Genomic DNA, 56,243 nt, shown 5'->3' on the forward strand with positions numbered 1-56,243 from the left:
AAGACCGCACAGGTCGCAGCGCTGAAGTCGACTCAGATCGCAGCCCTCTCCACCGATCAGGCTGCCGCTCTGACTTCGACGCAGATCGGTGCTCTGACGGCGACCGAAGTCGGCGCCCTCTCCACGGCTGACATCGCGACCTTCTCCACCGACGAGATTGCCGCTCTTTCCACCTCGGCGCTGTCCGGTCTGTCTTCCGATAAGGTCGCAGCCCTCTCCACAGACCAGGTTGCTGCCCTGAAGACTGCTCAGATCGCCAAGCTCAGCACCGCTCAGATCGGCGCTCTGTCGACCGATCAGGCCAAGGTCCTGACCACCGATCAGGTCAGCGCTCTGACAAGCTCGCAGATCGGCGCTCTTTCCACTGACGACGTCGCCGCTCTCTCCACCGATCAGAGCGGTGTGCTGAAGACCGGCCAGGTTGCCGCACTGAGCTCCGCGCAGGTCACAGCCCTCTCCACTGATCAGGTGGCGGCTCTCACGAGCTCGCAGATCGGTGCCCTGACGGCAACTGAAGTCGGCGCTCTCTCCACCGCTGACATCGCGACCTTCTCGACCGACGAGATCGCCGCAATCAGCACGGCGGGTCTGGGTGGATTGTCCACGGATGACATCGCGTCGCTCTCCAGCGCCCAACTCTACGCTTTCACCACCACACAGGTGCAGGCACTGGATGAAGGCCAAGTCGCGGCGGTCGTCTCCGCCTACGCGGCCTACAACTAAAATCTGACGGATTGCGGCGCGGTTTCATCCGCGCCGCAAAGGACTTCGGCGTCGCGCGAGACATTGCGCGACGCTTTCTTTGTGAAACGCAATTTGGAATCGCTTGCGATTCGACCGCCATGAACTCTGGATAGGCGGCAGAGGGTCCACCACCCTCTTTTTTGAGAGGCCGGGGCGTCTCATGGTCGAAAGATGCCACGCCCCCACCCGGACGCCTGCCGCTGAAAAACAACCAGTCCGACGCAAGGTAGCTGCGCTAGAAGGTGTGACGCTTTCGCTCGTCAGTTCACACCCTCGGCCCTAAGGCCGTCTTGTCGCAGGATGCCCATGACCGTCAATATTGCATCTGTCTCGACCCCAGTCTCGCCGCTCGTCAGCGCATCGGAAAGGGCCCGGAACCAGCAACTGCCGCTTGGCGAGTTGTTTCAGATCGCTGAAGTTTTGAATGGCATAGGAAAGCAGCCGCAAGCGATTGAACTTTACAAGATCTGGATCGCGTTCAACGACACTAATCCTTTGTTGCATCTCGCTTATTTCAACTATGCGGTCGCCGCCAACCAATCTGGCGATGCTGCGGGTGCGATCCACGCGCTGCGAGCCTGTTTAAAGCTGTCTCCGCAGTTCGGGCCGGCGCACATCAATCTCGGTCGCATGCTGGAAGATAGCGGCCTTCACAGCCGCGCCGTCGAACAATGGCGAGATTTCGCCAAAGTGACCTCCGAAATCACGGCCGAAAAGATTGGCTATCGCCTTATGGCCCTCCAGCACATTGGTCGCGTTCTCGAAGCCGTCGGCTCGCTGGAAGAGGCGGAAGCAGCTTTGTGGCAAGCGATTGAGCTGCAGCCAAGCAAAACCGAGGCGGGACAGCATTGGACCTCGTTGCGGCAGCATCAGTGCAAATGGCCAACTTTGGTCACCTCCGAGCACGTCACAGCCCGGAACTTGTTGGATGCGATGTCGCCGTTGATTCTCGGCTGCTACACCGACGATCCCCTGTTTCAGCTCGCCAAGGCCTATCGCTATCACAAATCTCTGATCGGGCGGCCCGATCTCCGTGACTTCCCGCGCCTGGCGCCAAAGCAGAAATCGGGAACCGGGGAGCGTTTGCGCGTCGGCTATGTTTCATCGGATCTCCGCGATCACGCGGTCGGTTTTGCACTCAGGGAAGTCCTGGAGTTGCATGACAAGAGCAGCGTCGAGGTCTTCGCTTACTATTGCGGCGAGCCGCGATCCAACGACGCGACGCAAACGCGGATCAAGAGCGCGGTGGATTGCTGGCGGGAAATCTCCAAGCTCAGCGATATCGACGCGGCGAAGCAAATCCGCGCTGACGAGATCGACATTCTCGTCGATGTCAACGGGTACACCAAACATGCGCGGGCGAAGCTTTTCGCCTATCGGCCGGCGCCGGTCATCGTCAATTTCTGCGGCTATCCCGGCACGACAGCCAGCCCGTTTCATCAATACATGATCGCGGACGAGCACATCATCCCGCCGGAAAACGAAATCTATTATACGGAAAAGGTGCTGCGGATTGCCTGCAACCAGCCCATCGACCGCAAACGGCAGATCGCCGCTCGGCCGACCCGCGCGGACGCCGGCCTGCCGGAGGACGCCTTCGTTTACGCCTGCCTCAACGGAATGCAGAAGATCACCGCCAACTGCTTTGCCCGCTGGATGCAGATCCTTTCCGCGACACCGGGCAGCGTGTTGTGGCTGCTTGCCGAGGCCGAGGACGTCAACCAGCGCCTGCGCCAGATGGCCGCGCAAAACGGCGTAGCGCCCGAGCGCCTCATCTTCGCATCCAAGGCAGCCAATCCAAACCATCTCGCGCGAATGGCGCTGGCCGACCTCTTCCTGGATACCTTCCCTTATGGGGCGCATTCCACGGCGGCCGATGCCATCACCGTCGGGCTGCCGGTACTGACCATGCCAGGAAAAAGCTTCGCCTCGCGCTTCTGCAGCAGCATCGTCGCGGCCGCTGGCGTTCCGGAGCTGATCTGCGGCGGACCGGAGGACTATGTAAGCCGGGCCATCGCCTTTGCGCATGATCGCGAAAGCCTCGCGGCCATCAGGGACTCCTTGCAGCGCCAGCGTGAGAGCAGTGCGTTGCGCGATATCCCAGGCCTCGCACGGCGCCTCGAGCAGCTCTTCTGGCAGATGCAGGGCGAAATCGAGCGCGGGGAAACGCCGACGCCCGACCTGGGCAATCTCGATGTCTATTATGAGATCGGCGCCGAAATCGTTCTGGAGAATATCGAATTCGAGGACGATCGAGCCTACCGGCAGCGCTATCTCCAGAAACTGGCCCAATGGAACGATTACGCGCCGCTTGTGCGCGACAGCCGTTTGTTGAACGAGCCGGCGTCACTTTGAAGTTGAATTGCGGCAGCGGCTGCGAGCGAAGAGGGTATTATGACTCCTGTTATACTTGTGACATTCGCCGGGCGGCAGAAGCGAATGGAGATTTTGACCAAATACATCCGCAAGGCCATCGATGACGGGATCATTGATGAATGGCACATATGGGATTTCACGCGTTCCTCTGAAGATAACGAGTGGGTCACGCGCGAATTCGGCCCGGCGCGATATATGGGGTCTGAAGCACCCTATCAGCTAAAGGGAGCGGTCACGGCGCGTTCCTCGTTCCGAACGAATGCGAAAATAGACCACGATCTTCATATCGCCGTTCTCCCGAATGGTGAGGATGATACCTGTTACGAAATCGTCGTCGGTGGCTGGGTCAACACACACTCCGTTCTTCGCAGCATCAAACGTAGCGACCTGAATAATTTCGCAAGCAGGGGCGAAGCGACGACCATCTGGAGTAAATCCACTCCCGGCGTTCTGTCGCCAAGCCTGCCCAACCAGGTCGTCCTCAGCATCGACTCGGCCGGTGCTCCCGCTGTTCAGGTCAATGGCGTGACCATCGGCAAGTGGCCGGAATTGAACTTGGGTTCCGGCGCATCGGTCATGGTCCGCGGCGGATGGGGCGCTGACTTGGAACTTTGCGATGTAAACGCCCCCGTGCGGCGTTATGTCGGAAATCCCAATGAAAAACTGCCCTATTGGCAGGCTTATGACTACTACGCGAAACGGCTGGAGAGGTTTTCCAGCGCGGTATTTCTGAAGTGCGACGACGACATCGTCTATGTGGATCTGGAAAAGCTCAACGAATTCATCGAGTTTAGAAGGACCAACCCGAATTACTTCGTCGTCTCGGCAAATGTCGTGAACAATGGTGTGTGCGCCTATTTCCAACAATTAGGCGGAGCGCTTCCCGACGAGTTGGGCCATTTTGAACGTCCCCCGGGAGGATTCGGAGGAAGTTTGTGGCAAAGCGCTGAGCGCGCAACTCAGCTTCACGACTTCTTCCTGGAAAAGAATGACAAGTATCTGCCTTTGCCGAACAAGGTCATCGAATGGACGGAGCGCCAATCGATCAACTTCATATCCTGGCTCGGAAAAGACCTGCTGCATATGGCTCTTCCGAAAGGCGACGATGAATACGCCCTGACGGTCGATCTGCCGACCTTCCTCGATCGGCCCACCGCGATCTACGCGGATTTTACCGTCAGCCATCTAAGCTTCGGGCCGCAAGAACACGGGTTGGATGTGGACCGCTTGATCAATGCCTATGAAGCACTGAGCTCTTCACGCCTTTAATCCGCCGAACTGTAAGCCCGACAATTGCCCCGATAGCGGCGCGCGTTTCCTATCGACTCGCGCGTTACGGGCTGCCCTCTGTCAGCCGCGTTGCCTTTAGCGAATATTCATAACCGCAAAGACGAACGAGCCGGCGGTTACGCATACTGCGAGTGTCACGTAGTAATCCATAATGGCATCCCCTTTCCGCACCAACGCGGCAAGGAGTCATAATGTTCACAAAAAAGACGCAAGAATGAACGGGGCGTGCACTTTTTCTGTCGCCCGGACTCATGGCGTTATCGTGAAGCACTATGCGGCTAGCGGAGCCTGAAGCTATTCCAATTCGAATCTCTTGCCTTGGCAAGGATAAGCCGGCCCTCTCGCACGGCGGCAAACAAAGCAAAAATTGCTGCGATCGTTATTAGATCCCAATGCATCGCTGACCTCGTAAGTCCTGATAAATGTGGCCGAGCATCGGCAACCGTCGCGGCAGGCCCTCTCACAGCATCAAGGCGACATTGCGTTCGCGGACGGCACTGTCCCGGCAATGCAGCATGAAATTAACCCGCAAACATGAGGCCCACTGCCTGCCGCCAATGCCAATAGCGCCGCGCACGCCGCATCGCCCTTGCCCAAAAGCGGGCTGACGGGCGTACGCCCTCTTGGACAGCTTGTCTTTCCGCGCCTATCATTGTTGACTTCTGCACAGTCATTACGCGCAGGACGGAGGAGAAGATGGGTACATCGCTTGTCGAACGTTTGGCAGACTGCGTCGGGCAGATCGAGGAATTCTCGCAGCGTATCTCTCGCATTCAGGCCGGTGAGATCCAGCACCAAGCTAGATTTGGTGACGGCCCTTGGGAGGACATAACGGCAATAGTCCTCACCCACTATGAGGACATGCTGGAGAACTACAAATATTTTGCCGAGGATTTGAGACACCGTATTGATGACGGTGAAAGCTGAGTTAGCCAATTGCCGTCGGCATGAAAGATCTCAGCAGGCGGGGCTCGCTTACGCTGTTGCGATCGCAACAAGTCTTTTGGGCCACCGCAGAAACAAAAAGTTACCCAAACTGGCCGAACAGAGGTTTTTGAATCCGCTTTCGCCTTTGATATAGAATTTGCATATTCTAATATAACAGTTCTGCCATATTTCCTCCCCCCGCTGAAACTCAAGTAGGCGGGGGCTTTTTTTTGAGCCAACTTGGTTTCGGGCGGAGGCTGAATAAACAAAGGCACGAAGTCGTCCCACTCCCGGTCGCCGAGGTGAACTCACGCTACGTCACGCTATCTGTCACGCGACATCCCGCTTTCAGTGCAGTACTGAGCCTCAGACGTTCAGTTTGAGGCAAACATTTGGGGAGCGAGATGATATCGACTTCGATTTTGACTGCTTTGACGGTGTGCGCAGGCATAACTACCGTGGCGCTGATGGTGGCGCAGCTTCTGCATTAAGCTGAGAGACTTGAGAGCCGCCTGCACGACAGGCGAAATCTCCCGCATCGAAAATTTAGTTTGCACCGCCAGAACTTGTGCGATGCTGGCTCCGGCTCATCGCTGAAGAGGGCCTTAAGATGGACATGCAATCCGCCGAACCGAGATCGCCTGAGCCGATACTGAATGAAGACCTGTCTCTCTTCGCGACGGCGTCTTTTGCAAAGCTGACGGACGTATTCAACAGAACCGCAGTCGCTTCACTTTATCGCGACAGACTTCTGCTGTTGGTTTTAGCCCAGGGCGGTGCGTTACATTTCGCAAATGGCGTTAACGGCCTGAAGGATATCGACATATGGGCCTTCTTTGCCAACGGGCCTGATCGCCCATTCCCGCATCGAGCCCGGTGGACAACGGATTTTGGTCCTTCCAAGTTTGGGAAAAGCCCGGACGAAGCTGGCTTCACAGGTAGGCGCATCGACATTCTCGGAAGATCGATCGATGTCGGCATCAACGAGCCGCCTGAGGAAAGTGTCAAACGATGGCTAAGTGGCTGGAGCAAATCCGCCATTGCGCTTCGCAAAAAACCGATGTTCATAATCGCACCGCCAGAAAAGCTTGGACTGCGAATAAATTGAGCCGAGTATCGTCGAGATCGTCATCTTCTGAACGGCACCCGCTCGCAGTACATTGAACGCAAATCAAGCCGCTGGGTCGGACAATCGACCATATTGATCCGAGCTGAAATATTTTGACAGACATAAGGAGTTGGGCTTTTCATGGGGCGCAAGCCTCCGGCACGCGGCCGCCTTCCGCGTCCCAAGGATCAAATAGTTCTCGCGCATAGGCGACGTGATGCGAACTTGCACCGCAATTTTCAGAGCGGCTTTGATCTTGGCGCCGGCTTATTGCGGGGCGGCAAATACCCCGTGCAGCGGCCACAAGGGCGGTATAGATCACTGCCAGGGATCGACCTTCATCTGCAATGACGGATCTGTAAGCGCCAGCAAGCAATCATGCGAGGCCTATATGGGCGGCGTGTCCCTTCTCGGTTCAGCACCTGCGGAAATGGAACCAACGACATCAACAGATTGCTCCTGCCGAGGCGGATCGTATTGCGTCGGACCACGCGGCGGCCACTACTGCCTTACCGATGGCGGCCAAAAGAGCTATCTTCGCAAATGATGCTTGCCGAATGGAGGATGCCATGGATTTGCACGAACGTCGCAAGAGCTACGAGCAGAAGATTGCCGAGCATCAAGAACAACTTCAGTCGATGGAAGAAAAGGACATCCGTCATTTTCGCCAGGAGGGAAACGGGCCTCTTGCAGAGATAACCGAGGAGATCAAGGCGGAATACCGCCGACACATCGAAACCTATGCTGCCCTGATTGCGCAGATCGATGCGATGTTGGGGGTTTGAAAGCGGCGTCCGCGAACTGAATTTGCGCGAACCGAGATGTCACCCATGTCTTAGGTACAATCTGTTACCTATGTCTCCGGTATGGACAAAAGAAATTTGTGGTAGCGGAGGAGGGATTTGAACCCCCGACACAAGGATTATGATTCCTCTGCTCTGACCTACTGAGCTACTCCGCCACATCCGCGCACAATCTCTCAGATTATGCACAAGAGCCAAACGAAACCGGCGCTCGAAGAGCGATGGCTCGTCGGTTGAGCGGCTTATAAGGTGCGGTTCGGCTTTGTGTCAAGCGGATGATTTGGAAAAATCAATGCTTTCCCCTGCCCGGCGCACCGCCCGCCTTCACGCGGCGACGGGGCTCGCCAGCAATGCTTTCAGCGAGGCTTCTGCCATGGGTTCGCGCTCGGAGCGTTCGATGAAGCCGCCGCCATAGACGCGGGCGTCGTCGCCGGGAGCGGAATAGAGGGCACAGGCCTGGCCTGGAGCAACGCCGGCTTCGCCGATCGTCAGGTCGACATAGATCCCGGTCGCATCGGCATGCAGCACGGCCGGCGCCGGCGCGCGGGTGGAGCGAACCTTGGCGTAACAGGCAAAACCCTCGCCGGAAGCCGCCTGCGCCAGCGGCTCGTCGCCGAGCCAGTTGACGTCACGGAGATAGACACGGTGCGTCTCCAACGCTTCTTTCGGGCCGACGATGACGCGGCGCGAGCGGGCGTCGAGATAGACGACATACAGCGGCTCGCCCGTCGCGATGCCGATGCCGCGGCGCTGGCCGATCGTATAGTGCAGGATGCCCTCATGCTGGCCGAGCACGCGGCCGTCGAGATGGACGATCTCGCCGGAAAGCGCCGCATTCGGCTTCAGCTTGGCGATCAGGTCGGAATACTTGCCCTGCGGCACGAAACATATGTCCTGGCTGTCGGCCTTCTTGGCGACGACGAGGCCCATTTCCTCGGCAAGGGCCCGCGTTTCCGCCTTCGGCATGCCGCCGAGCGGAAAGCGCAGATAGTCGATCTGCTCCTGCGTGGTGGCAAAGAGGAAATAGCTCTGGTCGCGATCGGCATCGGCCGGGCGATAGAGCGCGCGGCGGCCGGGATGGTCGGCGGATGGGTTCGGGCGCGAGCGGATATAGTGGCCGGTCGCCAGCGCATCGGCGCCGAGCTCCTTGGCGGTCGCCAGGAGATCGGCGAACTTGACGGTCTGGTTACAGGCAACGCAGGGGATCGGCGTCTCGCCGGCAACATAGCTTTCGGCGAAAGGATTGATCACCGTCTCCCGAAAACGCTTTTCGTAGTCGAGCACGTAATGCGGAATGCCAAGCGTCTCGCAAACGCGGCGGGCATCGTCGATATCCTGGCCGGCGCAACAGGAGCCGGCGCGGTGCACGGCGGCGCCGTGATCGTAGAGCTGCAGCGTGATCCCGAGCACATCATAGCCCTGGCGCTTCAGAATGCCGGCAACGACGGAACTATCGACGCCGCCAGACATGGCGACGACGACGCGCGTATCTTCCGGCCTCTTGTCAAAATCCAGTGTGTTCACGGTCTTGCCGCCAATCTCAGTCGATCTTCGGTGCTGTCTTCTGTCCACCGGTTGCCATGCAAAAGCGGCGGATTTTTATCGTCTGCGGGCACGCGGCGGCTTGGCCGCCCGGCCTCGATGGATCAGGGATATAGAAAGGATTGCTGCCCGGCGCAAGAGGCGGCGAATCACCGGCATTGCGACAGCCGCTCTCCATCGAATGAGATGGCCAATCAACCTCTGGCTTTTAGCTGCCGGATAAGATGGAGACCGCGGCGAAGCGCCGTAACGGCTGCCCCGACGGCGACGATCCAGAGCGCGATGGTCAGCACCCAAGCGCTGCCGCTCCACAGCACTTCGACAACCGACAACAGAGCCGCCGCGGTGATCGTCGCCATACGATGCTGCTTGGCCATCGGCCCGCCGAAATCGCTGGGATTGCCGGTGGGACGTCCGAGTTCGCGGACATAGGCGGTGAGCACGGCAAAGGCCGCGGCAGCCCAGCCGAGGCCGGGCGCGGCAATGCCATAGCCGACGCCGGCAAAGATCAGGATATCGGCGACGCGATCCGGAAATTCATTCCAGAACGGCCCATCCGCCTCGCCCTTGCCGCCCTCGACCGCGACCATGCCGTCGAGTAGGTTGCAGAGCAGACGAAGCTGGCAGAAGAGTGCCGCCAGGATCAGCCATGTGGCGCGCAGCCCGCCGCTGCCCTGCCCCGACAGCCAGAACGAAGCGCCGGCCAGCGCGGCCATGACCATGCTCGCCTGCGATATCTGGTTCGGCGTCACCGACAGCGCGGTCATGCGCCGCGCCAGCGCCTGCGCCCAGCGTGTGTTGCGGCTTGCCAAAGGCCGCCTGTCGCCCGTTCCCTCGCCCATGGACCTAACGCCTCCCGCCGGAAATCGAATAATTGTAGATCGCCGCATAGCTGGTCGAAACCAGCAACGGCACCGCGATGGTCTTCAATATTTCCGGCGTGCCGCTGAGCGCATGGATCGTCAGCAATATGCCGGTAGAGCCGAGACAGGCGATCAGTGGCGGCGCCCAGAGCACGGTGAAGCCGCTGAACCGTTTGGATAGGGTTTCCACCACCGATTTCAGAAACAGCGTCAGACAGCCGGAAAGAACGCCCTGGACGAGCCCGGCAATGACCGGTCGCGGCATTGGATGCAGACGGTTGGCAAAGACAGCCCATCCGCCCATGGCGAGAAAAGCGAAAAGCACATGCACGATGCTGCTGCCGGCAAGCGCCTTCACCCGCGCCGTCATGACAGCGACCACCAAAAGCGCACGAGATGAAAGAAGATCGGCGCGGAGAAGACGACGGAATCCAGCCGGTCGATCAGCCCGCCATGACCTTCGATCAGATGTCCCCAGTCCTTGACGCCGCGATCCCTCTTGATCGCCGACATTACCAGCCCGCCGAAAAAGCCCATCAAAGTGATAACGAAGGCCAGCAGGCCTGCCTGTAGCGGCGTGAACGGCGTGATCCACCAAAGCGCCGCCCCGATCAGCGTCGCGCTGGCGATACCGCCGAGAAAGCCTTCGACCGTTTTGGATGGCGATAGTCTCGGCGCAATCTTATGGCGGCCGAACAGCTTGCCCCAGACATATTGCAGGACATCGCTGAGCTGCACGACGATGACGAGGAAGGCGATCAGAAGGACATTGCGGCCCTCATAGCCTGATATCTGCAGGGTCAGCAATGCCGGCACATGCGAGGCGCAGAAGACGCAGATCATCAGCGCCCATTGCACCTCGGCAATCCGGATCAGGAAGCGCTCGGTATCGCCGCGCAGGACCGCGATGATCGGCATGAAAAGAAAGGCATAGACCGGAATGAAGATGGAAAAGATACCGTATTGTTCGGCCCAGAGCAGATAATATTGCACGGGCAGTGCGACGAAAAACGCTGCCGCCAGTGCCCAATGATCGGCGCGCCTGGTGTTGGTCAGCGTGATGAATTCGCGCAGCGCCGCAAAGGAGCAGAACGCGAAGAGCAGGATGACGCCGATACGACCGATCAGAAAAGCGATGCCGATCAGGATCACCATCGCCCACCAGGCCTTGATACGGGCATTGAGGTTTTCGATCGCCGCGTTGGAGCCATCCGGCGACAGGCGTCGCTGCAGTACGTAGCCGATGACGGAGGCCAGGATCAGCACGCCGAAGATGCCGAGGACAAGGTGGATCAGATCGGCGCTTGCCCCACTCATTCGCCATTCCCCCCCTGTTTGGGCCCCGCCTGTTTGGGCCCCGCTTGATTGGGCCCCGCTTGATTGGGCCCCGCTTGATTGGGAGAGAGAGCCAGCAGTGCCGATTGCGCCCGTGCCAGAAAATCCGCCTTCTCTTCGTCCGCGCCGATACGCAGCGCATCGCCGAAGGTGACCGTGCAGATCAATGGAATGGGCACGAACTCGCCCTTCGGCATGACACGGTTGAGATTGTTGATCCAAACCGGCACGAGGTCGATATCCGGGCGCATCTTCGCCAGATGAAACAATCCGCTCTTGAAAGGTTGCAGGGGCACGTCCGTCAGGTTCCGCGTGCCCTCGGGAAACAGGATCAGCGAGGAGCCGGCGTCGATGGCGTTCGCCATCTGCTCGATCGGGTCTTCCGTCCGCGCCTCTCGGTCCCGTTCGATGAGCACGGCATTGAAGACGTCGCGGCCGATGAAGCTGTTGAGCTTTGATTTCAGCCAATAGTCGGCGCCGGCGACCGGGCGGGTTCGGCGCCGAAGCCGCGGCGGCAGCACCGCCCAGATGAGGATGAAATCGCCATGGCTGGAGTGATTGGCGAAATAGATGCAGCGGCCGGCAGGCACGCCGCTTTCCGGCCAGATCGCCCTTACGGCGGTGATAGCGCGCGCAAACAGCACGATCGCTGCTGCAGCCGGCTTTGCAAGCCAAGCCGTCGCCGCCCTACCCCTAACGTTGTCGAAATTCCGCTGTACCGCCCCCATGACAAAGAGATAGGCGCGTTCCTCGAGCGCCGATAGTCTCTCGCCCGAACTTATCCACAACCCCTTTGCAATCATGAAAAGGCCCGGTGCAACTGACGTCGCGCCGGGCCTTCATGTCGCTCTTGGGAGGAGCTTGACTTAGTCGATGTTGAACACCAGCGGCTTTGCCTGACGGATCGCCTGATGGGCGGTCAGCTTGGCTAGAACCTCATCGTTGATCGCGCCATCGACATAAAGCAACGCGATGGCATCGCCGCCCTGCTTGTCGCGGCCGAGCTGGAAGTTGGCGATGTTGACATTGGCCGCGCCGAGCGTCGTGCCAATGAAGCCGATCATGCCGGGAACGTCGGTATTGGCGATATAGACCATGTGGTTGCCGACATCGGCATCGAGATTGATGCCCTTGATCTGGATGAAGCGCGGCTTGCCGTCGGAGAAGACGGTGCCGGCGACCGAGCGCGTCATGCTGTCGGTTGTGACCGTCAGCTTGATGTAGCCGTCATAGACGCCGGTCTTGTCGCGCTTGACTTCGGCGAGAACGATGCCTTTTTCCTTGATCATGATCGGCGCCGAAACCATGTTGACGTCGGCAACCTGGTTGCGGATGAGGCCGGCGAGCAGCGCGCTCGTCAAAGCCTTGGTGTTCATCCCGGCGGTAACACCATCATAAAGGATCTCGATTTCCTTGATCGGATCTTCCGTGACCTGGCCGACAAAGGCGCCGAGAACATCGGAGAGCTTGATAAACGGCTTCAGGATCGGCGCTTCTTCAGCGGTGATCGAGGGCATGTTAATGGCGTTGGAAACCGCGCCCTTCACGAGGTAATCCGACATCTGCTCGGCCACCTGCAGGGCGACATTCTCCTGCGCTTCCGTGGTCGATGCGCCGAGATGCGGCGTGCAGACGACATTCGGCAAGCCGAACAGCGGGCTTTCCTTGGCGGGCTCGACCTCGAAGACGTCGAAGGCAGCACCGGCGACATGGCCGGACTTGATGGCGGCGGCAAGGGCTGCCTCGTCCACCAGACCACCACGGGCGCAGTTGATGATGCGCACGCCCGGCTTGGTCTTGGCAAGCGCGTCGGCGTCGATGATGTTGCGCGTCTTGTCCGTCAGCGGCACGTGCAGCGTAATGAAATCGGCGCGGGCAAAGAGTTCGTCGAGCTCGACCTTGACGACGCCCATTTCCTCGGCACGTTCCTTGGAGAGGAACGGATCATAGGCAACGACATGCATCTTCAGACCGATCGCACGGGCAATAACAATGGAGCCGATATTGCCGGCGCCGATGACGCCGAGCGTCTTGCCGGTGATTTCGACACCCATGAATTTCGACTTTTCCCACTTGCCGGCCTGAGTCGACGCGTCGGCCGACGGAAGCTGGCGGGCAACGGCGAACATCAGCGCAATGGCGTGTTCGGCTGTTGTGATCGAATTGCCGAACGGCGTGTTCATGACGATGATACCGCGGCGCGAAGCAGCAGGGATGTCGACATTGTCGACGCCGATGCCGGCGCGACCGACGACCTTGAGGTTCTTGGCCGCTTCGATGATCTTCTCGGTCACCTTGGTGGCGGAACGGATGGCGAGGCCATCATAATTGCCGATGATTTCGAGTAGCTTTTCCTTGTCCTTGCCGAGCTGCGGCTGGAAATCGACTTCGACACCGCGATCGCGGAAGATCTGGACGGCGGTTTCCGACAGTTCGTCGGATACGAGAACGCGAGGTGCCATGGAGGCCTCCTGGAAATGGGTCAAACGGTGACAAGCAATTCCAGGAAAATGCGAAGCTGGTTTCCGTTGGGAATTGCGTGAAATAACGAAAAATTGCGAATGCTGGGCTCCGCCCCCTTGGCGGAGCTGTGGACGCTATAACCTCAGGCTGCAGCCTGGGAGAGCGTCGCCTTCTGCGTTTCGAAAGCCCAGGAGAGCCAGGGCATCAGCTTCTGCATGTCGGCAGCTTCGATCGTCGCACCTGCCCAGATACGAAGGCCCGACGGCGCATCGCGGTAATGGCCGACGTCATAGGCGACGCCTTCCTTTTCGAGCAGCGCGACCAGACCCTTGGCGAAATTCGCCTGACCGTCCTCATCGAGAGCGGCAACGTCCTTGTCGACGATCTTCAGGCAAACGGAGGTGTTGGATTCCGTCTCGGCCTTGACGGCGAGATTGGCGATCCAGTCGTTGGCGGCGACGAAGTCATGGATAACCTTGGCGTTGGCATCGGCGCGGCCGATCAGCGCCTTGAGACCACCGAGGTCCTTGGCCCAGAGGAGAGCATCGATATAGTCTTCGACGCAGAGCATCGAGGGCGTATTGATGGTCTCGCCGGAAAAGATGCCTTCGATCAGCTTGCCGCCGCTGGTCATGCGGAAGATCTTCGGCAGCGGCCAGGCCGGCACATAAGTCGTCAGGCGCTCGACGGCGCGCGGCGACAGGATGATGACGCCGTGAGCGCCCTCGCCCCCGAGAACCTTCTGCCAGGAGAAGGTGACGACATCGAGCTTGGCAAAATCGAGGTTCTGAGCGAAAGCCGCCGAGGTGGCGTCGCAGATCGTCAGGCCCTTGCGGTCGGCCGGGATGAAATCGGCGTTCGGAACGCGGACGCCAGAGGTGGTGCCGTTCCAGGTGAAGACCACGTCGCGGTCGAAATCGACGGCGGAAAGGTCGGGCAGCTCGCCGTAGCCAGCTTCAAGCTTGCGGACGTCCTTGAGCTTGAGCTGCTTGACGACATCGGTAACCCAGCCGGCGCCGAAGCTTTCCCAGGCGAGCATGTCGACGCCGCGTTCGCCGAGCAGCGACCAAAGTGCCATTTCGACGGCACCGGTGTCGGAAGCGGGAACGATGCCGATGCGGTAATCCGCGGGCACTTCCAGAATGTCACGGGTAAGATCGATGGCTTGCTTCAACTTGGCCTTGCCGACTTTCGCGCGATGCGAACGGCCAAGGGCCGCGTCGGAAAGAGCATGGAGCGTCCAACCGGGGCGCTTCGAGCAGGGGCCAGAAGAGAAATGGGTATTGTTCGGACGGATGTCCGGCTTGGCGAGCTTAGTCATGATGCTATCCTCTCAGATAGAAAGCTCCTCGTTGGGGAGGAGTGTCCCGCCGCCGGATATATTGGAAGCGGCCCGCCAGCGCAATAGTTAAAATGAGCGGTCGACATTGCTTCACGAATTCGTGCAGCAATGATGCTGGTGGATAAGTTTCGCACAGCATAATCACGCTAGGTTAGCCACACAAAAGCTGGCTTCTTTGCGGACACCCCACCATATGTTATGGGGCGTTGAATGGATCTTCGCCGACAGATGAAGAACAAATGTCTTTGATGTATCAAGCCGCACTGTCCGAAAGCCATCGCACGCCGGCGCAGCCCCTGCCCGTTTACCTCATCAATATTGATCGAGCGACGGACAGATTGGCGGAAATTACCCGCCAGAGCGATCAATTCGGCATCAAGATCGAGCGGGTCGAGGGCGTCGACGGCGCTCTTTTGCCGCAGGACCAATGGATCGATGTCGATCACGATCGTTTCCGGCGCCGGCACGGCAGGATCATCCTGCCCGGCGAATATGGCTGCTATCGCAGTCATCTGATGGCGTTGCGCCGATTTCTTGCCGACGGCAGCGAATCGGCCGTCATCATCGAAGACGACATAGCGCTGGACGGCGATTTTCTCGGCCGCGCCATGGCGGCAAGAGAAGCTGCTCCCAACGCCGACGTGATCAAGCTCGTCAATCATCGCTGGGGCGGTTTTCGAGGCGCGATCCGCACCCGCACGGGAGATGTGATCGGCCGCTGCCTTTTCGGCCCGCAAGGCTCGACGGCTTGCTACCTGGTAACGCGCAGCGGTGCGGAAAAGATCGTCAAGGCGCTCGCGGTCATGTCCCTGCCCTGGGATGTCGCTGTCGAACGCGGTTGGGATATGCACACATCCATCTTCACCACCCGCGCCAACATCGTCGGTTTCAGCCCGCTGCAACGGACCACGATGATCGGCTGGCGCCGCGACTACCGCGCCGCGAAATCCGCCGCATGGCGGCGCATTCCAGCACATCTCTTCCGCACTCTGGATTTCTTCCGCCGTATCGCCTACGTGCTGACGACGCCGTAGACGGCGACCCTACCAGGTGGTGATTCGCAAACCGATACGGATCTCATGCCGCGACAAGGCTCCGTCGCGGCCCATCGCGCCGCCGGCGCCGGCCGCCGAATCTGCAGCGGAATAGCCAAACATGTCGCCCCCGGCGATATGCGAGAAACGATAGCCGAGATCCACCTTCACATTCGGGGCGACTTCGTAGGCGACGCCGGCCATCAAGGCATAGGTCATGCGCCAGTCGCTTTCGCCGGGATAACGCGCGCTGACCGAAGCAGCACCACCGCAACCGGAGACGCCATCGGCACAGGAGCCGATCGCATTGACGCTGTTCCAGGAGACCCTTGTTGCGCCCAGGCCGGCGCCGACATAGGGCGTGAAGCCGGCGAGCGTGCCGAGATCGACATAGCCGTTCACCATCAGGCTGCCCGCCTTGAAAGAGGAGCGCGCTCTGGTGGAGCAACCCGTGCCGCCAGCCCCGCCGGCGCAGGGCGAAGCGGTCGAAATCCGACCATCGAAATCGCCGCTGAAATAGTCGCCGGTGACATCGGCACGAAACAGATCGTTGAACTGATAGCCAACACCGAGGCCGCCCGAAAAATCGCCGCTGAAGCGGTCGGAGTCAAAGCGGCTCGAGCTATAGTCGCCGCTTATGGGATCATACGTGCGAAAGGTCGTGTCGTCGCGGCTGGCGTTGACGGCATAACCGACATCGCCCCGCACGTACCAGCCCCGTGCATCCTTGACGCTGACTTCGGGCATCTTGATCTCCGGCGGCAGATCAGCCGCAACGGCGGCGCCCGCAACCGCGCTCGCCATCATCACGGCCAGCGCCAAAGCGTCGAAACGGATCATTACCCCTCGCCTTCCAACCTCGGGCCGGTCCTGGCTTTAAAGCCCGTTTGCCCTTATCGTCCCCGCCATGTTGGCTCTCCGAGAGAAGAGACCGGCCGAGCCGTAGCCATTGTCATTTCATTAACCATAGGGAATTTGTGGTTAACGAAGGTTTAAAAGTCGGCTGAAATGCCTTAACGGCGCGAGAAAAAGAAAAAGCCGCCCGGACGAACCGGACGGCTTTTCAAAGGCTTGGACGTGGAGAGGCTTACTTATAGACCGGCTGCTGGACGGGGATATCGGCCGGCGGCATGTAGCTGGCAGTCTGGCAGCCGCCGAACGTATAGCGTGCGCCGATGCGGGCTTCATGCAGGTTCAGACCCTTTTCGTAGCCGGGACCGCCGTTTTCCGCATAGCCGAACATATCGCCGCCTTCGACATGGCGGAAGCGATAGCCGACGTCGGCCTTGAGATTGCACGAGAGGTCGATCGAAGTACCGGCCATCAGGGCGTAGGTGAAGCGCCAGCTACCGCGACCTTTATGCGTAACGGTATCGTCGCAGGAGCTCGAATCGGCGTCGGAGCAGGAGGTATTCTTGAGGTTGCTCCATTTGACATAGGTGCCGCCGAGACCACCGCCCACATAGGGGGTGAAGATCCCGTAAGTGCCGATATCGACATAGGCGTTGGCGAGCAAGCTATAGGCCGTCAGCGACGCCACGTCTCGGGAAGTGGCGGGCACGGCGGTGAAACCAGGGCCGCAGGCTCCGCAGTCGCCGCTCGTCGAGCCCTTGAAATTGGACTTGAAGAGATAGTCCAGCGTTACGTCCGTGCGCAGGTAGTTGTTGATCTGATAACCGACACCGCCGCCGAGCGTCACATTGTCCCCAAGCTTTGCACTGTCGAAATCGACAAGGCTAGAGTTGGAGCCCTGGAAATAGTTGGCGCCGCGCAGATTGGTGAAGGCGTAACCGACATCACCGCGCAGATACCAGCCGCTCGACTGGCTGACAGCCACTTCCGGCGCCTGCTGCGCCGGCTCCGGCGTATAGAGATCGGCTGAAAAAGCGGATGTGCCGATAAGCAGAGCGGCAGCGGCCCCAATCAAAGTTTTCATCATGGCTTTGGCTCCAAATTTATTGCCATTGGCACGACAAACGCCTGCCAATCGAAAGACATGATATGGATAATGAATGATAAGGGTTAAAACCCGATTAACTACGAATATTTACTCTGTTTATTTGCCCGATATACTTTGTTTTATACATTAGCAACTAATGAAATTAAGATCGTCCGACGGGAAGGATCTTCGTCGATGCGGCTTTTTACGCCGGGGCGACCGGACCCACGAAGCCAAGCTGTTTCGGGGCTTTTAAACCAATTGGCAATAATCAGACCGTTACGATGAGCGCGGCCGGGGCACAAAACATAGAGGAAGTCGTTGACTTACTTTCACAATCTGTGCGCCTGTCTATGCCTCGCGCTAATCTTCCTGACGACCGCAGCCATCGCTGGACCAATTCGGATACAGCCCGCTACCGCGCCAAGTTGGAACAAGGGACGGGAGACGGGTCTGCCGATCCCTCGCTTCGTATCGCTGAAGGCGTATAAAGCGCGCATGCGCGTCGGGCCATCAACGATCTATCCCACCAAGTGGATTTATATGAAGCCCGGCCTGCCGCTGGAGATCATTGACGAATACGGCCATTGGCGTCAGGTGCGCGATGATGCCGGCACTACCGGGTGGATGCACAGCGCGCTTCTTTCCGGGCTGCGCACGGCCGTTGTCGGGCCATGGCTGAAGGCAAACGCAATGCTGCGCGGAAGCCCCGAAACCACGGCGACACTTATCGCCGAATTGCAGCCCGGCGTCCTGCTGTCGCTGCGCTCCTGCACCGGCACCTGGTGCAGCGTCTCCGTACAGAAACATTCCGCAAGCGGCTATATCAGGCAGAACATGCTCTGGGGTGCCTATCCCGGCGAAATGTTTCGGTGAACCTTTTGCCACGCGCGATGCCGACGATTCTCGAAACCGGCCCTTAATACAGCAAGCGGATTTTGCCTCGTCCCGCACCAAGAAACGCTGATGGCCGCCTCGTGAGGCGGCCATGAATTTCAAGCGGATATCCGAATAGCCGACAGCTTAATCAGGCAGCGTTGCGGACGTTCGAGATCACATCGATCAGGCCGCCGACGATGCGCTCGATCTGCCCGCGATCGTCGCCCTCCGCCATGACGCGGATCAGCGGCTCGGTGCCGGACGGGCGGATAACCAGGCGACCGTTGCGGGCGAGTTCATTTTCGGCATCGGCGATCGCCTGGCGCACCTGCATGTCTTCCAACGGCTTGCCGCCGGAAATGCGGACATTGCGCAGGAGCTGCGGCACCGGCTCAAAGCGCCGGCAGACTTCGCTGACCGGCTTGCCGGTACGCTTGACCGCAGCCAGGATCTGCAGCGCCGCCACGAGGCCGTCGCCTGTCGTGCCGTAGTCGGAGAGCACGATATGGCCGGACTGCTCGCCGCCGACATTATAGTTATGCTGGCGCATATGCTCGACGACATAGCGGTCGCCGACCGCGGTGCGGGCAAGTGCCATGCCCTTGTCTTCCAGGAAGCGTTCCAGTCCGAGATTGGACATGACGGTGGCGACGATGCCATTGCCGCGCAGCAACTGGCTCTCCGCCCAGCTCTCGGCGATGACGGCCATCAGTTGGTCACCGTCTATGATCGTACCGGTTTCGTCGACGATGATGACGCGATCGGCGTCGCCGTCCAGCGCAATGCCGATATCGGCACGCACCTCGTCCACCTTCTTCTGCAGCGCGACGGGGCTGGTGGAACCACAATTGAGATTGATGTTGGTGCCGTTCGGCTCGTTGCCGATGGTGACGACATCGGCGCCGAGTTCCCAGAGCACAGCAGGCGCGACCTTGTAAGCGGCGCCATTGGCGCAGTCGATGGCGATGCGCAGGCCCTGCAGCGTGACATCGCGCGGCAGCGTGCGCTTGGCGTGCTCGATATAACGGTCATGCACGCCGTCGACGCGCTTGGCGCGGCCAATGTTTTCCGACTTGGCGAGATGCGCCGTAATGTCCTTTTCCAGCAAATCTTCGATCTTCGTTTCGAGATCGTCTGACAGCTTATAGCCATCGGGGCCGAAAAGCTTGATGCCGTTGTCTTCGTAAGGATTGTGCGAAGCCGAAATCATCACGCCGATATCGGCGCGGAGCGACCGCGTCAGCATGGCGACAGCAGGCGTCGGGATAGGGCCGAGAACGAACGCATCGACACCGGCTGCGGTGAAGCCGGCCACCATGGCGTTTTCCAGCATATAGCCGGAGAGACGCGTATCCTTGCCGATAACCACTCGATGTCGATGACTGCCCCTATGGAAGATCGTTCCGGCGGCGATGCCCACGCGCATGGCGAGATCCGGCGTCATCGGATAGATATTGGATTGACCGCGGATTCCGTCCGTTCCGAAATAGCGACGTTTCATATGCACTCCCGTGATTGCAGCGTCCCCTGAGGGACTGCGGCATCCCGTTCTCCTCCCCGGAATTCCATGGGCGGCGCGAACATCGATGCTTGAGGCTCATGCCATAGATTGCAAACCTCGGCACTTAAATTACCAAGAAAGCGTATTACAACGCGTTACTGTTAATAAGCACTAAAAAAGGTCAGTTCTCCACTGAAACGGAACCGGCCTCCTAGTCTATCGGCGTAAACGGCAATGGAAGTTGGTATTGCCGCAGAAAAAAAGGCCGACCCCACTTGAAAGGGACCGGCCTCTTTGTCTTTACGTTCGACTCGCACCGAGCGTCAGCGTGGCTGCGGTTCGAAACCGCCCTCGGGCTCGTCACCCTTGGTGCCAAGCGGGCCATCCTTTTTAGCGCCGGTCTTCGGCACAGCCGAGCCGCGGCTCGGGGGGGTGTCGTCACCGAGATCGCGAGCAGGCTTTTCACCGCGAATCAGCGCCTTGATCTCTTCGCCGGTCAGCGTTTCGTATTCGAGCAGGCCTTCGGCCAAAGCCACGAACTCGTCGTGCTTGGTGGTGATAATCTCCATGGCCTGTTTGTAAGCCTGGTCGATCAGGCGGCGCACTTCGTTGTCGATCTTCTGCGCGGTCGCTTCCGAGACGTTCTTCGACTGCGAGACGGAGTGACCGAGGAAGACCTCCTGCTGGTTTTCACCATAGGCAACCTGGCCGAGCTCGTCGGAGAAGCCCCACTGCGTGACCATGGCGCGGGCAAGCTTGGTCGCCTGCTCGATGTCCGAGGACGCACCGGAGGTGATGTTCTCCTTGCCGAAGGTCAGTTCTTCCGCAACGCGGCCGCCCATCATGATGCAGAGGCGCGACACCATCCACTTGTAGCTCATCGAGTAGCGGTCGCCCTCGGGAAGCTGCATGACCATACCGAGCGCACGACCGCGCGGAATGATGGTCGCCTTGTGCAGCGGATCGGCGATGGCGACATTGAGCGCTGTAATCGCATGGCCGGCTTCGTGATAGGCCGTGAGCTTCTTTTCCGCCTCGGTCATCGCCGAAGAGCGGCGCTCGGCGCCCATCATGATCTTGTCCTTGGCGTCTTCGAATTCCTGCATGGTGACCAGGCGCTTGTTGCGGCGCGCAGCCATCAGGGCGGCTTCGTTGACGAGGTTCATCAGGTCCGCACCGGAAAAGCCCGGCGTACCGCGGGCAAGCGTCTTCAAATCGACGTTCGGAGCAAGCGGCACGTTGCGGGCATGCACCTTCAGAATGCGCTCGCGGCCGACAATGTCCGGGTTCGGCACGACGACCTGGCGGTCGAAACGGCCGGGACGCAGCAGCGCAGGGTCGAGAACGTCGGGGCGGTTGGTGGCGGCAATGAGGATGATGCCCTCATTCGCTTCGAAACCGTCCATCTCGACCAGCAACTGGTTCAGCGTCTGCTCGCGTTCATCGTTACCGCCACCGAGACCAGCGCCACGATGGCGGCCGACGGCGTCGATTTCGTCGATGAAGATGATGCAGGGCGCGTTCTTCTTCGCCTGTTCGAACATGTCGCGGACGCGGCTTGCGCCGACACCGACGAACATTTCAACGAAGTCGGAACCGGAAATGGTGAAGAACGGCACATTGGCCTCGCCTGCAATGGCGCGCGCCAGAAGCGTCTTACCCGTGCCCGGAGGGCCGACGAGCAAAACGCCGCGCGGAATACGGCCGCCAAGACGCTGGAACTTCTGCGGGTCGCGCAGGAATTCCACGATTTCTTCCAGATCCTGCTTGGCTTCATCGACACCGGCGACATCATCGAAGGTGACGCGGCCATGCGCCTCCGTCAAAAGTTTGGCCTTGGACTTGCCGAAGCCCATGGCGCCACGCGAGCCACCCTGCATCTGCCGCATGAAGAACAGCCAGACGCCGAGGATCAGGAGCATCGGCAACAACGTGCCGAGATAGCTCAGGAAACTCGAGGAACCATCCGATTCCGGACGGCCGACAATGTTGACGTTCTTGCTTTGCAGGCGTTCAAGCAGGCTGTCGTCCACGACCGGAGCATAGGTCTGGAAAGGTGTTCCGTTTTCGACATAGCTGCCGACCACGCGATTGCCGGTGACGGTAACGTCGCGGACGCGGCCTGAATCAACTTCCCGGAGGAACTGCGAATATGGAATTTCCCTGGAGCCTGTTTGTGCCGGCGCGTTCTGGAACATGCTGAACAGAGCAATCAGCAATAAAGCTATGATTGCCCACAGAGCGAAATTACGAAAATTAGGGTTCATCGAACTCCCCAGCACTGAAACTTCCGCCGTCGAACGGCGGCATTACTTGATCCCTAACATAGGGTTGCGCCAAGCCATTGCCAAGGCAAACCGCATCGCCACATGTTTTTTCCGTCAATAACTCTCAAAGTGGCGGCCGCGCATAGGGTGCACGGCCAAAGCAGGCCGACAACCGATCCGCAAATGTGAGATCGAATCGTGTCAAAAAGCGGTCGAAAGGCGCAAGATACGGCACAATCGCGACAGACGCGGCGTTTTCGCCGTCGCCGGCGATCACCAGCGGCAGCACCGCCCGCGCACGCTGCACGGCACCTTTAGGCAAACTCTCCGGAAATTCTGCAGCACCTTTTGCCCCTGCCGCTTCGATACGGATGGCGGTCGGGCCGCGATTGACGATCCGGAAGCGGCCGTCCCATATGCCATCCGCTCCCGACGCAAGCTCAAGCGGCCGGATATCGCGGTTTTCGCGCATGAGATAAAGCCCGTCCCGGCGCAGATCGAAAAGGACCCCGCCCGCCGTGCGCCGCCCCGGCTTTCCCTCGCCCATGAAATCGAGGATGCGGCGCATCCGTTCGCGGCCCGGCCCGTAGGGTTCACCGCCGAATACGGCCGTAAGATAAGGGAGCGCATAGGAGAGAACTGCCTCGTCAGCGGCCAGCGCATCGCGGCTGACAGCACAAAGCACGCCTGCATGCACCGTCACATATCTATCCAGCCAAGCAGTAGCTTCCATCGAAAGTGCCGTGCGAGTCGAACCGCCATCCAGCACTGAAGGCGGCGCGGCATTCTGCGCCAGGCGTTTGCGCGTGCGCACGCGCTCATAGCGGACATCCTCGTTGCTGGGATCGTCCAGCCAGGACATGCCCCGCTCTGTGAGATAGGCGCGAATATCCGCCCGCCGGCAGGCAAGAAACGGCCTGACGATCCAGACACGTCGATCGAAGAGCATGGCGTCAGCAATGCCGGTACCGGCAATGCCCTCACCTTCGTTCAAACGTGCCGCGCGCATGGCCAAGGTCTCGCGCTGGTCATCGAGCGTGTGGGCGGTAACGACGACATTGGCAGAGATTTTGTCGGCGATATCGGTAAGCAGCTCGTAACGTGCGCCGCGTGCGGCCGCCATAATGCCGTTCTTCGGCTTCTCGCCCTCCCAGCGACGAGCGACATGGGGCACGCCAAGCGATGCGCAGAGAGCGGCAACATCGCGCGCTTCATCGGCCGATTCTGCACGCAAGCCATGATCGATCGTAGCGGCGGAAAGGGCGACGTTTGAAGTCGGGAAGGCTTTCAACCGTTCGGCAAGAGCAACCAAAAGGCCGGTGGAATCGCTGCCGCCGGAAATGGCGACCAGAATATGGGCAGGCTTGAAAAGGGAATGAATAAAATCGGCCGCTGCAGCGTCGGGCATTCGGGCTGTGGCAGCAGCAGTCACAGCGTTACCGGACATCTCGATCAGCAGGCAAGACGCTTTTGTTCGCTGGCCACCTTGGTGGTAACGGCCTTCGAAGCCTTCGGATAGCGCTTGGTCACTTCGCGCAGCGTCGCGCAGGCCGTATCCTTGTTGTCGAGGGCGGCAAGCGACATGCCGAGCTTCAAGAGCATTTCCGGCGCCTTTTCCGAGGTGCTGTATTTCTGATGCGCGTTCAGGAAGGTCTTGGCCGCATCATTGTATTTGCCCTGCGAATAAAGCGCTTCACCAAGCCAGAAGTTGGCATCGGCCGCGCGGGCGCTGTTCGGATAGCTGTCGATATACTGGCGGAACTCCTGTTCGGCGACGCTGTAGTCGCCGGACAGGACGTGGCCATAGGCCGATTTATACTGATCGCCTTCGCTGCCGAGCGAGGCCGTCTGACTTCCGGAGCCCGCAGCCGGCGCAGCACCCGAACCGTTATTGGCGCGCGTCGCGGTCGAGCCGACCTGCTTGCCGCTCTGATCGAACTGGATCGAGCCGAGCTGGCTCGGCGGCTTGCCAGAACCGCCGCCCTGTTGCGCGGTGTTCGGGGCGTCGCCGCCCTGCGAATCGCTGATGACGCCGGCGATGTCGTCCTGCTGCTGACCGCCGCCGCCCTGCGCCGGGACATCGGCTTCGCTCTTCTTCATCGGGGCGGCGCCGGCACCAGCGCCTGCCGCACCGCCGGTACTTCCACCGCTACGCTTTTCAAGCTGCTGGAAGCGGAATTCATTGTCCTCCTGCGTCTTGCGGATCTGCTCCTGCATCTGCAGCAACTGATAGCTCATCTCTTCGACGCGGCCGTTCAACTGGCGCATCTGGTCTTCAAGCTGCTGCAAGCGGACTTCGGCATCGCTGTTTTGCACGTTGATGACGGGTGCCTGCCCGAACTGCCTTTGCGGAGCCGCATTGTTCGGAACCGCTTGTTCCGGCGCACTGCGACCGCCTAAATGGAGCCCGAAAAGCGATAAGGCAGAGGCGTTACGCTCACTACCGGCGACGGCGGCGAAACAAAGTAAGCTCGCCACGACAAGTTTTCTCATACGGATCATCCTGTCCATTGATTCTTCGCGCCCTGGGACGCGAACAGGAGATTTTTACAATTAATCTCAAAAAGCAACGGAGTTCGGCCAAAGTGTGGTCAAAAAAGCAAAGGCGGCCACGGGGACCGCCTTTGTGCATTTCGGCCGGAATTTCCGTCTATCAGGAACCGGCGCCGTTGAGCACGGTGACTGCGCGGCGGTTCTGCGACCAGCAGGAAATATCGTCGCAGGTAGCGACCGGACGTTCCTTGCCATAGGAGATCGTCTTCATGCGCTGAGCCGGAACGCCGCGCGACGCGAGATAATCCTTGGTGGCGGCAGCACGGCGGGCGCCGAGAGCCAGGTTGTATTCGCGCGTGCCGCGCTCGTCGGCATGGCCTTCGACGGTGATCGCGTAGTTGGGATAACGAGCGAGCCACTGGGCCTGACGGTCGAGCGTCTGAGAGGCATCGGCGCGGATCGAAGAGCTGTCGGTATCGAAGAAGATGCGATCGCCAACATTGACCGTGAAATCCTGCGGCGAGCCCGGAGCGGCATTGCCGGCGCCATTGAGGCCAAGGCCATTGGCATCGTTCGGCAAGCCCTTTTTGGATGCGCAGCCGGCAAGCGAAAGGCCGACGAAAAGTGCGATCATGATCGGGTTGCGGGCGAGGTTTTGCATGTGGCCAACGGCCGGGTTTGCGATGCGGCTCATGGCCGGTCTCTCCTTAAGTCTCTATCAGGGTTGCCAGACTGTAACCGGGTTCGGTTAATCCGATTCCAACAAATATGGTTAATGATGTCCTAAACTTGTCCCGAATTGGTCCACTCACAGGACTTTGCGGCGACAAAGTGACGCTTGAGCGGATCAGCGACATTTCGAGCCGCCGCCCGCACAAGCTGCTTTCTTTACATGATCTTATCCGAAACCGGTCCGCGCTTTGCACAGCGCGAACCGTCGCCACACGATCATGCTCGGCCAGCCCTACTCGAGGAGCGGCGACCAGGCCGGGTCGGAGGCGAAGCCCGGGGTCGGGATCTTCTGTTCATTATAGCCCGTCAGATCGATCGAATAGAGCTGCGGCCCACTGGAGCCTTGCGGCTCGCGGAAGAACATGATGACGCGGCCATTCGGGGCCCAGGTCGGACCCTCATTGTGGAAGCCTGTGGTCAGCAGACGCTCACCCGAACCATCCGTCTTCATGACGCCGATAGAGAACGACTGGCCGGACTGCTTGGTGAAGGCAATGAGATCGCCGCGCGGCGACCAGACCGGCGTCGAATAGGCGCCGTCGCCGAAGGAAATGCGGTGCTGGTTGGAACCATCCGCATTCATCACGTAGATCTGCTGCTTGCCGCCGCGGTCGCTTTCGAAGGCGATCTGCGTGCCGTCGGGCGAATAGGATGGCGACGTGTCAATGGCCGCCGTCGATGTCAGGCGGGTCGTCGTGCGCGAGCGCAGGTCCATCGTATAGATGTTGGCGTTGCCTTCCTGCTGTAGGCTCATGATCACCCGCTGGCCATCCGGCGAGAAGCGTGGCGAAAAAGTCATGCCCGGGAAATTGCCGACCAGCTCGCGCTGGCCCGTCTGCAGTTGCAGCAGATAGACACGCGGCTGTTGATTGGCGAAGGACATGTAGGTGACTTCCTGCCGGTTCGGCGAGAAGCGTGGTGTCAGCACGAGATCGCTGCCGTCCGTCAACATGCGGGCGTTGAAGCCGTCCTGGTCCATGATGCCGAGCTGCGTCTTGCGGGCCGTCTTCGGGCCGCTTTCGGCGACGAAAACGACGCGGGTGTCGAAATAGCCCTTCTCGCCGGTGATCTTTTCATAGATCGCGTCAGCAATGATGTGGGCGACGCGACGCCAGTTGTCCGGCTGCGCATAGAATTGCTGACCGATCATCTGCTGACTGCCATAGGTGTCCCACAGGCGGAACTCGGCGCGAAGACGGCCGCCCTCCTGCGTCACCCGGCCGGTCACCAGCGCCTGAGCGTTGATCGCCGTCCAGTCCTGGAAGCGCGGCGTGGCGTCCGGATTGCTGATCTTCTCGATGAAGGCCTGCTTGTTGACCGGTGCGAACAGGCCGGACCGCTGCAGGTCGGCAGCGATCACGCCGGAAATCTGTGCACCCAGACCATCATTCGACAAAAGATCGGTGATGGCGATCGGCATGGGCTGGACATTGCCCTTGTTGATATTGAGTTCAACCACAGCATAAGCCGGAGTGGCGAGGGCTGCCGTCAGGCCTGCCAGTACCAGCAGGAGAGGAACGAGGGTTTTTCTGATCATATGTGCCAAGCCTTTCAGCATTAAAGCGCCATGTCGCCCGGTGCGCAGTTCAGGATGACTTCGACCGAGCTAGTTTCATTGTCGAATTGAGTCCGCGGCAAGTTCTTGAAAGGTGCCGCCCTAAGGAGGGCACGCACAGCACTTGCCGCAACAGCAATCTGCGTCTTTTTGGGGCCGCCCCTTGTCGTGAGGTATGGCTCGCCCGCGATCTGCCCAGTGCGATCGAGCCTGAGGCGAATTTGAACATGGACATTGTTCATGCCGGGCAGCCCCGGCATGATATTCCAATTCTCCGCCACTTTCTCGCGAATGCCATCCGCAGCCGCGCGCTCAAGCGGACGCGCGCCGGCGGCATTCGCAGGCTGAGCTGACGCTGAACCTGCCAGCATGATCCCAAGAGCCATAAGCAAGCTCAGGCCGAAACGGGGACAGTGGTTGGTCAAAAGCTGCACTGCTCGCATCACATCCCCATATCCGCCGCACTGAAATTGACGACGACTTCCTGCCAGTCGTCATACTTATCCGGCGGCAAAATTTTCAGGTAATCCGCCTGCGCCCGGAGCACGGCACGCACCGAGGCGCCCTGCATTGCGGCCTGCGTTGAAGCCGGGCCGCCGCTCGTCGTCGCCTCCGGTTCGCCGATGATCTGGCCAGACTTGTCGAGCCTGAAGTGCACCTTGATCCGCACGTCGCCAGCGCCCTCGAGACCGGGAGGGAGGTTCCAGTACTTTTGGATCAAATCACGCAGCCCATCCTGCTGGCTCTGGCTGAGCTTGCCTCCCCCGAGCGATTTCATGCCACCGCGCGAGGCGACCTGGGTATCGGCGCCGGCGGAAGCCTGTTTGGACGAACGCGCTGCGCCGCCCTTTGACGATGTATTGTTCAGAACGTTTGCGATCTGATCAGCTAGGCCATCGTCCAGCCCTTTGTTGGAGCCTTTAGCAGTTTCGTGTTTCTTGTCGCTGTCCTTGTGGCCGTCATCAGTCGAGGTATTCTTGCTGGTACTCTGAGTGATCGTCTTATCCGTGGGCTTCGCCGTCGGCTTCGCGTCCGCTACCTGTTGAGGCTTCGCAACGGGCTTCGGCTCCGGTTTGGGGTCGGGCTTTGCCTCCGCGGTCTTCGGCGGCTGCACTGGCTGCGGCTTCACATCGGGAACGGGAACTTTGTCCGCTGGTGGCTGTGCAGCCTGCTCGGTCGGATTTTCGGTTACCGGCTTCGGATCAGCCTTTTGCGGAGTGGGAGTTGGCGTAGGTGTTGGGGTCGGAGCAGGCGTGACCTCGGCCTTCTGCGGCGTCGGTTCCGTCTTCGGCGGCGGGGGCGTCGGCGTTGGAGTCACGTCTGGCTTCTGCTGCGGAATGGCGGCCACTTCTTTCGGCGCAGCCTCAGTATCCTGCTGCTCGATGGTCTTGACGTCGTTCGGCCGCGGATCGTTCTGCGGAACAGGCGTATCCACCTTCTTCGGTGCTAATGCCGCTGTGTCGCTCTCCGGCCGTTGGGTCGGTACGACCGGGTTCTTGATATCGACGTTGTTCTCGCCAACATTCTGAGCATTGGCGACCTGATCTTGCTTAGTCGTCTGCTTCCGCGCGACGTGATCCGTAACAGGTGCCTTTTTCTCGCCCTGCTGCATTTGATCGGCAGGGACGATATCGACATCCATTGCCGTGCTTTCCGGCGTCTCCAGAGGCGCAGGCGCACTCAGCGTCAACATGGCGCCGATCAGCACCAAGATGTGAATGACCGCAGATGTGGCGATGCTACGCTTCATGGCGATCCGTCAGTGGTCCGTTATCTGCTGCGTAACCAGGCCGATATTCTTGTAACCAGCCTCCTGAATGCGCGACATGACGTCGGCGATGACGCCATAGGGCGCTTTCCCGTCGCCGCGCACGAAAATGCGTTCGTTATAGCCGGTGGTGGCGATCGCCTTCAGCTTGGCGGCAATGTCAGCCGCTTCGATCTGCGTTTCCTGCAGGAAGACCTGGCCATCCTGCTTGATGGAAATGGTGATTGGCTGGGTCTGGGCGTTCAACGCGCCAGCCTGCGTTTGCGGCAAGTCGATCGGCACGCCCGACGTCATCATCGGCGCGGCCACCATGAAGATGATCAGCAGCACGAGCATGACGTCGACGAGCGGCGTCACGTTGATATCGGCGATCGGACCACCCCGGCCACCGCCGCGGCGTCCGCCCCGGCGGCCACCGCCGCCACCTTTGCCTCCAACAGACATTGCCATGTGATTTACTCCGGTTCCGTCTGCGACTTACTGCGCCGCCTGGCGCGGCTGCAGCTTCTCATCGATCTGGCGCGACAGGATTGCGGAGAATTCGTCCGCAAAGCCTTCCATGCGCGCCGACAGCTTGCCGGCATCGGCCGAGAACTTGTTGTAGGCGATAACCGCGGGAATAGCCGCGACGAGGCCGATCGCGGTCGCGAGCAAGGCTTCGGCGATACCGGGAGCAACGACCGCGAGGTTCGTCGACTTCGAACCGGCGATCGCCTGGAACGAGGTCATGATACCGACGACGGTGCCGAACAGGCCGATGAATGGGCCTGCCGAGCCGATGGTCGCAAGCGATCCGAGGCGGGCGATCAGATGTTCCGATTCACGCGCCAGCGTGACGTCCATGGCGCGATCGATGCGCATCTGCAGGCCGATCGGCGAACGCGCGCCGCGCTCGAACGACTTCTTCCATTCGCGCATGGCGGCAACGAAGATGGCGCCGAGTCCCGTATTGGTGCGCTCCGAAAGCGTGCGATAGAGTTCCTCGAGCGACTGACCCGACCAGAAGACCTGTTCGAAATGATCGAACTGCCGGCGTGCCCGAGCGTAGCTCAGATACTTGTCGATGACGATCGCCCACGTCCATACGGATGCCGCGAGCAGTCCGAGCATCACGAGCTTGACCACCAAGCCCGCCTGCATGAAAAGCGACCAGAGGGTGATGTCCGGTGTGGTGGCCGCTGCCAATGCTACTTGTTCCATTGATCCAAAATCCCCGAATCCAAACGCCCGGCGCTAGACCGGGCGGCTAAAAGTGATCTCACAAGAAATGTTTGGCAGCCGCCGCTGAACGCCCTGGTCAAAGCCTTCCAAGCTTACAACTGCCTTCTTGCCGTCAAATTTGGTCAAAGGAAGGCGTGCGCCGCACAAACTCCGACATCGGCAGTAAGACACTATTATGGTTAAAAGAATGTTAGCGTCGGAGCATAAAAGATTGGACGGTGACGAAGGTTATTCTGTCTGCTGGAAGAACGAACCCGGCAAAACCGGCGGCAGGCACAAAACAAATCTTGCGCGCGGAAATTCCTTCACACAAAAGTCAAGTTTTAGCAAGGAGACTTTTCGGACCGCGACATTGCCGTGCGCGGTGGCCTGCCAGCCGCGCATGCAGCCTGCGTCGTGAGGCTAAACTGTAGCCTCGGACGCCACCAGCATCTGCGTGGCCAGCTTCTCGGGTAACCGCCGCGGTTTTCCCTTGGCGTTGATCACCGCGATAATGACCTTAGCCGCGATCAGCAGCGTCTCGCCGCGGCGGATTTCCTGGGAAAGCACCATCTTGGCGCCGCCGGCCTTCTCGGTCGTCGTGCGAATCACCAGCAGATCGTCCATTCGCGCCGGTCCCCTGAAGTCGATCTCCATGCGGTGAACGACGAAAACCAGCCCTTCCTCGTCGGCATTCAGAAGCTCGCGCTGTTCCACGCCGAGGCAGCGCAGATAGTCCGTGCGGCCGCGTTCGAGGAAGTGGAGGTAGCGCGCATGATAGACGAGACCGGAAAAATCCGTATCCTCATAATAGACTCGCTGCACCAGCCGGTGGCCACCGGCTTCCAGTTCCCCGGCAATCAGAAAGGGGCTGTTCATCGTCGCCGCATCTCCAAAAAATCTGGGGACCCTCTTTGGCCGAAGTTCCGCCATCAAGCAAGCTTTGAACGATTGTCATAAATACTGACTATCCGGAATGGTGCCGGATAGCGGTCGACGCAGAAGGAAATGATCTCATGAAAATAGCGGTAATGGGCGGCGACGGTTTCATTGGTTGGCCAACCTCGCTGCATCTCTCCGATGCCGGTCATGAGATCCATATTCTCGACAATCTCTCCCGCCGCTGGATCGACACGGAACTCGGCGTGCAATCGCTGACGCCGATGGATTCGATCCAGGAACGCACCCGCATCTGGCACGCCGAAACCGGCCGCCGCATCCACTTCCACCTCATCGATCTCGCCAAAGACTATGAACTTCTGAAGAAGTGGCTCGCCGAGCACCGCCCCGACGCGATCGTGCATTTCGCCGAACAACGTGCCGCACCCTATTCGATGAAGAGCGACCGCCACAAGAACTACACGGTCAACAACAACGTCAGCGCCACCCATAATCTCCTGAACGCGCTGGTCGAGCTCAATCTCGACGCCCATCTTGTCCATCTCGGCACCATGGGAGTCTATGGCTATTCCACGGTTGGCGCCGCCATTCCGGAAGGCTATCTGCCCGTCGGCATCGAAACCGCCGATGGCCGAACGGTCAACCAGGATATTCTCTATCCGGCCAATCCGGGCTCGATCTACCATATGACCAAGTGCGTGGATCAGCTTCTCTTCCAGTTCTACGCTAAGAACGATGGCCTGAGGATCACCGACCTGCATCAGGGCATTGTCTGGGGCACGCATACGGAACAGACCCGCCGCCATGAGCAGATCATCAACCGTTTCGACTATGACGGCGATTACGGCACCGTACTGAACCGCTTTCTCATCCAGGCGGCGATCGGCTATCCGCTGACCGTGCACGGCACCGGCGGCCAGACCCGCGCCTTCATCCACATCCAGGATTCCGTGCGCTGCATAGAGCTGGCGCTGAAGAACCCGCCGCCGCGCAACGCCCGCGTCGAGATCTTCAACCAGATGACGGAGACGCATCGGGTCCGCGATCTCGCCGAAATGATCGCCAAGTTGAGCGGTGCGGAAATCGTTTATCTGCCGAACCCGCGCAAGGAAGCGCCGGAGAACGACCTGATCGTCAAGAACGACAAGTTTCTCGATCTCGGCTTGGCGCCGATCACCCTGCAAGCGGGTCTTTTGAGCGAAATCGTCGATGTCGCCCGAAAATATACCTACCGCGTCGATCGCTCGCGCGTTCCCGCCGTTTCCGCCTGGACCAAGGATCTGGCAGCGACGATCAACCACGATCCCGAAGGCAAGCGATTGAAGTCGGTCTCATGATGTTCGGAAGCGAAATGCTGCAGGGTGTGCGGCCACGCTCCAGCCCGCGAGCGCGGCAAGCCTTTGTCACCCTCGTCACCAATGCCGACTACGCCATGGGCGCGACGGCGTTGATGCACTCGATTTCATGCACCCACACCAAAGCGGATATGGTCGTGCTGCACACGGCAGGCGTCGACGAAAGCGATCTAGCGCCGCTGGAGGGACTCGGCTGCCGGCTGGTGGACGTGGAGCATCTGCCGCTTTCCGATGAATTCAACGAGCGGCACGCACGCGGCAATCTCCACGCCAACGCCCCCTTCACCAAGGGCCGCAAGCCGTCCTTCCACTCGCCGCTCGATAATTTCTGCAAGCTGAGGCTTTGGCAGCTCATCGACTACGACACCTGCGTCTTCATCGACGCGGATGCGCTGGTGCTGAAGAATGTCGACAAGCTCTTCGACTATCCGGAATTTTCCGCCGCACCCAATGTCTACGAAAGTCTCGCGGATTTTCATCGAATGAATTCCGGCGTCTTCGTCGCCAAGCCTTCGCTTGCAACCTTCAAGGACATGCTGAAGCTGCTCGATCGTCCCGACGTTTTCTGGCGGCGCACCGACCAGACCTTTCTCGAGACATACTTTCCGGACTGGCATGGCCTGCCTGTCTTCATGAATATGCTGCAATATGTATGGTTCACCATGCCCGCGCTTTGGGATTGGAAGGGCATTTCGATCCTGCACTATCAATATGAGAAGCCTTGGGAGAAGAATCACCCGAAGGCCGATCAACTGAAGCCTCTGATCGATTTGTGGCACCATTTCCATGCCGGGCGCGAGGTGCCCGACATCGCCGCCTTCGCCAATCCGAAAGAAGCAGCATGAAAGTTCTGGTTTCGGGCGGAACAGGTCTCGTCGGTCGCTATATCGTCGAGGAGCTGCTTGCCGCCGGATATCGAGTTGCCGTCGGCGGCCGCAACGCACCGGAACCCGGCCTCTTCTCGCAGCCCGTCACGTTCGTACCGCTTCGCCTCGATCCTTTAGATGATCAGCGCGACGTCTTCGACGATGCCTATTTCTTCGTGCATGCGGCGTTCGCGCATGTCCCCGGCAGATATCGCGGCGGCGAAGGCGATGACCCTGAGGGCTTCCGCCGGCTCAACCGGGATGGCACCATAAAGCTGTTCGAAACAGCAAAACGAGCAGGCATCCGCCGCTGCATCTTTCTCTCCTCACGCGCCGTCTATGGTGACCGGCTAGCCGGCGAGATGCTGACGGAGGACATGGTCCCGACGCCGAACACGCTCTATGGCGACGTGAAGCACGATGCCGAACACGCCCTCTTCTCCCTTTCCGCTCCCGGTTTTGCGACGGCAAGCCTCAGGGCGACAGGCGTCTACGGCGAGCTCCGTCCGAATAAGTGGGATGATCTTTTCGCGGATTACCTAGCGGGAAAGTCGGTTCTTTCCCGCGCCGGAACCGAGGTCCACGGCCGGGACGTCGGCCGCGCCGTCCGCCTGCTGCTAGAGACCGAGACCAGCCGCATCAGCGGTGAGGCTTTCAACCTTTCGGATATTCTCATCGACACGCACGAGATCCTTGCGCATCTGCAGCGGGCAACCGGCTCTCCGCACCCCCGGCCCGCACCCACACCACAAGGCGCCGTCAGCGTCATGGATACCTCGAAAATCCAGGCACTCGGCTGGCGCGGCGGCGGGGCGGCGTTGCTGCAAGAGACGGTTGCGAGATTGGCAATGCCGTCACGCCCTGCGACCTTCAGCGCATCAGCATCGTCTCGTCCCAGCTAAGCACCGCCAATTCCTCACCCCGAAACCTCGCGTCGTCGGCAACGATGAATTCATCCAACTGCGGCGGGGCGACGCTGCTGCCGGCGAGCATGGCATGCACCTGACCGCGGTGATGGGTCTGGTGCTGGAAGAGATGGCTCAGCACATCCTCCGCACGTTCCCTCTGGATGCGATTGTCCCGATGCAGATCGACCAGCCGCACCAGCGCCTCGGGATTTAGATGTTCACATAGATTTGCAAGCCGTCGGTCGACTTTGCCTTGCTCCATCGACAATGCATCCAGCGTGTCAAACGGCTCTTCGTTGTCGAAAGCCTTGAGACCGAGCGTGCCGCCTTCCAGCGCATCGACGTAAAACCAGTCGACGGTCAGGATATGGTTGAGCGTCGACTTGATCGACGGGAAGAAACTCACCCGCTTGGCCTCGAACTCGCCGGGCTGAAGGGCTGAGCAGGCTTGATGCAATCGGGTATTCGCCAACGCATTGTTATAAGCGAGCTTGCGGAATACGCGGATCGGATCGAAACCTGACATGCTGCACTCCCTTCTCTATGCTTTGTCGAGATCACCATCCCGCCAAACCAGATGGCGCGCACTCAGTGGCAGGCTTTCGATTTCCTCGGCGATGAAATAGGGCGGAATATCCAGTGCAACCAGCGCCTCGCGCGTCGCCGGCACCCATTTGAATTCGAGATGATCGTCGCCGTCTTTGAGGCGATGAACAATCTCCTCAGGATGGAACGGAAAACTCCGGGGGATATCCATCAGATAATAGAGTCCTAGCTCGTGCCAATTGCGCCGCTCGTAGCGAAAGAAATTCTCCACCATCCAGAGCAGCCGGCCAACCGCCACCTCGACGCCCAGCTCTTCGATCATCTCTCGCCGCAACGTCTCCTCGGACGTCTCGCCGATTTCCGCCCGGCCACCCGGAAAGGTCCAGAACGGTTCATGCACGGCGCGATGGACGAGCACATGCCCCTCACGAAAACCGAGGCCGGCAACACGCATCTGATAACGCGCATGACCAGCGTTCAACCTGATGATCTTGCGTTTCGACATCGTGCTATCCCAGATCGATCACAACGATTTCCGGCGGCACGCCAACACGAACCGGCGCGACCGAACAGCCAAGGCCCCCGGAGACGATAATATGCCGGTTCTCCTCGACGATATGGCCATAGACATACCGGTCGCCATAGCGCGACGGCAAATAAGGCGACCAGCCGAAAACCCTGACCTGCCCGCCATGCGTATGGCCAGACAAGGTCAGCGACACGCGCGACGGTACGGTCGGAAAAATATCGGGCTCATGGGCGAGCAGGATGACCGGCGCCACGTCATTCACCTGCGCCAGCGTGCCCGAGAGATCATCGAGCCCCGTCGTGAACTGGCGCTTCCAGCGCACGCTCCGGCGCAAAGCAAGCTGATCCTCGACACCCGCCAGCCAAAAGCCGTATCCATCCTTTTCCAGGCGAGCCGAACGATTGGAATAAACCGGAATACCGACATCCGCCAACGCTTTATGACTGAATGTCGGGCCGGCGCCGCGCTTTTGCGCCGTCGCATCGTGCCACCAATCATGATTGCCGACGATCGCGTGAACGCCGAGCGGCGCCTTCAAGGCCGCGAGTTCCGCCGCCCACACCCGATGATCGACATGGCCGGTTACGAAATCCGTTCCCGATGTGTAATCGCCCAGGAGAACGATGATATCGCCACCGAGATCATTGGCGCGGGCGCAGATGGATGCGATGCGATCAGCCGTCATCCACGGCGTGCAAGCGTGAAAATCGGCGAGCGCTACGATCCTCAATTTCAGCCCCGGCGTCCAGCCCGGCGGCGTGAGCTGGTATCGGGCTATGCTCAGCCGCACGACGGGCTCGTATCCGAAGGCATAGCCGCCGAGTGTCATTAACCCGACGATACTGCTGCCGAAGAATTTCAGGAAGCCGCGTCGACCAATCACTCGCCTTCCTCCTGGAACAGCCTGAACTGTGCTGCCTCCAGGTCCTTCGGCGGCTGCATCCCAAGATGCCTCCAGGCAATCGCCGTCAGCACGCGGCCGCGCGGCGTGCGCTGGATGAAACCCTGCTGGATCATATAGGGCTCGATGATATCCTCGATCGCGTCGCGCGGTTCGGAGAGGCCCGCCGCGATGGTTTCGATGCCGACCGGGCCGCCGCCGAAATTGACGGCGATCATGTTGAGATAGCGTTTGTCGAGCTGGTCGAAGCCGACATTGTCAACCAGCAGCCGCGTCAATGCCTCGTCGGCGATCTCGCGGGTTACGGCCTCGGCCTTCGCGACTTCGGCAAAATCACGCACCCGGCGCAGCAGGCGGCCGGCGATGCGCGGGGTGCCGCGGGCGCGCCTGGCAATCTCACGCGCGCCTTCTTCGGTTATGCCAAGCCCCATCAGCCGCGCTCCACGGCGCACGATCAACTCCAGTTCCTCGACCGTATAGAAGCTCAAGCGAACCGGAATGCCGAAACGATCGCGCAGCGGCGTCGTCAACAGGCCGAGACGCGTGGTCGCCGCAACCAGCGTGAACTTGGCGAGATCGATCTTCACCGAACGCGCCGCCGGGCCTTCGCCGATGATCAGGTCAAGCTGGAAATCCTCCATGGCCGGGTAGAGGATTTCTTCGACGGCCGGGTTGAGGCGATGGATTTCGTCGATGAAGAGCACATCGCGCTCTTCGAGATTGGTCAGAAGTGCTGCAAGATCGCCGGCCTTGGCAATGACCGGACCGGAGGTCGAGCGGAAATTGACGCCAAGCTCCTTCGCCATGATCTGCGCCAGCGTCGTCTTGCCGAGACCCGGCGGACCGACGAACAGCACGTGATCCAGCGCCTCTCCTCGCCCCTTCGCAGCCTCGATAAACACCTTTAGATTGGCGCGCGCCTCCGCCTGGCCTGTGAACTCGTCCAGCGACTGCGGCCTCAGCGTCACATCCAAGTCTTCGCCCCGCTTTTCCGGCGATATCAGGCGTGCGGCTTCGCTCATGTCAGAAGTTCCATTCCGGGTATGCGTTTGGCGGCTTTTTCATCGAAGGTCATCGTCAGATTGCAGCCGGCTTTGCGATTGCGCAAGGCGATGAACGTATCGGCGAACTCGACTTGCGAGGACACCATGATGCCCAGCACCTCCTCAACCAAAAGCTCGTCCTCTAGCAAGATATCCTCGGCCTCAAGCAAATCCGAAATACCTTCCATAATTTGCGATCGCGACAGTTTCGTTTTTCGGCGTAAAAACCAGGCAAACTCCATCAATGTGATGCAATTGATGTAGCCTGGACCGATTTCAGGAAGGCGCGCGAATAGTTTCGTGACCTTCTCATTCTGCGAAGGATCATCCTGAAGGAAGAAACGGATCAGGATATTGGTGTCGAGTCCGATCATTCCTTGCCCAAAACATGCTCGACAATAGCATCGCCGATCACATCATCCATTTCTTCGACCGTAATCGGAGCGCGGTGCGGATCATAGAATTTTCCAGCAAGATCGATGGCTCGCTTGTTTTTTGCCTTCATGATGATCTCGCCGTTACGATGAACGTAGCGAATCTTGTCGCCGGGCTTCAATTTTAGAATATCCCTGACTTCCGCCGGCACCGTTGTCTGCCCCTTCGATGTCATTGTTCCGTAAAACACGGTCATCGCTCAATCTCCTTACAATTGAAGAATAGTAAGGAGAAGTGGAAAATGCAAGGGATTACCGAGACAGCTCCTTGAGTCCCAGCCTGATCAGCTTGGCGCTGTCGGCCCCCTCACCCGCCGATTTCATCGCGGCCGCGACTGCGTTCGCGGCCTGATCGCGGGAATAGCCAAGATTGGTGAGCGCGGACACTGCGTCGGCGACCGGAGCGGAAGCGACACCTTCGCCCAATTCCTGCTTGAGGCCGATATTGATCGCCTCCCCCGCAAAAGCCGGCGCCTTGTTCTTCAGCTCGGTGACGATGCGCATCGCCACCTTCGGTCCGACGCCCGGCGCCCGTGACACGGCGCTGCGATCCTGTAGCGCGATCGCATTGGCAAGCTCCGCCGGCGTCAGCGTCGACAACAGCGCCAGCGCCACCTTTGCGCCGACGCCCTGCACGGTCTGCAGAAGATTGAACCACTCCCGCTCGAATACCGTCGTAAATCCGAAAAGACGTATCTGGTCCTCGCGGACATAGGTCTCGATGAAGAGAACACAGGCTTCGCCCACGGAACCGAGTTTCGACAGCGTGCGCGCCGAGCAATAGGCGACGTAGCAGACACCATGCACATCCACGAGCGCATAGTCCTCGCCGATCTCTTCGAGTGTGCCTTTCAACTTGCCGATCATGAATGATGTCCGTCAGGGATGGGTTTCAGGGGAAATGAGATCAAGTGAAGGGAAGTAGGAGCGGTAGCGAGCGGCATCCCGCGTCAGCAACCGGTAGCGGCGCCACTCGGCATGGGCACCGATAAGAAAATCAGGCAATGTTCTTTCCCGCTGACCGCCCGTGAGCCGATAAAGCCTGTGCGCTTTGCCCGCCCGAAAAGCGGCCTCGTAAGGCATATGTTCCCGCTTGAGATTCAGCCACGACAAGGCTGCCAGCACGTCCTCCTCGGTCAGCACGGAAGCGGCCAATTCCGACCACACAACGGGGTTCATAACCAGTTCCCCCTCGCCTGCGCATTGTTTCAGAGACTGAAGTGACCACCGCCGGTGTAAAGTTGCCGGACCAAGGACATCGATGAAAATATTAGTATCAACGAGGGTCGACGTCGTCACGTGGACCCCTCAACCATTCCATATATTCGTCAGTGGTCATGCCACCAAGATCAAGCGTTCCCTTTACGCGCTCCGCCCAATCGTCGAAATCACGGATCGGCCCTTGCGCACCTCTGTCCACTCTGACCAGCAACGCCCCGTTTCCCGAAGCAACAAAATCCACTTCCGAACCAGGGCCGATGCCCAGCCGGTCTCGAATTTCCTTGGGGATGGTCACCTGACCTTTTTCCGTGACGCGCATGGTAATACCTCTTCAGTAATACTTAGCGGCACAACCGGAACAAGTCAAGAACAAGCTACCCCGCCAGTGCCGCCTGACGCATCCGGCTAGCACCGCGATTGTGGGCATGGCAGATGGCGATGGCGAGCGCATCGGCGGCGTCGTTGCCTTTGAACTCCACTTTCGGCATCAGGATCTTCAGCATCATGTGGATCTGCTGCTTCTCGCCATGACCCACGCCAATCACCGCCTTTTTGACGGCGTTCGGCGCATATTCCGCTACCTGCAGCCCGGCACGCGCCGGCACGAGCATGGCGATACCGCGCGCTTGGCCGAGCTTTAGCGTCGCCACCGCGTCCTTGTTGACGAAGGTCTGTTCGACCGCGGCTTCGTCCGGCTTATAGCTGTGGACGATATCGGCCAGCCCGTCATGAAGCTGGCAAAGACGCGACGCGAGATCCATCTCGCCATCCGATGTCACGGTTCCCGAGGCAACGAAACGCAGGGAATTGCCCAATGTATCGATAATGCCCCAGCCGGTACGGCGCAGGCCGGGATCGATGCCGATGATTCGAATCGTGTTCTGCATGCGTCAACCTATCTTTGGAGCAGCAGATGTGCCAGTAAAATGTGAACAAAACAAAAACAAACTCCGAAGCCAATCGTCTTTCAGTAGCTTTTAGCGCTATGACGAAATTGACGCGCAGGGTTTGGAATGGAGTGCCCGCACTCCTACATGGAGAACATTGCTCCTCCCTTTTCACCACGCAGGTCTCTTGCCATGGTCCCTTTTTCCATTCTCGATCTTTCGCCCGTTGCCGAGGGCAGCACCGTCAGCCAATCTTTTGAAGGCTCGAAGCGCATGGCCCAAAAGGCCGAGGCGCTTGGCTACAGCAGGTTCTGGCTGGCGGAGCATCATGGCATGCCCGGCGTTGCCAGCGCCGCGACGGCGGTCGTGATCGGCCACGTCGGAGCAGCGACCTCGCGTATCCGCATCGGCTCGGGCGGCGTCATGCTGCCGAACCATTCACCGCTGGTGATCGCTGAACAATTCGGCACGCTCGAAGCCCTGTTCCCGGGCCGCGTCGATCTCGGCCTCGGCCGTGCGCCGGGCACGGATATGCGCACGGCGCAGGCACTGCGTCGCAACCTCGATGCCGGCGCCCAGAGCTTTCCGAATGATATTGTCGAGCTGCAGCACCTGTTCAGCCCCGCCGACGAGAACCAATCGATCCTTGCCGTGCCCGGCAACGGCGCCAAGGTGCCGATCTGGCTGCTCGGTTCAAGCCTCTACAGCGCCCATCTCGCTGCCATGCTCGGCCTGCCCTATGCCTTCGCCTCGCATTTTGCACCCGAAGCCCTGCTCGACGCGGTCGCCATCTATCGCGACCGTTTCACACCATCGACATCGCTTGACAAGCCCTATGTCATGGTCGGCATCATGGGCTCGGCGTCGGATACGGATGAAGAAGCGCAATATCACTTCACCTCGGCACAGCAGCAATTCGTCAACCTGCGCCGCAATGTCCGCGGCCCCTTCCCACGCCCCCGCAAGGACATGGACGATTTCTGGACACCGATGGAAAAATTGAACGTCGAGCATACGCTCCGCTACGCCGTGGTCGGCTCGCCCGAGACTGCGGAGGCCAAGCTTTCGCAGTTCATCAAGGATACGGAAGCGGATGAAGTGATCATCTCGATGCCGATTCATGACATCGAGGCGCGGCTGAGATCTGTGGAGCTATTCGCGCAATTACCGTCGTTCAAAAAGGCGGCGTAAATACCTTCGCCCCAGCGGGGAGAAGGTCGCGCGGCACGCGCGGGTTGAGGGGCGTTACCGGCAAATAACTAGATTGCGAGCAGGGTCCAAGCATCTTGCGGTGCAATGCCCCCTCATCCGCCTCTTCGGGGCACCTTCTCCCCGCAGGGGAGAAGGTAAAGACCATCAAGCCGAAAGCTTGGCCAGGATCTCTTCGGAGACTTCGAAGTTCGAATAGACGTTCTGCACGTCGTCATCGTCTTCCAGGCTGTCGATGAGTTTCATCAGCGACTGTGCCTTTTCTTCGTCGACCGGCACATTGTTCTGGGCGCGCCAGATCGCCTTGACGGTTTCGGCTTCGCCGAGCGTCGCTTCCAGCGCCTTGGCGACTTCGTTCATCGCTTCGAAACCGCAGATTATGGTGTGGCCTTCTTCGTCGCTCTCGACATCGTCGGCGCCGGCTTCGATCGCGGCTTCCATCACCTTGTCGGCATCGCCAGCCTCGGGCTTGTAGGTGATTTCGCCGACATGGTCGAAGGAGAAGGAGACGGAACCAGTTTCGCCGAGCGCACCGCCGGCCTTGGTGAAGATCGAACGGACGTTCGAGGCGGTGCGGTTACGGTTGTCGGTCAGCGCCTCTACGATGATCGCCGTGCCGCCGGGGCCGTAGCCCTCATAGCGGACCGCATCGTAATTCTCGGTGTCTGCGCCGGAGGCTTTCTTGATGGCGCGGTCGATATTGTCCTTCGGCATCGACTGCGCCTTGGCGTTCTGGATCGCCAGGCGCAAACTTGCGTTCATGGTCGGATCAGGCAGACCCGCCTTCGCGGCGACGGTGATTTCACGCGCCAGCTTGGAGAACATTTTCGAACGCACCGAGTCCTGACGACCCTTGCGGTGCATGATGTTTTTAAACTGTGAATGGCCAGCCATGGCACCCCTGTTCACGTCTTTTGTTGGGAATGGGCCGCCTTATAAGAGCGAAGCGCCTTTCATTCAAGCAAAAAGCCCGTAAAGACGCCCATGACGAGCGCTCGGCAACGATATCCTTCAGAGGAGTGCCCGGGCGGAGGGAGAGGGCCGCCCGGGCATCGTGCTGATCGGCTCAAAGCCCCTTCAGCACGTAAATCAGCGGCTTTCGCGGCAGGGTTTTCAGCGAAACCGTGGTGCTTGCGGTCGGCGCGTAGGCTACGTCGAAATCGGGACCGAACATCGCCAGGAATTGCTGTATCGGTGGTCCCCAGCGATGCATGGGCAAAATGAGCGACGAACGCAGCCGCTTCACCACCCGGCTCATGCTATCAGCGCCCATGGTAAGGCCGCCGTCGACCGGCACCATGACGACATCGAGCCGGCCGACCTCGGCATATTGTTTGTCGTTGAGTTCGAAATGCAGGTGACCGAGATGACCGATGCAAAGGCCGGCCACTTCGAAGATGAAGATCGAATTGCCATTTGCCTCGACACCTCCCGAATAGGAGCGGATATCGGTCACCACATTGCGGATCAGCGTATCGCCGACGGTCAAATTGATCTTCGCCGGCTCGCCCGGCGTATCGCTCCAGCCGTGCAGCACATATTTGATCGCCGGGTCCGGCGTCAGCGTGTAGTGGCTCGGATGCGCCTTGTTCATCGTCACGACATCAGGTGTATAGGGCGGCTGAAAAACGCCGCTGAAATCCGTCGCGATCGACACGCCGCCGGGCGTCTCGATGAAGAGAGTGGCATGACCGAGAAAAGTGATTTTTACATCGCCGCCGACGGGATCGTTGGCCGGCATCGGCGCTGAACTCGAAAAGCTGGCGAATGTAGCCCGGGGCAGCGACTGCGCGATCGCCTGACATTGGCTGACATGTGGGCGGGAAGGTCTCTCCTGGGCATCTGCGATACTGCAACCCGCCACGGTGAGCAGAAAGATCACAGCGAAGACGGGAAATCGCAGCATCATGCCATCCCTTCAGCTCCACAGAGGGCGAAGAATGCGGCATGGTCTGAGGTACGTCCAGCGGCAATCCCGATCGGATTGCTCACAATCGCGTCATCGCCGCCGGGCGATCAATAGCTGGCCAATATCTAACGCCAGAATTCCGGAATGGTCTCAGCCAGGCGGGGCCCGATCCTGAGCGGCGCGATCTTTTCGGCCAGCCCCGTCGCATCCGATATCTCGACACCGACGCCACAGATGGTGGCCGGCCCGGAGGCTGCCTCGAAACGGCCCTTCGGCATCTTCGAGATGAAGCGGTTGAGCGGCTCTTCCTTTTCCATGCCAAGCGAGGAATCGTAATCGCCGCACATGCCTGCATCCGACATGTAAGCGGTACCACCGTTCAGGATCTGCGCGTCTGCTGTCGGCACATGCGTGTGCGTGCCGACGACGAAGCTGGCGCGGCCATCGACGAAATGCCCGAAACATTGTTTCTCGCTGGTCGCTTCCGCATGGAAATCGAAGACGATGGCGTCCGCCTGCTCCTTCAGCGGGCAGGCATCAAGGATCGCCTCCGCCGACTTGAACGGATCGTCCAGCTCTGGATGCATGAAGACGCGGCCCATGATGTTGGCGACGAGCACCCGGGCACCGTTGCGGGCATAATAAATGCTGGAACCGCGGCCGGGCGTGCCGGCCGGATAGTTGGCGGGGCGCAGAAACTGATCGTGGCGCTCGCAGAACACCACCGCTTCCTTCTGATCCCAGACATGATTGCCCGTCGTCACCACATCGGCCCCGGCATTGATCGTTTCCAGGAAAATGTCCTCGGTGATGCCGAAGCCGCCGGCGGCGTTCTCGCCATTGACGATGACAAAGTCGAGCTTCAGATCGGAAATCAGGCCCGGCAGGCGATCCCATACCGCAACCCGTCCAGTCTTGCCGACCATGTCACCTAAAAATAGCAGCCGCATTCCTATCCAACCTCTACGGAAACGAAATTGAGTCCGCTCTCGGTCAAAATCGCGTCAAGACGGACATCATGCGGCTCAGCCGGTACTGATGGCACTTCTTGGCAATCAAAAGCAATGCCGATCAATCGTGGATTCAGCCCTTTTTGCTGTAGCCGATCAATGGCGCGGTCGTAATAGCCCGCACCGTAGCCGATGCGATGACCGGTATTGTCGAAAGCCGAAAGCGGCACCAGCATGATCTGTGGGTCCAAAACCGCAGCTTCCGGCCCCGGCCCTGCCGTGCCAAAGCCGCTGGAAACCAGTTCCGCACCCGGAACGAGTTCGCGGAAAACGATGGTGCGTTTGTCGAGAATGACCGGCACGCAAAGCCGCGCACCCCTCTCGCGCAGCCGTGCCATCAGCGGCCGTATGTCCACTTCCGATCGGATTGGCAGGAAGCCGGATATGATTTCTCCGGGTTGAAACTCGATCGCATCGCCGGCATGCGCAAGCATCGCCAGCCCCTTTTCGATACGCTCGTCGGGAGAAATGGCATCACGTGCTGCCAGGCGCTCGTTGCGATATAGGGTTTTCAGCTCTTTGGGGGTCATCGGGCTTTCGCGGATTTCGACAATATCACGAAAACATAATGAGCCAGCGGCCCATTGCAATGCGTGAACGCGACATGCGGTGATTGCATGCTCGCCGGAGGCGTCAACCGTCCCGACGCATCACCGAGATCCGGCCGTCTTCATCAATATGCGCGCGGACATTCTCATAGTTCAGCAGCGTCCGATGATTGGTATCGAGGGGATGGGAATGGGTCGCCGAAATCACCATGACGTCGGCGCCAGCGGCTTCACCGGCTTTGATGCCCGCCATCACGTCTTCGAAAACCAGGCAATCGGATGGCCGCAGACCGAGGCGCTCAGCGCCGAGGATGTAGCATTGCGGATCGGGCTTGCCGATCTTGACATCTTCGGCGGTGACGATGAAGCGTGGGACCGGGACGCCGGCGGCCGCAAGGCGTGCCTGCGCCAGCCGATAAGGCGAGGAGGTGACGATTGCCCAGCGCTCCGGCGGAAGCGAGGCCAGGAATTCGATGGCACCGGGGAGCGGCACCACGCCTTCCACATCGGCGATTTCCGCTTCGGTGATCAACAGCGACTCCGCCACCGGATCGACGTCCGGCAGATTGAGCCGGCCGATCGTATCGACGCCACGCGAACCGTGCATGGTGGGCATGAATGCCGCGACATCCAGCCCCTTGCTGCGCGCCCAATCGCCCCAGACGCGCTCGGCGGCCGCGATCGAGTTGATGATTGTGCCATCCATGTCGAACAGAAATCCGGAATAGCTTTTGTCGAAGGCGAAAGACGGTGCGGCGGACAAGATTTAGTCCCTTTCGGTTTGGCGGGATCAGTCGGTGAGCCAGGGCTCACTCACGATATCTTTGCTCCGACTACCGATAGCGGCGGCAAGAAGCAAATGAATGCTGGATGGCAGGCGGGGAAAAGCTGGCTCACCGAGCTCTGGCATATCCATCGTCGCGGTAGGATGCGCGACGGAGCAAACCGCCGCGCATGCCGCTATATTATTCGCCGAGCCGGCTCTTCAGGCCGTCAATGATATGATTGGCCAACGCCTCATAGTCGTCGTCGAAATGATGGCCACCGTCCATGGCGATGACTTCGGCGCCCGTGCCCTTCAGCGAAGGGCAGGCGACATCCTCGTCGTCGTCCTTGCCATAGATGCATTGAACCGTCTTCGGATTGATCGACTTCAGGTCGCTGAGGGGATCGCCGCCCTTACCTTCGCTCTCGGCGCCGAGCCAACCCATGACCGAGATCACATAGTCGACCTTGCGCGACAGCGATAGCAGCGACATCTGCACGATCTTGTCCTTGTCCGGTTGCTTCAGCCGGTTGTAGCTCGCCGGCAGCACGTCGGCGCCGAAGGAATAGCCGATCAGCACCACATGCTTCACCTTGAAGCGCTTGGTGTAATATTGAATCATGCGGGCAAGATCGTCGGCGGTCTGCTGCGGATCGCGTTCCGACCAGAAGTAGTGCAGCGAATCGACACCGACGACCGGGATTCCCTGGTCCTGCAGATAGCTGCCGACCTCTTTATCGATATCGCGCCAGCCGCCGTCGCCGGAATAGACGATCGCCAGCGTGTCTTCCGTCGGCTTGGTATTCATGACATCGACCGGCAGACCGAGCGGCGACTTTTCGCTGTCGATGGTCTTCATCAGATCCACGAGCCCGTCGCTCAGCGCCGCATAGGCATCATCCTGATCGGAATCGGTGACCTGGACATCCGGATGCTCCTTCTGGATCTCCTCGACATGATTGCGCCCGTCCTTGGCAGCCTTCGAGGTGAAGGTCGCAAGGATCGGGTTCGGCAGCGCACCGTCCTGCAGGCCAAAGGACACGATGTCGCCATCGGTCTTCTTTTCGGCCGGCGTGCAAAGTTCCTGCTTCAACGCGATGCCGAAGGTCGGATCGACGGCGAGCGTACCGGCCACGGTGGCGTCAGGGGTCTGCGCGGCGATGGTCATCGCCATGGCACCGCCGGCGCCGACACCGGCGATGACAGGCAATTCATAGGTGCTGTCGGCAAAGGAGCGCTGCACCTGCTGGCTCAGCGACTCCAGATCGGAGACCATGTAGATGCAACCGTCATTCTGGCTGACGTCATACTTGTTGAGCGATGCCAGAAAGGACGGGTAATCGATGCCGATGACCAGGGTACCATTGGCGACGAGCTTGTCGGCGACGCCCTTTTCCTTATCGCCCCAGCCGGCAGCGTCAGAGATCAGAACGACCTCGCTCGTCACCTTGCCCTGGGGACGCATAATATGCGGCGGAGAGATCATGCCGAGATCGTATTTGGCGCCGTCCTCATCCGCTCTCGCCGCGCCCGATGCCAACAGGCCCGTTGTCAACAAGAATGCGAAAGCCAATGACATTGCGTATTTCAAGATCATTTCCTCACGACCCCCTTAAGTCCGCCCCCGATGAGGAATGTGGCATCCATCAACGCGATCATTGGACTGACACCTCCCGAAACGGCCAGGTAACGTGGCTGCCATTCGGGATGAAATTTGGATTTGAAGGCACGCAGCCCTTTGAAATTATAGTAGCGCTCGCCGTGCTCGAAGACCGTTCCGCCGACCCTGTCCCAGACCGGCGCCGATTCCCGTCTCGACATTCCCGACAGGGGTGCCATGCCAAGGTTGAAGCGCTGGAAGCCCTGCTCCTTCAGATATTCAAGGATCTGCACGAACAGAAAATCCATCGACCCCTTCGGCGCATCGGGCGAAAAGCGCATCAGATCGACGGAGCCCTCCTCCTTGGTTTCCGTCATCAGGATGTTGGCGAAAGCAACGATTTTACCATCCTTTTTCAACACGCCAATCGGTTGCGACGCGACGTAGTCGGGATCGAAGGCGCCGAGCGAAAAACCCTTTTCCTTGGCGTTGTGATCGGCAAGCCATGATTCCGAAACTTCAGCAAGCTGATCCATGACATCGGGCACATGCTGCGGCTCGATAACGGCAAATTCTAGTCCGTCCCGCACGGCGCGGCTCGCCGTCTGGCGCAGATTGGCCCATTTACCGCCCTTCAGCTCGAAATTCTGGAGATTGACCACGGCCAGCTCGCCAAGCTTGAAAGCACGCAAACCGGCATCGGCGCAAAAGGACAAAAGCATCGGCGATATCTGATAGAAGACCGAACGGCAGCCAGCCGAACGGGCGGTTTCGACGAAGCGCCAGACGAGTTCCGGCAGGGCATGCCGAGGCCCGATCGGATCGAACAGCGCGATCCAGGAACGACCCTGCTTACCATACATGATGAAGGCGTCACCCTTTTCGGAGAACATGATGCTCTTGTCGCCCATGCGCACGAGATTGGCGTCGGCAACGCCTTGCTTGCGCACGATTTCAACGGCACGTTCGACGGCATGATCGGAAACCGGCTCCAGGCGCGCCGCAGCCGGCCGCAGCAGGCTGAAGATCGCGATCGCCGACGAGACGATAGAGATGCCAAGCACGGCGCGAAGCCCGCGCGGCGCTTCTTCGGTAAATTCGAACTGCCACCAGAGTTGGTTGCTGTATTCGACGTCGCGATAGACGAAAAACAGGATGACGACCGCGCCGATGCAGATAACCGCAATTGCCGTCAGCCATCCCCCTGTCAGGGCTTGATTGAGCAGCGAAGCCGGGCGCGTGAACAGGCGGCGGCTGACAACGAGGCCGAAAACAAGGAAGGCGAGAAGCGCGGCCTCGACCACCGCAATGGCCTTCAACAGGGAGAATAGCAGCGCAAGAACCGCGGAGATGATCGAAACCCACCAGGCGCCGTCGAGACGTTGGCCGAGGCCGCGGGCGGCAACGATCATCGCCAGGCCGAGAAGGCTTGAAACAAAATGCGCGCTTTCGACGAGCGACAGCGGCAGAAAGCTGGACAGAAATTCGAGGTTCCTGTCCGGCGTCGGCGTCACGCTCGAAAACACCAGCATCATGCCGAGCAGGAGCGCGAAGGTCGACAGCAACTGCGGCATCAGACGGCCACCGATACGCCGCATGCTGGAGGCGGCCGGGTGGTCGACGAAACGACGCAGTTCCGCTGCCGAAACCGCAAGGATGGCGATCGCCAGCGGGATGACATTGTAGATGACGCGGTAGAGAACCAGCGAACCGAGAACAGCGTCGGCGTTCACGGAGCTGCCGAGCCACGCGATGATGATCGTCTCGAAAACGCCGAAACCGGCCGGAACGTGGCTCAGCACACCGAGACCGACGGCGATGGCGTAGATTGCGAAGAAGCCCGGCCAACCAATGGCCGAGTCCGGCAGTAAGACGTAGAGTACGGAGGCCGAGGCGGCGATGTCGACCGCCGTCACCAGGAATTGCCGGGACCAGGTTAGCGAATCCGGCAGGCGGATTGCGATCGGTCCGATCCGCACCTCGCGGCCATTGCGGCCCACGATGATAACGAAGGCAAGGGCCGCGATAATCGCACCGGCGATCATACGCAGCCACAGGCCGTCGACGTTGATCAGCGGGCCGATCTCATCGGCGATAATCAGCAGCGCGATGGCGCCGACTGCGGCAAGCCCAAGGCCAAAGGCGAGCGTCACGAAGGCGATAACGCGGGTAATGTCGTCCGGAGACAGACCGAGCCGGGTATAGGCGCGATAGCGGATCGCACCGGCACTCAGGGCGCCGAAGCCGGCGGTATTGCCGACGGCATAGGCGCTGAAGGAGGTCAGCGCCACATGCGGGAACGGCAGCCGCTTGCCGATATATTCCAGCGCGTTCTGATCGTAGAAGATCAGCGAGAAGAAGCTGAGACCCGTGAAGAACAGGGCAAGCAGGATGGACGAGACTTTCGTCGTCGCCAGCGCATGCACCACATCGTCATAGCGCACTTCGTTCGTCAGATCGAAGATCGCATAGGCGGCGATACCGAAGACGGCAACGGTGAGGATAGCGACGATCAGCGTGCGATTGCGGTTCAAGAATCCGCTTATGCCACCGCGCGTTTCCAGTTCCTCATCGGCTTTTTCCAGATCGATTGGGGTCGACATGCTCTACCTGTTTGAATTGGCTTTCGCCGGTCCCGTTTGCTCGGATGTGCAATAACGGTAATCTGCATCTCTGTGTTACCGCCTGCACTTCTTACGACGGGCTCTTGTTCTCGAGCGCTCCCATCATTCTGAATTTGGGCAATTTTGGCGCAGGACCCGTTCCGCCAGCAATGAATCTGTTATTATTTAAAGGAATTTGTCATTCACCCGGATTTTGAGCTTATCCACACAGAAAAGTGAACAGTGTGACCTGCAATCAACGCAGCTCTCTATCAGGAAATTCCCGCTAGTCACACCTGCCGATGCATCTTTTTGACCATCGTATCTTGCAAACCCAGCGCGCCTTGCGTTCCAGACCGCAACTCGAGCTTGTCGACCCGCTCCGACCTTTGGCGATATTCATCGGCTTGGTGGTCGGTTATGTATGTTATTCGGCTGGAAGAGCGACCGGCGCGGTCGTCCCGACAACTGTCCATGGCACGCAGGCTGACGCAGAGTTTGCATGCTTAGCACTGGGGAAAGCGCTGGCACTGATCTTCTCGGCGGCAACGCACCGCCGGGAAGCATGCGTGATTGAGACGGCGAGCAGCGCATCAGTGCTGCCTGCTGCCTCACCGATCCGGCGCTTCCGCTGGCTCGCCGCGCATTTCGCTCAGGAAAAATCCCTCGCGCAGATTGATGCCATATTCGACGAAAGCTTTCATGCAGCAGAGCATCTGCGTCCAACCCTCGCAATTCAGATAGGTGCCGCGCCGGCCGGCTGCATCCTCACGCCAGCCGGATTCCTCGATCGTCACGAGGGTACCGCCGTCATCCAGCGGTTCGAACGTCATCTCGACTTTCGTCCTGTAGCGCACGCCGTCTTCGCCGGTGCCGCCATCCCAATGAAAGATGATGCGCCGATCGGTTTCCACCTCGTTGACCTCGACCGGTGCGTTCTTCCACCAGATCACGGTCGTTCCAGCCACGAGCGGCGCGCTGGCGCCGCCGACGGTGGTGAAATAGCTCGAGAGCTTCTGCGGATTGACGACTGCATCGAAGACCTCATCCACCTTGCGGCCTATGCGTCCCGAAATACGAACATTCAACGTCATGGTTTTTCCTCCGTTGTGCTGCATTTCCATTGCGATTAGAGGCATTATGTTATAAAAACATAACATGTCAAGCGAATCGGACAGCGATCTCATTTTCAAAGCCCTGGCGCACCGGCGTCGGCGCGAAATCCTCGACATGCTCAAGGAGGCCCCGAGGACGACCGGCATGCTCTGCGAGAGCTTTGCGGATATGGACCGCTGCACGGTGATGCAGCATCTGAAGGTGCTGGAGGAGGCCGACCTGGTGATCGCCAAGAAGGAAGGCCGGGAGCGCTGGAATCATCTCAACAGCCTGCCGATAAAGCAGATTCACGACCGCTGGATCAGCGCCTATGCGGGCCACGCTTTATCGATCCTCGATCGGTTGAAGAGCGATCTCGACGGCTAGCATTATAACCGTCCGCATGCGCTGACATACGCCGCGCGTTCAGCTTTTCGCGTTCTGGCTGAGGAGTGTTTTGAGCTTTTCGCCGGTGCCGTCCTCATCCACGGGCGTATAGACGACCAGCTTCATATCCGGCCGATCGATGACGGCAAGAGCCGTATATTCGAACGTCATCAGCCCGCCTTGGGCATGGCGCAAGCGCTTGTAGCCTGTAAGCGGCCGCAGCACCTCCTGCTTCGGCCACCAGGCGCGAAATTCCGGGCTTGCCTGCGTCAATGTGCCGATCAGCCGCTCGAAGTCAGGATCGCCGGCATAGCGGGCGCTGTCGGCGCGGAACATGGCGAGCGAATTCGCCGCCACCATCTCCCAATCGACCAAAAGTTCGCGGTGCGCGGGATCGGTGAACACCCGATGGACGCTATTGCGCGCATCGCCCTGCAACGCGCTGTAATCGCCGAAAAGCGCCACCGCCGCGGCATTCCAGGCGAGCACATCCCAGCGCCGGCCGAGGACATAGGCAGGTTGGGCGGTCAGGCTTGCAAGCATCCGTCGCAGCGATTGCGGCACTTCCCCCGGCCCGCGCGAGGGAATTTCCGCTGGCGGCCGATCGCTCAGGGTGAAGAGATGCCGTCGTTCCGCTGGGTCCAGCCGCAACGCATCCGCAAGCGCCGACAGCACTTCAGCGGAGGCACGCACATCCCGTCCCTGCTCAAGCCAAGTGTACCAGGTGGCTCCGACACCGGCGAGAAGTGCCACCTCCTCGCGCCGCAACCCCGGCGTCCGCCGGCGAAATCCGACCGGTAGACCGACGCTTGCCGGCGTCAGTTTCTCGCGGCGGGACCGCAGGAAAGCGCCGAACTCACGGCGCCTGGCTTCGAGAATGGTTTGGTTTTGATTGATGGTCATCGCTTATCATAGCAGGATGAATACTAGGATAAAACCGGAACTGTTTGTCGCTTTCGCAAACTGCCAAATATCACTGCGGAGACAAAATAGAGGTGATGCGATGGACATGAGCGACAAGACGATCCTGATCACCGGCTCGACCGACGGTGTCGGCCGCCGGGTTGCCGAAAGGCTCGCTGCGTCGGGCGCCATGGTCCTGGTGCATGGACGCGACAAGGCGCGCGCCGAAAGCCTGCTTTCCGGCATTCGCAGTGCGGGCGGAAAAGCCGCCTTTTACCCTGCCGATCTTTCATCGCTGGATAAGGTCCGTGCCTTGGTCGACGCGATCAAGCACGACCATGATCGCCTCGACATTCTGATCAACAATGCCGGCATCGGCACCAGCAGCGGCGACGCGGGGCGCCAGGTCAGCCGCGACGGGTATGAACTGCGCTTTGCCGTGAACTATCTTGCCGGCTTCCTGCTGACACGGTGCCTGCTGCCGCTATTGAAGGCGAGCAGCCCCGCGCGCATCGTCAACGTTTCCTCAGCCGGCCAGCAGCCGATCGATTTCTCCGATGTCATGCTGACGCGCGGCTATAGCGGCGTGCGCGCCTATTGCCAAAGCAAGCTGGCGCAGATCATCTTCACATTCGATCTCGCCGAGGAACTGGCTGATACGGGCGTTACCGCCAACTGCCTGCACCCTGCGACCTACATGGACACGACCATGGTGCGCCAGGCAGGCGTTGCTCCGATGAGCACAGTCGACCAGGGCGCCGACGCCATTCTCAACCTGGCCGTGGGCGCCGGTCTCGAAGGACGGACCGGCCTCTATTACGACGGGCAGCGCCCTTCCCGCGCCAATGCCCAAGCCTATGACGCGGCCGCGCGTCATAGGCTGCGCGTCCTCAGTCACGACCTTACCGGTCTTGCCTGAACGGACCAAACATTTCTGCCATTACTCGTCCAACAAGGAGACAAACCATGTCATCCCAACACGCTGTCATCATTGGCGGCTCATCCGGTATCGGCCTTGCGACCGCCGCCCATCTTCTCGAAAAAGGGTATCGGGTGACGATCACCGGTCGCGATGCGGCAAAGCTTCGGGAGACGGCGGAAAGCCTCGCCGGCGACATCGCCATGATCGCCATGGACGCCGCCGACCTCACCTGTCTTGCCAAAATCTTCGAGACGATCGGGCCGCTCGATCACCTCGTTCTGGCATTGGGCGGCGGCGATGGCGGCGGCCCCTTCGCTTCCGTCGATCTTGCCGATGTCAAAAAAGGGTTCGAGCAGAAGACGATGGCGCATTTTGCCTGCGCCCAGGCGTGTCTTCCCTATCTCTCGAAAGAAGGCAGCATCACCTTCGTTTCCGCCGTCTCGGCACAGGCGGCCTTGCCGGGAACGGCAGGACTCGCAGCCGTCAATGCCGCAATCGCTGCCCTTGCGCCAGTTCTTGCCGTCGAACTCAAGCCGATCCGGGTGAACTGCGTCTCGCCGGGCGTCGTTGAAACGCCCTGGTGGGATTTCCTCGGCGAAGAACAGAGGGCGCCGGTCTTTGCGAGCTTCGCTGCGCGCACGCCGGTCGGACGTGTCGGCCGCCCGCAAGAGATCGCCGAAGCCATCGCCTTCCTGATCGGCAACGGTTTCACCAGCGGCCACACGCTGATCTGCGATGGCGGCATCCGGCTCGGCCAATAACCCGGAGCGCGCCATTGCCGGTCATCACCGGCAATGGCCTTTATTTGCCGCCGACGTCAGCCTGCAGATGCGTCAGAATATTGATCAGTTCGGGAGCTCTGTCGCGGATCTCGCGAAGGTGGATGGCAGTTAGCCGGTGCAGGATGTCCTCCGATTTTTTCGTGAGCTGCAGCGTTTGCCGGCGTTTGTCGGCAGGATCGGGATGGCGGGTGACATAGTCGGCATCGATCAGCCTGCCAACCAATTCAGTTGCCGTATGCGGCGCGATCAGCAGCCGTTCCGCCAGCATGCCGATGGTCATTGTCTCACCCTGTGGATTGCCCTTGATTGCCAGCAAAGCCTGATGTTGCTGCGGCGGCAGCCCCTCCTGATGGGCAGCCGAGGTGCTGAAATCCATGAATTTCCGGAGCGTATAGCGCAGTATCGCCAAAGCCTCGTAATCCGCCTGCGATAGCGTTTCTTTCAATTCCCGCGCCACTTCCAATCTTCCTTATAAATTCATTCTATTTTCAGCCGTTGCTTTATATCGCATTACGATATAATTGCCATGGCAGTTCCGGCCATCTGCCGCCGCGCTTTAGCACAGAAAGCATTCCATGCAGGATATCAACGTACATCATCGGCCCGCCCATGATTTCTCGGGTGGCGCTTCGCGTAAAGACAATGGAGATTTTACCACGGACAAGCGTGTCCTGGTGCTTGCGGCCATGGCGCTGGTCGTCGGCACAGGTGGCGCCCTGTCGGCCTGGGTGCTGATCAATCTCATTGCGCTCGTCACCAACGTCGTCTGGCTGTTCAAGATCAGCGTCGAACCGCTGTCGCTCGGCACCGTCGCCCGCTCCCCCTGGATGGTGGCCGCGCCCGTCATCGGCGGGATCGTCATCGGACTCATGGCACGCTACGGTTCTGAAAAGATCCGCGGCCACGGCATTCCGGAAGCGATCGAGGCGATCCTGATCGGCGGCAGCCGCATGTCGCCGAAAGTGGCGGTCCTGAAGCCGCTCTCTTCCGCCATCTCGATCGGCACCGGCGGTCCGTTCGGTGCGGAAGGGCCGATCATCATGACCGGCGGCGCCATCGGTTCGCTCTTCGCACAGTTCTTTCACCTGAGCGCCGCCGAGCGCAAGACGCTGCTGGTCGCAGGTGCCGCCGCCGGCATGACCGCGATCTTCGGCTCACCCATCGCCGCCGTCATGCTGGCCGTCGAACTGCTGCTGTTCGAATGGAAGCCGCGCAGCTTCATTCCGGTCGTGATCGCGTCCTGCGTCTCCATCGCCTGGCGGCCACTGCTGATCGGCAGCGGTCCGCTCTTCCCGGCCCATTTCGACATGCAGCTAAGCTGGTGGGGCATCCTGCTCGCCGCCGGTGTCGGCATCTTGGCCGGCCTGCAATCCGGCCTTTTGACGACGCTGCTCTACCGCATCGAGGACGCCTTCGAAAAACTCCCCATTCATTGGATGTGGTGGCCCGCGCTCGGCGGCCTCATTGTCGGTCTCGGCGGGTTGATCGAACCGCGCGCACTCGGCGTCGGCTATGACATCATCTCCGATCTGCTGAACGACCACGTCGTTGCCATCGCGGTGCTGGCCATTCTCTTGGTCAAGTCCGGTATATGGCTGGTCGCTTTGTCGTCGGGAACGTCGGGCGGCGTGCTTGCACCGCTGCTCATCCTCGGCGGCACGCTCGGTTGGCTTATCGGCCTCATTCTGCCCGGAGATCCCGGCTTCTGGGCGCTGCTCGGCATGGCCGCGATGATGGGCGGTACGATGCGCGCGCCGCTGACCGGTACCTTCTTCGCCATCGAACTGACGGGCGACATGCATGCGCTCGTGCCGCTGCTTACCGCCACCGTCGCAGCTTACGCGGTCACCGTGTTGTTGTTGAAGCGCTCGATCCTGACGGAAAAGATCGCGCGCCGCGGCCAGCACATTACCCGCGAATACGGCATCGATCCGTTCGAATTGACCCGCGCTGCCGATATCATGATTGCGAAGGTGAATACGCTTCCCGCCGCGATGCCGGCGGCAGAGGCTTTGACGCAGTTAACGGAGCAACCGGACGCCCATCGCTTTTATCCCGTCGTCGAGACCGACGGGCGTCTGGTCGGCATGATCTCGCGCGCCGATGCCCTCAGATGGCAGAGCCAATCCGATCTTGCCGGTCAGACACTTTATGATCTGATCTCGGATACGTCCATTCCGGTCGCTCATCCCGAAGACACGGTTGGCCGCGTCGCCGATATCATGATCCATGCCGATACCGGCCGCGTTCCCGTCGTCGACGAGCGGACCGGCGTTCTTGTCGGCCTCATCGCCCGCAAGGATTTGCTGCGCCTGCGCAGCGCAGCCAACCGCTCTGAATTCGAGCGCGGCGCCTATCTCGGCGCGAAACGTTAAGGGGAGGAGGAGCGGCGTCAGCGGGGCAAGGAGAATCCCGCGGCGCTGCCTTTCATTTCAAGGTTGGGAAAGAAAGAGCGATCCACGACGACCGATGGATGTTTACGATCCTGGGTGCCTACAAACGTAGGTGGGCACCGTGTGTCCAGGCCCACGGGCCTGGTCAGGGACAGCTCCCTTTGGATCGAGTATGGCCCCAGGGATTGTGGTTCCTGTCGGGAAGCGCAGACCGCACATCTTATATAAAGAGAATTCTCCCCTTGTACCAGAGGGTGCCGCGACGCAATCCCTATAAATAAAAGAAAGCCTCAGTTCGGCTCCGCACTCGGACGAACCGTCAGTTTTTCGGTGATGCCGCGAATGCGCGTCGTTACTTCGTCGAT

General features: G+C 59.8%; 56 protein-coding genes, 1 tRNA gene, 1 other RNA gene and 1 pseudogene (1 of these 59 running past the window's edge). 16 read left to right on the plus strand and 43 right to left on the minus strand.

Annotated features, from left to right (window positions below):
• From K290_RS37715 to K290_RS0125870, 6 genes and pseudogenes are all read left to right on the plus strand, one after another.
• Positions 1-723 (plus strand): annotated as a pseudogene (locus K290_RS37715) (beta strand repeat-containing protein); the annotation flags it as partial.
• Between the two features lie 327 nt (positions 724-1,050).
• Entirely contained in the window at positions 1,051-3,099 is a 2,049-nt protein-coding gene (locus K290_RS0125850; protein ID WP_028754538.1) for an O-linked N-acetylglucosamine transferase, SPINDLY family protein, read from the plus strand.
• Positions 3,100-3,183: 84 nt separating this feature from the next.
• The gene (locus K290_RS0125855) at positions 3,184-4,389 is read left to right on the plus strand and encodes a DUF6250 domain-containing protein (protein WP_425337609.1); all 1,206 of its coding nucleotides are present in this window, start codon (positions 3,184-3,186) and stop codon (positions 4,387-4,389) included.
• Positions 4,390-5,106: 717 nt separating this feature from the next.
• Entirely contained in the window at positions 5,107-5,337 is a 231-nt protein-coding gene (locus K290_RS0125860; protein WP_028754540.1) for a hypothetical protein, read from the plus strand.
• Between the two features lie 610 nt (positions 5,338-5,947).
• Entirely contained in the window at positions 5,948-6,445 is a 498-nt protein-coding gene (locus K290_RS0125865) for a hypothetical protein (protein ID WP_028754541.1), read from the plus strand.
• A 569-nt stretch (positions 6,446-7,014) separates the two neighbouring features.
• Positions 7,015-7,230 carry a hypothetical protein gene (locus K290_RS0125870; RefSeq protein WP_028754542.1) on the plus strand — a complete coding sequence of 72 codons (216 nt, stop codon included), beginning with the start codon at positions 7,015-7,017 and terminating at the stop codon, positions 7,228-7,230.
• Positions 7,231-7,329: 99 nt separating this feature from the next.
• On the opposite strand, the gene K290_RS0125875 is transcribed toward K290_RS0125870, so the two are convergent.
• The 8 genes from K290_RS0125875 to K290_RS0125915 all read right to left on the minus strand — a co-directional run bounded on the left by K290_RS0125875 (position 7,330) and on the right by K290_RS0125915 (position 14,772).
• A tRNA-Met gene (locus tag K290_RS0125875) sits at positions 7,330-7,406 on the minus strand.
• A gap of 166 nt (positions 7,407-7,572) precedes the next feature.
• Positions 7,573-8,772, minus strand: a complete 1,200-nt coding sequence (gene mnmA, locus K290_RS0125880; RefSeq protein ID WP_028754543.1) for a tRNA 2-thiouridine(34) synthase MnmA — start codon at positions 8,770-8,772, stop codon at positions 7,573-7,575.
• Between the two features lie 212 nt (positions 8,773-8,984).
• On the minus strand, positions 8,985-9,632 hold the full coding sequence (locus tag K290_RS0125890) for a CDP-alcohol phosphatidyltransferase family protein (RefSeq protein WP_028754545.1): 648 nt from the start codon (positions 9,630-9,632) through the stop codon (positions 8,985-8,987).
• Positions 9,633-9,636: 4 nt separating this feature from the next.
• The gene (locus K290_RS0125895) at positions 9,637-10,023 is read right to left on the minus strand and encodes a hypothetical protein (RefSeq protein ID WP_081670441.1); all 387 of its coding nucleotides are present in this window, start codon (positions 10,021-10,023) and stop codon (positions 9,637-9,639) included.
• Entirely contained in the window at positions 10,020-10,970 is a 951-nt protein-coding gene (locus K290_RS0125900) for a phosphatidate cytidylyltransferase (protein ID WP_028754547.1), read from the minus strand. Before K290_RS0125900 ends, K290_RS0125895 begins: the two co-directional genes overlap by 4 nt.
• A complete protein-coding gene (locus K290_RS35025; protein ID WP_245276678.1) occupies positions 10,967-11,716 on the minus strand; it encodes a lysophospholipid acyltransferase family protein in 750 nt (249 codons plus the stop codon). Before K290_RS35025 ends, K290_RS0125900 begins: the two co-directional genes overlap by 4 nt.
• Before the next feature lie 138 nt (positions 11,717-11,854).
• Positions 11,855-13,450: a phosphoglycerate dehydrogenase gene (gene serA / locus K290_RS0125910; RefSeq protein WP_028754548.1), complete on the minus strand. Its 1,596-nt coding sequence runs from the start codon at positions 13,448-13,450 to the stop codon at positions 11,855-11,857.
• 143 nt (positions 13,451-13,593) lie between these two features.
• Positions 13,594-14,772, minus strand: coding sequence for a phosphoserine transaminase (locus K290_RS0125915; RefSeq protein ID WP_028754549.1), 1,179 nt, complete (start codon positions 14,770-14,772; stop codon positions 13,594-13,596).
• A gap of 260 nt (positions 14,773-15,032) precedes the next feature.
• On the opposite strand from K290_RS0125915, the gene K290_RS0125920 reads away from it, so the two are divergent.
• Positions 15,033-15,827: a glycosyltransferase family 25 protein gene (locus K290_RS0125920; RefSeq protein ID WP_081670439.1), complete on the plus strand. Its 795-nt coding sequence runs from the start codon at positions 15,033-15,035 to the stop codon at positions 15,825-15,827.
• A 9-nt stretch (positions 15,828-15,836) separates the two neighbouring features.
• Here K290_RS0125920 and K290_RS0125925 read toward each other — a convergent pair whose 3' ends face one another.
• Positions 15,837-16,667: an outer membrane protein gene (locus K290_RS0125925; protein ID WP_028754551.1), complete on the minus strand. Its 831-nt coding sequence runs from the start codon at positions 16,665-16,667 to the stop codon at positions 15,837-15,839.
• A gap of 247 nt (positions 16,668-16,914) precedes the next feature.
• The gene (locus tag K290_RS0125930; protein ID WP_028754552.1) at positions 16,915-17,766 is read right to left on the minus strand and encodes an outer membrane protein; all 852 of its coding nucleotides are present in this window, start codon (positions 17,764-17,766) and stop codon (positions 16,915-16,917) included.
• 321 nt (positions 17,767-18,087) lie between these two features.
• Between K290_RS0125930 and K290_RS0125935 the strand changes: the two genes are divergently transcribed.
• Complete coding sequence (locus K290_RS0125935; RefSeq protein WP_028754553.1) at positions 18,088-18,642, plus strand: SH3 domain-containing protein; 555 nt, start codon at positions 18,088-18,090, stop codon at positions 18,640-18,642.
• 151 nt (positions 18,643-18,793) lie between these two features.
• On the opposite strand, the gene glmM is transcribed toward K290_RS0125935, so the two are convergent.
• The 11 genes from glmM to ybgC all read right to left on the minus strand — a co-directional run bounded on the left by glmM (position 18,794) and on the right by ybgC (position 31,040).
• Positions 18,794-20,146: a phosphoglucosamine mutase gene (gene glmM / locus K290_RS0125940; protein WP_028754554.1), complete on the minus strand. Its 1,353-nt coding sequence runs from the start codon at positions 20,144-20,146 to the stop codon at positions 18,794-18,796.
• Between the two features lie 323 nt (positions 20,147-20,469).
• Entirely contained in the window at positions 20,470-22,413 is a 1,944-nt protein-coding gene (ftsH, locus tag K290_RS0125945; RefSeq protein ID WP_028754555.1) for an ATP-dependent zinc metalloprotease FtsH, read from the minus strand.
• A gap of 124 nt (positions 22,414-22,537) precedes the next feature.
• Positions 22,538-23,860 carry a tRNA lysidine(34) synthetase TilS gene (tilS, locus tag K290_RS0125950; protein WP_037136303.1) on the minus strand — a complete coding sequence of 441 codons (1,323 nt, stop codon included), beginning with the start codon at positions 23,858-23,860 and terminating at the stop codon, positions 22,538-22,540.
• A gap of 5 nt (positions 23,861-23,865) precedes the next feature.
• Positions 23,866-24,906, minus strand: coding sequence for a tol-pal system protein YbgF (ybgF, locus tag K290_RS0125955; RefSeq protein WP_028754557.1), 1,041 nt, complete (start codon positions 24,904-24,906; stop codon positions 23,866-23,868).
• Positions 24,907-25,066: 160 nt separating this feature from the next.
• Positions 25,067-25,600: a peptidoglycan-associated lipoprotein Pal gene (gene pal, locus K290_RS0125960; RefSeq protein WP_028754558.1), complete on the minus strand. Its 534-nt coding sequence runs from the start codon at positions 25,598-25,600 to the stop codon at positions 25,067-25,069.
• A 270-nt stretch (positions 25,601-25,870) separates the two neighbouring features.
• Positions 25,871-27,175 carry a Tol-Pal system beta propeller repeat protein TolB gene (tolB, locus tag K290_RS0125965; RefSeq protein WP_028754559.1) on the minus strand — a complete coding sequence of 435 codons (1,305 nt, stop codon included), beginning with the start codon at positions 27,173-27,175 and terminating at the stop codon, positions 25,871-25,873.
• A gap of 20 nt (positions 27,176-27,195) precedes the next feature.
• Positions 27,196-27,627, minus strand: a complete 432-nt coding sequence (locus K290_RS35030) for an energy transducer TonB (RefSeq protein ID WP_154668670.1) — start codon at positions 27,625-27,627, stop codon at positions 27,196-27,198.
• A gap of 8 nt (positions 27,628-27,635) precedes the next feature.
• A complete protein-coding gene (locus K290_RS0125975) occupies positions 27,636-28,943 on the minus strand; it encodes a hypothetical protein (RefSeq protein WP_028754560.1) in 1,308 nt (435 codons plus the stop codon).
• A gap of 9 nt (positions 28,944-28,952) precedes the next feature.
• A complete protein-coding gene (gene tolR, locus K290_RS0125980; RefSeq protein ID WP_028754561.1) occupies positions 28,953-29,411 on the minus strand; it encodes a protein TolR in 459 nt (152 codons plus the stop codon).
• Positions 29,412-29,438: 27 nt separating this feature from the next.
• Positions 29,439-30,161 carry a protein TolQ gene (tolQ, locus tag K290_RS0125985; protein WP_028754562.1) on the minus strand — a complete coding sequence of 241 codons (723 nt, stop codon included), beginning with the start codon at positions 30,159-30,161 and terminating at the stop codon, positions 29,439-29,441.
• A gap of 423 nt (positions 30,162-30,584) precedes the next feature.
• Entirely contained in the window at positions 30,585-31,040 is a 456-nt protein-coding gene (gene ybgC / locus K290_RS0125995) for a tol-pal system-associated acyl-CoA thioesterase (RefSeq protein ID WP_028754563.1), read from the minus strand.
• Positions 31,041-31,177: 137 nt separating this feature from the next.
• Here ybgC and K290_RS0126000 point away from each other — a divergent pair, with 137 nt between their 5' ends.
• From K290_RS0126000 to K290_RS0126010, 3 genes are read left to right on the plus strand one after another with little or no spacing between them, the layout of a single operon-like run.
• On the plus strand, positions 31,178-32,398 hold the full coding sequence (locus K290_RS0126000) for an NAD-dependent epimerase/dehydratase family protein (protein ID WP_028754564.1): 1,221 nt from the start codon (positions 31,178-31,180) through the stop codon (positions 32,396-32,398).
• Positions 32,398-33,261, plus strand: a complete 864-nt coding sequence (locus K290_RS0126005) for a glycosyltransferase (RefSeq protein WP_245276679.1) — start codon at positions 32,398-32,400, stop codon at positions 33,259-33,261. The genes K290_RS0126000 and K290_RS0126005 overlap by 1 nt, the downstream gene beginning before the upstream one ends.
• Positions 33,258-34,184, plus strand: coding sequence for an NAD-dependent epimerase/dehydratase family protein (locus K290_RS0126010; protein ID WP_028754566.1), 927 nt, complete (start codon positions 33,258-33,260; stop codon positions 34,182-34,184). Before K290_RS0126005 ends, K290_RS0126010 begins: the two co-directional genes overlap by 4 nt.
• Here K290_RS0126010 and K290_RS0126015 read toward each other — a convergent pair.
• The 10 genes from K290_RS0126015 to ruvC are packed head-to-tail and all read right to left on the minus strand — an operon-like array spanning position 34,153 to position 39,751.
• On the minus strand, positions 34,153-34,716 hold the full coding sequence (locus K290_RS0126015) for a DinB family protein (RefSeq protein WP_028754567.1): 564 nt from the start codon (positions 34,714-34,716) through the stop codon (positions 34,153-34,155). The two genes, K290_RS0126010 and K290_RS0126015, sit on opposite strands and share 32 nt — an antisense overlap.
• 15 nt (positions 34,717-34,731) lie before the next feature.
• Positions 34,732-35,241: an NUDIX hydrolase gene (locus K290_RS0126020; protein WP_028754568.1), complete on the minus strand. Its 510-nt coding sequence runs from the start codon at positions 35,239-35,241 to the stop codon at positions 34,732-34,734.
• Between the two features lie 4 nt (positions 35,242-35,245).
• Positions 35,246-36,148 (minus strand): metallophosphoesterase, encoded by a 903-nt coding sequence (locus tag K290_RS0126025; RefSeq protein ID WP_028754569.1) that lies wholly within the window; start codon positions 36,146-36,148, stop codon positions 35,246-35,248.
• Entirely contained in the window at positions 36,145-37,188 is a 1,044-nt protein-coding gene (ruvB, locus tag K290_RS0126030) for a Holliday junction branch migration DNA helicase RuvB (RefSeq protein WP_028754570.1), read from the minus strand. Before ruvB ends, K290_RS0126025 begins: the two co-directional genes overlap by 4 nt.
• Positions 37,185-37,583: a type II toxin-antitoxin system VapC family toxin gene (locus K290_RS0126035; RefSeq protein WP_028754571.1), complete on the minus strand. Its 399-nt coding sequence runs from the start codon at positions 37,581-37,583 to the stop codon at positions 37,185-37,187. The genes ruvB and K290_RS0126035 overlap by 4 nt, the downstream gene beginning before the upstream one ends.
• Positions 37,580-37,840, minus strand: a complete 261-nt coding sequence (locus K290_RS0126040) for an AbrB/MazE/SpoVT family DNA-binding domain-containing protein (RefSeq protein ID WP_028754572.1) — start codon at positions 37,838-37,840, stop codon at positions 37,580-37,582. The genes K290_RS0126035 and K290_RS0126040 overlap by 4 nt, the downstream gene beginning before the upstream one ends.
• Before the next feature lie 55 nt (positions 37,841-37,895).
• Positions 37,896-38,510 (minus strand): Holliday junction branch migration protein RuvA, encoded by a 615-nt coding sequence (gene ruvA / locus K290_RS0126045; RefSeq protein WP_028754573.1) that lies wholly within the window; start codon positions 38,508-38,510, stop codon positions 37,896-37,898.
• 12 nt (positions 38,511-38,522) lie between these two features.
• Positions 38,523-38,942: a type II toxin-antitoxin system VapC family toxin gene (locus K290_RS0126050; RefSeq protein WP_028754574.1), complete on the minus strand. Its 420-nt coding sequence runs from the start codon at positions 38,940-38,942 to the stop codon at positions 38,523-38,525.
• Positions 38,920-39,183 carry an AbrB/MazE/SpoVT family DNA-binding domain-containing protein gene (locus K290_RS0126055; protein WP_028754575.1) on the minus strand — a complete coding sequence of 88 codons (264 nt, stop codon included), beginning with the start codon at positions 39,181-39,183 and terminating at the stop codon, positions 38,920-38,922. The genes K290_RS0126050 and K290_RS0126055 overlap by 23 nt, the downstream gene beginning before the upstream one ends.
• A gap of 55 nt (positions 39,184-39,238) precedes the next feature.
• Positions 39,239-39,751, minus strand: coding sequence for a crossover junction endodeoxyribonuclease RuvC (gene ruvC, locus K290_RS0126060; protein WP_028754576.1), 513 nt, complete (start codon positions 39,749-39,751; stop codon positions 39,239-39,241).
• 192 nt (positions 39,752-39,943) lie between these two features.
• Here ruvC and K290_RS0126065 point away from each other — a divergent pair, with 192 nt between their 5' ends.
• Complete coding sequence (locus tag K290_RS0126065) at positions 39,944-40,942, plus strand: LLM class flavin-dependent oxidoreductase (RefSeq protein WP_028754577.1); 999 nt, start codon at positions 39,944-39,946, stop codon at positions 40,940-40,942.
• Positions 40,943-41,107: 165 nt separating this feature from the next.
• Here K290_RS0126065 and K290_RS0126070 read toward each other — a convergent pair whose 3' ends face one another.
• From K290_RS0126070 to K290_RS0126105, 8 genes are all read right to left on the minus strand, one after another.
• Positions 41,108-41,854, minus strand: a complete 747-nt coding sequence (locus tag K290_RS0126070; protein ID WP_028754578.1) for a YebC/PmpR family DNA-binding transcriptional regulator — start codon at positions 41,852-41,854, stop codon at positions 41,108-41,110.
• A 172-nt stretch (positions 41,855-42,026) separates the two neighbouring features.
• Positions 42,027-42,869 carry an MBL fold metallo-hydrolase gene (locus K290_RS0126075; protein WP_028754579.1) on the minus strand — a complete coding sequence of 281 codons (843 nt, stop codon included), beginning with the start codon at positions 42,867-42,869 and terminating at the stop codon, positions 42,027-42,029.
• Between the two features lie 125 nt (positions 42,870-42,994).
• Complete coding sequence (locus K290_RS0126080) at positions 42,995-43,819, minus strand: TIGR00282 family metallophosphoesterase (RefSeq protein WP_028754580.1); 825 nt, start codon at positions 43,817-43,819, stop codon at positions 42,995-42,997.
• A 2-nt stretch (positions 43,820-43,821) separates the two neighbouring features.
• Positions 43,822-44,409: a 5-formyltetrahydrofolate cyclo-ligase gene (locus K290_RS0126085; RefSeq protein ID WP_028754581.1), complete on the minus strand. Its 588-nt coding sequence runs from the start codon at positions 44,407-44,409 to the stop codon at positions 43,822-43,824.
• Positions 44,410-44,512: 103 nt separating this feature from the next.
• On the minus strand, positions 44,513-45,190 hold the full coding sequence (locus K290_RS0126090; RefSeq protein WP_028754582.1) for an HAD-IA family hydrolase: 678 nt from the start codon (positions 45,188-45,190) through the stop codon (positions 44,513-44,515).
• 202 nt (positions 45,191-45,392) lie between these two features.
• Positions 45,393-46,790 carry a virulence factor gene (locus tag K290_RS0126095; RefSeq protein ID WP_028754583.1) on the minus strand — a complete coding sequence of 466 codons (1,398 nt, stop codon included), beginning with the start codon at positions 46,788-46,790 and terminating at the stop codon, positions 45,393-45,395.
• Positions 46,787-49,396 (minus strand): bifunctional lysylphosphatidylglycerol flippase/synthetase MprF, encoded by a 2,610-nt coding sequence (gene mprF, locus K290_RS0126100; RefSeq protein ID WP_028754584.1) that lies wholly within the window; start codon positions 49,394-49,396, stop codon positions 46,787-46,789. The genes K290_RS0126095 and mprF overlap by 4 nt, the downstream gene beginning before the upstream one ends.
• A gap of 611 nt (positions 49,397-50,007) precedes the next feature.
• A complete protein-coding gene (locus K290_RS0126105) occupies positions 50,008-50,490 on the minus strand; it encodes an SRPBCC domain-containing protein (protein ID WP_028754585.1) in 483 nt (160 codons plus the stop codon).
• Between the two features lie 64 nt (positions 50,491-50,554).
• On the opposite strand from K290_RS0126105, the gene K290_RS0126110 reads away from it, so the two are divergent.
• A complete protein-coding gene (locus K290_RS0126110) occupies positions 50,555-50,878 on the plus strand; it encodes an ArsR/SmtB family transcription factor (protein ID WP_028754586.1) in 324 nt (107 codons plus the stop codon).
• A gap of 39 nt (positions 50,879-50,917) precedes the next feature.
• Here K290_RS0126110 and K290_RS0126115 read toward each other — a convergent pair whose 3' ends face one another.
• Positions 50,918-51,781 carry a helix-turn-helix transcriptional regulator gene (locus K290_RS0126115; RefSeq protein ID WP_028754587.1) on the minus strand — a complete coding sequence of 288 codons (864 nt, stop codon included), beginning with the start codon at positions 51,779-51,781 and terminating at the stop codon, positions 50,918-50,920.
• A gap of 100 nt (positions 51,782-51,881) precedes the next feature.
• Between K290_RS0126115 and K290_RS0126120 the strand changes: the two genes are divergently transcribed.
• Both K290_RS0126120 and K290_RS0126125 read left to right on the plus strand, forming a co-directional pair.
• Positions 51,882-52,700 (plus strand): SDR family NAD(P)-dependent oxidoreductase, encoded by an 819-nt coding sequence (locus K290_RS0126120; RefSeq protein WP_028754588.1) that lies wholly within the window; start codon positions 51,882-51,884, stop codon positions 52,698-52,700.
• A 47-nt stretch (positions 52,701-52,747) separates the two neighbouring features.
• Positions 52,748-53,464, plus strand: a complete 717-nt coding sequence (locus K290_RS0126125; RefSeq protein ID WP_028754589.1) for an SDR family oxidoreductase — start codon at positions 52,748-52,750, stop codon at positions 53,462-53,464.
• Between the two features lie 40 nt (positions 53,465-53,504).
• Here K290_RS0126125 and K290_RS0126130 read toward each other — a convergent pair whose 3' ends face one another.
• Positions 53,505-53,861, minus strand: coding sequence for a MarR family winged helix-turn-helix transcriptional regulator (locus K290_RS0126130; protein ID WP_246432477.1), 357 nt, complete (start codon positions 53,859-53,861; stop codon positions 53,505-53,507).
• Between the two features lie 199 nt (positions 53,862-54,060).
• On the opposite strand from K290_RS0126130, the gene K290_RS0126135 reads away from it, so the two are divergent.
• Positions 54,061-55,860: a chloride channel protein gene (locus K290_RS0126135; protein WP_028754591.1), complete on the plus strand. Its 1,800-nt coding sequence runs from the start codon at positions 54,061-54,063 to the stop codon at positions 55,858-55,860.
• A 75-nt stretch (positions 55,861-55,935) separates the two neighbouring features.
• Here K290_RS0126135 and ssrS read toward each other — a convergent pair.
• Together ssrS and K290_RS0126140 are read right to left on the minus strand one after the other, a co-directional pair.
• A non-coding RNA gene (gene ssrS / locus K290_RS36510) (6S RNA) lies at positions 55,936-56,094 on the minus strand.
• 74 nt (positions 56,095-56,168) lie between these two features.
• On the minus strand, positions 56,169-56,243 hold the 3' portion of the coding sequence (locus K290_RS0126140) for a cell division protein ZapA (RefSeq protein ID WP_028754592.1). It continues 303 nt past the right edge of the window; 75 of the gene's 378 nt are visible here — the last part of the coding sequence; its start codon lies beyond the right edge, outside the window — the gene reads right to left on this strand; its stop codon occupies positions 56,169-56,171.

This window comes from Rhizobium leucaenae USDA 9039 (assembly GCF_000426285.1).
Lineage (GTDB): Bacteria > Pseudomonadota > Alphaproteobacteria > Rhizobiales > Rhizobiaceae > Rhizobium > Rhizobium leucaenae.

What these genes read in the sequence shown, in the direction of transcription:
- K290_RS0125850 (WP_028754538.1), top strand. Translation starts at nt 1,051, where the DNA reads ATGACCGTCAATATTGCATCTGTCTCGACCCCAGTCTCGCCGCTCGTC.
- K290_RS0125855 (WP_425337609.1), top strand. Translation starts at nt 3,184, where the DNA reads ATGGAGATTTTGACCAAATACATCCGCAAGGCCATCGATGACGGGATC.
- K290_RS0125860 (WP_028754540.1), top strand. Translation starts at nt 5,107, where the DNA reads ATGGGTACATCGCTTGTCGAACGTTTGGCAGACTGCGTCGGGCAGATC.
- K290_RS0125865 (WP_028754541.1), top strand. Translation starts at nt 5,948, where the DNA reads ATGGACATGCAATCCGCCGAACCGAGATCGCCTGAGCCGATACTGAAT.
- K290_RS0125870 (WP_028754542.1), top strand. Translation starts at nt 7,015, where the DNA reads ATGGATTTGCACGAACGTCGCAAGAGCTACGAGCAGAAGATTGCCGAG.
- K290_RS0125890 (WP_028754545.1), bottom strand. Translation starts at nt 9,632, where the DNA reads ATGGGCGAGGGAACGGGCGACAGGCGGCCTTTGGCAAGCCGCAACACA.
- K290_RS0125895 (WP_081670441.1), bottom strand. Translation starts at nt 10,023, where the DNA reads ATGACGGCGCGGGTGAAGGCGCTTGCCGGCAGCAGCATCGTGCATGTG.
- K290_RS0125900 (WP_028754547.1), bottom strand. Translation starts at nt 10,970, where the DNA reads ATGAGTGGGGCAAGCGCCGATCTGATCCACCTTGTCCTCGGCATCTTC.
- K290_RS35025 (WP_245276678.1), bottom strand. Translation starts at nt 11,716, where the DNA reads ATGGGGGCGGTACAGCGGAATTTCGACAACGTTAGGGGTAGGGCGGCG.
- serA (WP_028754548.1), bottom strand. Translation starts at nt 13,450, where the DNA reads ATGGCACCTCGCGTTCTCGTATCCGACGAACTGTCGGAAACCGCCGTC.
- K290_RS0125915 (WP_028754549.1), bottom strand. Translation starts at nt 14,772, where the DNA reads ATGACTAAGCTCGCCAAGCCGGACATCCGTCCGAACAATACCCATTTC.
- K290_RS0125920 (WP_081670439.1), top strand. Translation starts at nt 15,033, where the DNA reads ATGTCTTTGATGTATCAAGCCGCACTGTCCGAAAGCCATCGCACGCCG.
- K290_RS0125925 (WP_028754551.1), bottom strand. Translation starts at nt 16,667, where the DNA reads ATGATCCGTTTCGACGCTTTGGCGCTGGCCGTGATGATGGCGAGCGCG.
- K290_RS0125930 (WP_028754552.1), bottom strand. Translation starts at nt 17,766, where the DNA reads ATGATGAAAACTTTGATTGGGGCCGCTGCCGCTCTGCTTATCGGCACA.
- glmM (WP_028754554.1), bottom strand. Translation starts at nt 20,146, where the DNA reads ATGAAACGTCGCTATTTCGGAACGGACGGAATCCGCGGTCAATCCAAT.
- ftsH (WP_028754555.1), bottom strand. Translation starts at nt 22,413, where the DNA reads ATGAACCCTAATTTTCGTAATTTCGCTCTGTGGGCAATCATAGCTTTA.
- tilS (WP_037136303.1), bottom strand. Translation starts at nt 23,860, where the DNA reads ATGTCCGGTAACGCTGTGACTGCTGCTGCCACAGCCCGAATGCCCGAC.
- ybgF (WP_028754557.1), bottom strand. Translation starts at nt 24,906, where the DNA reads ATGAGAAAACTTGTCGTGGCGAGCTTACTTTGTTTCGCCGCCGTCGCC.
- pal (WP_028754558.1), bottom strand. Translation starts at nt 25,600, where the DNA reads ATGAGCCGCATCGCAAACCCGGCCGTTGGCCACATGCAAAACCTCGCC.
- tolB (WP_028754559.1), bottom strand. Translation starts at nt 27,175, where the DNA reads ATGATCAGAAAAACCCTCGTTCCTCTCCTGCTGGTACTGGCAGGCCTG.
- K290_RS0125975 (WP_028754560.1), bottom strand. Translation starts at nt 28,943, where the DNA reads ATGAAGCGTAGCATCGCCACATCTGCGGTCATTCACATCTTGGTGCTG.
- tolR (WP_028754561.1), bottom strand. Translation starts at nt 29,411, where the DNA reads ATGGCAATGTCTGTTGGAGGCAAAGGTGGCGGCGGTGGCCGCCGGGGC.
- tolQ (WP_028754562.1), bottom strand. Translation starts at nt 30,161, where the DNA reads ATGGAACAAGTAGCATTGGCAGCGGCCACCACACCGGACATCACCCTC.
- ybgC (WP_028754563.1), bottom strand. Translation starts at nt 31,040, where the DNA reads ATGAACAGCCCCTTTCTGATTGCCGGGGAACTGGAAGCCGGTGGCCAC.
- K290_RS0126000 (WP_028754564.1), top strand. Translation starts at nt 31,178, where the DNA reads ATGAAAATAGCGGTAATGGGCGGCGACGGTTTCATTGGTTGGCCAACC.
- K290_RS0126005 (WP_245276679.1), top strand. Translation starts at nt 32,398, where the DNA reads ATGTTCGGAAGCGAAATGCTGCAGGGTGTGCGGCCACGCTCCAGCCCG.
- K290_RS0126010 (WP_028754566.1), top strand. Translation starts at nt 33,258, where the DNA reads ATGAAAGTTCTGGTTTCGGGCGGAACAGGTCTCGTCGGTCGCTATATC.
- K290_RS0126015 (WP_028754567.1), bottom strand. Translation starts at nt 34,716, where the DNA reads ATGTCAGGTTTCGATCCGATCCGCGTATTCCGCAAGCTCGCTTATAAC.
- K290_RS0126020 (WP_028754568.1), bottom strand. Translation starts at nt 35,241, where the DNA reads ATGTCGAAACGCAAGATCATCAGGTTGAACGCTGGTCATGCGCGTTAT.
- ruvB (WP_028754570.1), bottom strand. Translation starts at nt 37,188, where the DNA reads ATGAGCGAAGCCGCACGCCTGATATCGCCGGAAAAGCGGGGCGAAGAC.
- K290_RS0126035 (WP_028754571.1), bottom strand. Translation starts at nt 37,583, where the DNA reads ATGATCGGACTCGACACCAATATCCTGATCCGTTTCTTCCTTCAGGAT.
- K290_RS0126040 (WP_028754572.1), bottom strand. Translation starts at nt 37,840, where the DNA reads ATGACCGTGTTTTACGGAACAATGACATCGAAGGGGCAGACAACGGTG.
- ruvA (WP_028754573.1), bottom strand. Translation starts at nt 38,510, where the DNA reads ATGATCGGCAAGTTGAAAGGCACACTCGAAGAGATCGGCGAGGACTAT.
- K290_RS0126055 (WP_028754575.1), bottom strand. Translation starts at nt 39,183, where the DNA reads ATGCGCGTCACGGAAAAAGGTCAGGTGACCATCCCCAAGGAAATTCGA.
- ruvC (WP_028754576.1), bottom strand. Translation starts at nt 39,751, where the DNA reads ATGCAGAACACGATTCGAATCATCGGCATCGATCCCGGCCTGCGCCGT.
- K290_RS0126065 (WP_028754577.1), top strand. Translation starts at nt 39,944, where the DNA reads ATGGTCCCTTTTTCCATTCTCGATCTTTCGCCCGTTGCCGAGGGCAGC.
- K290_RS0126070 (WP_028754578.1), bottom strand. Translation starts at nt 41,854, where the DNA reads ATGGCTGGCCATTCACAGTTTAAAAACATCATGCACCGCAAGGGTCGT.
- K290_RS0126075 (WP_028754579.1), bottom strand. Translation starts at nt 42,869, where the DNA reads ATGATGCTGCGATTTCCCGTCTTCGCTGTGATCTTTCTGCTCACCGTG.
- K290_RS0126080 (WP_028754580.1), bottom strand. Translation starts at nt 43,819, where the DNA reads ATGCGGCTGCTATTTTTAGGTGACATGGTCGGCAAGACTGGACGGGTT.
- K290_RS0126085 (WP_028754581.1), bottom strand. Translation starts at nt 44,409, where the DNA reads ATGACCCCCAAAGAGCTGAAAACCCTATATCGCAACGAGCGCCTGGCA.
- K290_RS0126095 (WP_028754583.1), bottom strand. Translation starts at nt 46,790, where the DNA reads ATGATCTTGAAATACGCAATGTCATTGGCTTTCGCATTCTTGTTGACA.
- mprF (WP_028754584.1), bottom strand. Translation starts at nt 49,396, where the DNA reads ATGTCGACCCCAATCGATCTGGAAAAAGCCGATGAGGAACTGGAAACG.
- K290_RS0126105 (WP_028754585.1), bottom strand. Translation starts at nt 50,490, where the DNA reads ATGACGTTGAATGTTCGTATTTCGGGACGCATAGGCCGCAAGGTGGAT.
- K290_RS0126110 (WP_028754586.1), top strand. Translation starts at nt 50,555, where the DNA reads ATGTCAAGCGAATCGGACAGCGATCTCATTTTCAAAGCCCTGGCGCAC.
- K290_RS0126115 (WP_028754587.1), bottom strand. Translation starts at nt 51,781, where the DNA reads ATGACCATCAATCAAAACCAAACCATTCTCGAAGCCAGGCGCCGTGAG.
- K290_RS0126120 (WP_028754588.1), top strand. Translation starts at nt 51,882, where the DNA reads ATGGACATGAGCGACAAGACGATCCTGATCACCGGCTCGACCGACGGT.
- K290_RS0126125 (WP_028754589.1), top strand. Translation starts at nt 52,748, where the DNA reads ATGTCATCCCAACACGCTGTCATCATTGGCGGCTCATCCGGTATCGGC.
- K290_RS0126130 (WP_246432477.1), bottom strand. Translation starts at nt 53,861, where the DNA reads ATGGATTTCAGCACCTCGGCTGCCCATCAGGAGGGGCTGCCGCCGCAG.
- K290_RS0126135 (WP_028754591.1), top strand. Translation starts at nt 54,061, where the DNA reads ATGCAGGATATCAACGTACATCATCGGCCCGCCCATGATTTCTCGGGT.